The 57,671-nt window shown below is 27.5% G+C and carries 60 protein-coding genes and 1 pseudogene (1 of these 61 running past the window's edge); 53 read left to right on the top strand and 8 right to left on the bottom strand.

What is annotated here, in order from left to right; genetic code table 11:
- On the top strand, positions 1-866 hold the 3' portion of the coding sequence (gene purD, locus M4I33_RS12020) for a phosphoribosylamine--glycine ligase (protein WP_257917015.1). 385 nt of this gene lie to the left of the window's left edge; the window shows 866 of its 1,251 coding nt (coding positions 386-1,251); its start codon lies beyond the left edge, outside the window; its stop codon occupies positions 864-866.
- 385 nt (positions 867-1,251) lie between these two features.
- Here purD and M4I33_RS12015 read toward each other — a convergent pair whose 3' ends face one another.
- A complete protein-coding gene (locus M4I33_RS12015) occupies positions 1,252-2,067 on the bottom strand; it encodes a hypothetical protein (RefSeq protein WP_257917014.1) in 816 nt (271 codons plus the stop codon).
- Between the two features lie 310 nt (positions 2,068-2,377).
- Here M4I33_RS12015 and M4I33_RS12010 point away from each other — a divergent pair, with 310 nt between their 5' ends.
- From M4I33_RS12010 to deoD, 18 genes are all read left to right on the top strand, one after another.
- Entirely contained in the window at positions 2,378-2,761 is a 384-nt protein-coding gene (locus tag M4I33_RS12010) for a hypothetical protein (protein ID WP_257917013.1), read from the top strand.
- 263 nt (positions 2,762-3,024) lie between these two features.
- Positions 3,025-3,171 (top strand): hypothetical protein, encoded by a 147-nt coding sequence (locus tag M4I33_RS12005; protein WP_194190102.1) that lies wholly within the window; start codon positions 3,025-3,027, stop codon positions 3,169-3,171.
- Between the two features lie 112 nt (positions 3,172-3,283).
- Positions 3,284-4,153: a methionyl aminopeptidase gene (locus tag M4I33_RS12000; protein WP_257917012.1), complete on the top strand. Its 870-nt coding sequence runs from the start codon at positions 3,284-3,286 to the stop codon at positions 4,151-4,153.
- A 263-nt stretch (positions 4,154-4,416) separates the two neighbouring features.
- The gene (locus tag M4I33_RS11995) at positions 4,417-6,093 is read left to right on the top strand and encodes a GspE/PulE family protein (protein ID WP_257917011.1); all 1,677 of its coding nucleotides are present in this window, start codon (positions 4,417-4,419) and stop codon (positions 6,091-6,093) included.
- Positions 6,094-6,109: 16 nt separating this feature from the next.
- Positions 6,110-7,315 carry a type II secretion system F family protein gene (locus M4I33_RS11990; protein ID WP_257917010.1) on the top strand — a complete coding sequence of 402 codons (1,206 nt, stop codon included), beginning with the start codon at positions 6,110-6,112 and terminating at the stop codon, positions 7,313-7,315.
- Between the two features lie 53 nt (positions 7,316-7,368).
- Positions 7,369-7,851 carry a prepilin-type N-terminal cleavage/methylation domain-containing protein gene (locus M4I33_RS16890; RefSeq protein ID WP_308367926.1) on the top strand — a complete coding sequence of 161 codons (483 nt, stop codon included), beginning with the start codon at positions 7,369-7,371 and terminating at the stop codon, positions 7,849-7,851.
- Between the two features lie 61 nt (positions 7,852-7,912).
- The gene (locus M4I33_RS16885; RefSeq protein WP_308367924.1) at positions 7,913-8,383 is read left to right on the top strand and encodes a prepilin-type N-terminal cleavage/methylation domain-containing protein; all 471 of its coding nucleotides are present in this window, start codon (positions 7,913-7,915) and stop codon (positions 8,381-8,383) included.
- A gap of 19 nt (positions 8,384-8,402) precedes the next feature.
- Positions 8,403-9,161: an A24 family peptidase gene (locus M4I33_RS11975; protein ID WP_257917009.1), complete on the top strand. Its 759-nt coding sequence runs from the start codon at positions 8,403-8,405 to the stop codon at positions 9,159-9,161.
- 12 nt (positions 9,162-9,173) lie between these two features.
- Positions 9,174-10,895 carry a pilus assembly protein PilM gene (gene pilM / locus M4I33_RS11970; RefSeq protein ID WP_257917008.1) on the top strand — a complete coding sequence of 574 codons (1,722 nt, stop codon included), beginning with the start codon at positions 9,174-9,176 and terminating at the stop codon, positions 10,893-10,895.
- 3 nt (positions 10,896-10,898) lie between these two features.
- Positions 10,899-11,636 (top strand): hypothetical protein, encoded by a 738-nt coding sequence (locus M4I33_RS11965; protein WP_257917007.1) that lies wholly within the window; start codon positions 10,899-10,901, stop codon positions 11,634-11,636.
- The gene (locus tag M4I33_RS11960) at positions 11,611-12,180 is read left to right on the top strand and encodes a type II secretion system protein (RefSeq protein ID WP_257917006.1); all 570 of its coding nucleotides are present in this window, start codon (positions 11,611-11,613) and stop codon (positions 12,178-12,180) included. Before M4I33_RS11965 ends, M4I33_RS11960 begins: the two co-directional genes overlap by 26 nt.
- A gap of 10 nt (positions 12,181-12,190) precedes the next feature.
- Positions 12,191-13,477: a PilW family protein gene (locus tag M4I33_RS11955; protein ID WP_257917005.1), complete on the top strand. Its 1,287-nt coding sequence runs from the start codon at positions 12,191-12,193 to the stop codon at positions 13,475-13,477.
- 11 nt (positions 13,478-13,488) lie between these two features.
- Complete coding sequence (locus M4I33_RS11950) at positions 13,489-14,541, top strand: hypothetical protein (RefSeq protein ID WP_257917004.1); 1,053 nt, start codon at positions 13,489-13,491, stop codon at positions 14,539-14,541.
- 141 nt (positions 14,542-14,682) lie between these two features.
- Complete coding sequence (locus M4I33_RS11945; RefSeq protein WP_257917003.1) at positions 14,683-15,531, top strand: DegV family protein; 849 nt, start codon at positions 14,683-14,685, stop codon at positions 15,529-15,531.
- 174 nt (positions 15,532-15,705) lie between these two features.
- Entirely contained in the window at positions 15,706-16,506 is an 801-nt protein-coding gene (locus M4I33_RS11940; RefSeq protein ID WP_257917002.1) for a putative ABC transporter permease, read from the top strand.
- 72 nt (positions 16,507-16,578) lie between these two features.
- Entirely contained in the window at positions 16,579-17,355 is a 777-nt protein-coding gene (locus M4I33_RS11935; RefSeq protein ID WP_257917001.1) for a putative ABC transporter permease, read from the top strand.
- A 71-nt stretch (positions 17,356-17,426) separates the two neighbouring features.
- Positions 17,427-18,086, top strand: a complete 660-nt coding sequence (gene trmB, locus M4I33_RS11930) for a tRNA (guanosine(46)-N7)-methyltransferase TrmB (RefSeq protein ID WP_257917000.1) — start codon at positions 17,427-17,429, stop codon at positions 18,084-18,086.
- A gap of 214 nt (positions 18,087-18,300) precedes the next feature.
- Positions 18,301-19,017: a purine-nucleoside phosphorylase gene (gene deoD, locus M4I33_RS11925; RefSeq protein WP_194190118.1), complete on the top strand. Its 717-nt coding sequence runs from the start codon at positions 18,301-18,303 to the stop codon at positions 19,015-19,017.
- A 288-nt stretch (positions 19,018-19,305) separates the two neighbouring features.
- On the opposite strand, the gene M4I33_RS11920 is transcribed toward deoD, so the two are convergent.
- Positions 19,306-20,121, bottom strand: a complete 816-nt coding sequence (locus tag M4I33_RS11920) for a hypothetical protein (RefSeq protein ID WP_257916999.1) — start codon at positions 20,119-20,121, stop codon at positions 19,306-19,308.
- A 658-nt stretch (positions 20,122-20,779) separates the two neighbouring features.
- Here M4I33_RS11920 and dltD point away from each other — a divergent pair.
- The 5 genes from dltD (at position 20,780) to M4I33_RS11895 (ending at position 25,657) form a co-directional block, all read left to right on the top strand.
- The gene (gene dltD, locus M4I33_RS11915) at positions 20,780-21,991 is read left to right on the top strand and encodes a D-alanyl-lipoteichoic acid biosynthesis protein DltD (RefSeq protein WP_257916998.1); all 1,212 of its coding nucleotides are present in this window, start codon (positions 20,780-20,782) and stop codon (positions 21,989-21,991) included.
- A 108-nt stretch (positions 21,992-22,099) separates the two neighbouring features.
- On the top strand, positions 22,100-23,611 hold the full coding sequence (gene dltA, locus M4I33_RS11910; protein WP_257916997.1) for a D-alanine--poly(phosphoribitol) ligase subunit DltA: 1,512 nt from the start codon (positions 22,100-22,102) through the stop codon (positions 23,609-23,611).
- Positions 23,611-24,792 (top strand): D-alanyl-lipoteichoic acid biosynthesis protein DltB, encoded by a 1,182-nt coding sequence (gene dltB, locus M4I33_RS11905; RefSeq protein ID WP_257916996.1) that lies wholly within the window; start codon positions 23,611-23,613, stop codon positions 24,790-24,792. The genes dltA and dltB overlap by 1 nt, the downstream gene beginning before the upstream one ends.
- Positions 24,793-24,821: 29 nt before the next feature.
- Positions 24,822-25,049 carry a D-alanine--poly(phosphoribitol) ligase subunit DltC gene (dltC, locus tag M4I33_RS11900; RefSeq protein WP_194190123.1) on the top strand — a complete coding sequence of 76 codons (228 nt, stop codon included), beginning with the start codon at positions 24,822-24,824 and terminating at the stop codon, positions 25,047-25,049.
- A gap of 119 nt (positions 25,050-25,168) precedes the next feature.
- Positions 25,169-25,657 carry a thioredoxin family protein gene (locus tag M4I33_RS11895; RefSeq protein WP_257916995.1) on the top strand — a complete coding sequence of 163 codons (489 nt, stop codon included), beginning with the start codon at positions 25,169-25,171 and terminating at the stop codon, positions 25,655-25,657.
- 32 nt (positions 25,658-25,689) lie between these two features.
- Here M4I33_RS11895 and M4I33_RS11890 read toward each other — a convergent pair whose 3' ends face one another.
- Complete coding sequence (locus tag M4I33_RS11890; protein WP_257916994.1) at positions 25,690-27,405, bottom strand: FUSC family protein; 1,716 nt, start codon at positions 27,403-27,405, stop codon at positions 25,690-25,692.
- 191 nt (positions 27,406-27,596) lie between these two features.
- Between M4I33_RS11890 and M4I33_RS11885 the strand changes: the two genes are divergently transcribed.
- From M4I33_RS11885 to M4I33_RS11870, 4 genes are all read left to right on the top strand, one after another.
- Positions 27,597-28,766: an AI-2E family transporter gene (locus M4I33_RS11885; protein WP_257916993.1), complete on the top strand. Its 1,170-nt coding sequence runs from the start codon at positions 27,597-27,599 to the stop codon at positions 28,764-28,766.
- Positions 28,767-28,901: 135 nt separating this feature from the next.
- The gene (locus M4I33_RS11880; protein WP_257916992.1) at positions 28,902-30,278 is read left to right on the top strand and encodes a L,D-transpeptidase family protein; all 1,377 of its coding nucleotides are present in this window, start codon (positions 28,902-28,904) and stop codon (positions 30,276-30,278) included.
- A 72-nt stretch (positions 30,279-30,350) separates the two neighbouring features.
- Complete coding sequence (locus M4I33_RS11875) at positions 30,351-31,514, top strand: SAM-dependent methyltransferase (protein WP_257916991.1); 1,164 nt, start codon at positions 30,351-30,353, stop codon at positions 31,512-31,514.
- An 84-nt stretch (positions 31,515-31,598) separates the two neighbouring features.
- Entirely contained in the window at positions 31,599-32,432 is an 834-nt protein-coding gene (locus tag M4I33_RS11870) for a deoxyribonuclease IV (RefSeq protein ID WP_257916990.1), read from the top strand.
- 51 nt (positions 32,433-32,483) lie between these two features.
- Here the strand turns inward: M4I33_RS11870 and M4I33_RS11865 are convergent, their stop codons facing one another.
- A complete protein-coding gene (locus M4I33_RS11865; RefSeq protein ID WP_257916989.1) occupies positions 32,484-32,825 on the bottom strand; it encodes a helix-turn-helix domain-containing protein in 342 nt (113 codons plus the stop codon).
- A 125-nt stretch (positions 32,826-32,950) separates the two neighbouring features.
- Between M4I33_RS11865 and M4I33_RS11860 the strand changes: the two genes are divergently transcribed.
- Complete coding sequence (locus tag M4I33_RS11860; protein WP_257916988.1) at positions 32,951-33,670, top strand: SDR family oxidoreductase; 720 nt, start codon at positions 32,951-32,953, stop codon at positions 33,668-33,670.
- Between the two features lie 26 nt (positions 33,671-33,696).
- On the opposite strand, the gene M4I33_RS11855 is transcribed toward M4I33_RS11860, so the two are convergent.
- Both M4I33_RS11855 and pflB read right to left on the bottom strand, forming a co-directional pair.
- Positions 33,697-34,431, bottom strand: a complete 735-nt coding sequence (locus M4I33_RS11855; RefSeq protein WP_257916987.1) for a hypothetical protein — start codon at positions 34,429-34,431, stop codon at positions 33,697-33,699.
- Positions 34,432-34,559: 128 nt separating this feature from the next.
- The gene (gene pflB / locus M4I33_RS11850) at positions 34,560-36,791 is read right to left on the bottom strand and encodes a formate C-acetyltransferase (RefSeq protein ID WP_257916986.1); all 2,232 of its coding nucleotides are present in this window, start codon (positions 36,789-36,791) and stop codon (positions 34,560-34,562) included.
- 400 nt (positions 36,792-37,191) lie between these two features.
- Between pflB and M4I33_RS11845 the strand changes: the two genes are divergently transcribed.
- The 15 genes and pseudogenes from M4I33_RS11845 to bioD all read left to right on the top strand — a co-directional run bounded on the left by M4I33_RS11845 (position 37,192) and on the right by bioD (position 48,935).
- Complete coding sequence (locus M4I33_RS11845) at positions 37,192-37,545, top strand: UDP-N-acetylglucosamine pyrophosphorylase (protein ID WP_257916985.1); 354 nt, start codon at positions 37,192-37,194, stop codon at positions 37,543-37,545.
- A gap of 161 nt (positions 37,546-37,706) precedes the next feature.
- On the top strand, positions 37,707-38,270 hold the full coding sequence (locus M4I33_RS11840; protein WP_257916984.1) for a DUF5317 domain-containing protein: 564 nt from the start codon (positions 37,707-37,709) through the stop codon (positions 38,268-38,270).
- Positions 38,264-38,731 (top strand): hypothetical protein, encoded by a 468-nt coding sequence (locus M4I33_RS11835; RefSeq protein ID WP_257916983.1) that lies wholly within the window; start codon positions 38,264-38,266, stop codon positions 38,729-38,731. Before M4I33_RS11840 ends, M4I33_RS11835 begins: the two co-directional genes overlap by 7 nt.
- The gene (locus M4I33_RS11830) at positions 38,718-39,377 is read left to right on the top strand and encodes an accessory gene regulator ArgB-like protein (RefSeq protein WP_257916982.1); all 660 of its coding nucleotides are present in this window, start codon (positions 38,718-38,720) and stop codon (positions 39,375-39,377) included. The genes M4I33_RS11835 and M4I33_RS11830 overlap by 14 nt, the downstream gene beginning before the upstream one ends.
- Positions 39,364-39,495, top strand: a complete 132-nt coding sequence (locus tag M4I33_RS11825; protein WP_257916981.1) for a cyclic lactone autoinducer peptide — start codon at positions 39,364-39,366, stop codon at positions 39,493-39,495. The genes M4I33_RS11830 and M4I33_RS11825 overlap by 14 nt, the downstream gene beginning before the upstream one ends.
- Before the next feature lie 49 nt (positions 39,496-39,544).
- Positions 39,545-41,242: a diguanylate cyclase gene (locus tag M4I33_RS11820; RefSeq protein WP_257916980.1), complete on the top strand. Its 1,698-nt coding sequence runs from the start codon at positions 39,545-39,547 to the stop codon at positions 41,240-41,242.
- 109 nt (positions 41,243-41,351) lie between these two features.
- A complete protein-coding gene (locus tag M4I33_RS11815) occupies positions 41,352-42,173 on the top strand; it encodes an FAD binding domain-containing protein (RefSeq protein WP_257916979.1) in 822 nt (273 codons plus the stop codon).
- Positions 42,148-42,606, top strand: coding sequence for a (2Fe-2S)-binding protein (locus tag M4I33_RS11810; RefSeq protein WP_257916978.1), 459 nt, complete (start codon positions 42,148-42,150; stop codon positions 42,604-42,606). Before M4I33_RS11815 ends, M4I33_RS11810 begins: the two co-directional genes overlap by 26 nt.
- A gap of 1 nt (position 42,607) precedes the next feature.
- Positions 42,608-44,884, top strand: coding sequence for a xanthine dehydrogenase family protein molybdopterin-binding subunit (locus M4I33_RS11805; RefSeq protein WP_257916977.1), 2,277 nt, complete (start codon positions 42,608-42,610; stop codon positions 44,882-44,884).
- A 165-nt stretch (positions 44,885-45,049) separates the two neighbouring features.
- Positions 45,050-45,751, top strand: a complete 702-nt coding sequence (locus M4I33_RS11800) for a radical SAM protein (protein WP_257917017.1) — start codon at positions 45,050-45,052, stop codon at positions 45,749-45,751.
- Entirely contained in the window at positions 45,744-46,223 is a 480-nt protein-coding gene (locus tag M4I33_RS11795) for a QueT transporter family protein (protein WP_257916976.1), read from the top strand. Before M4I33_RS11800 ends, M4I33_RS11795 begins: the two co-directional genes overlap by 8 nt.
- A 118-nt stretch (positions 46,224-46,341) precedes the next feature.
- Complete coding sequence (locus M4I33_RS11790) at positions 46,342-46,569, top strand: TIGR04540 family protein (protein ID WP_194190144.1); 228 nt, start codon at positions 46,342-46,344, stop codon at positions 46,567-46,569.
- 139 nt (positions 46,570-46,708) lie between these two features.
- On the top strand, positions 46,709-47,263 hold the full coding sequence (locus tag M4I33_RS11785; protein ID WP_257916975.1) for a biotin transporter BioY: 555 nt from the start codon (positions 46,709-46,711) through the stop codon (positions 47,261-47,263).
- A gap of 11 nt (positions 47,264-47,274) precedes the next feature.
- Entirely contained in the window at positions 47,275-48,240 is a 966-nt protein-coding gene (bioB, locus tag M4I33_RS11780) for a biotin synthase BioB (RefSeq protein WP_257916974.1), read from the top strand.
- Positions 48,237-48,935: pseudogene (gene bioD, locus M4I33_RS11775) on the top strand (dethiobiotin synthase). Before bioB ends, bioD begins: the two are co-directional and overlap by 4 nt.
- A 79-nt stretch (positions 48,936-49,014) precedes the next feature.
- Here the strand turns inward: bioD and M4I33_RS11770 are convergent.
- Positions 49,015-49,569: a CD3073 family putative ECF transporter S component gene (locus tag M4I33_RS11770; protein ID WP_257916973.1), complete on the bottom strand. Its 555-nt coding sequence runs from the start codon at positions 49,567-49,569 to the stop codon at positions 49,015-49,017.
- A gap of 92 nt (positions 49,570-49,661) precedes the next feature.
- Here M4I33_RS11770 and M4I33_RS11765 point away from each other — a divergent pair, with 92 nt between their 5' ends.
- The 3 genes from M4I33_RS11765 (at position 49,662) to M4I33_RS11755 (ending at position 52,518) form a co-directional block, all read left to right on the top strand.
- Positions 49,662-50,144 carry a CD3072 family TudS-related putative desulfidase gene (locus tag M4I33_RS11765; RefSeq protein WP_257916972.1) on the top strand — a complete coding sequence of 161 codons (483 nt, stop codon included), beginning with the start codon at positions 49,662-49,664 and terminating at the stop codon, positions 50,142-50,144.
- A gap of 92 nt (positions 50,145-50,236) precedes the next feature.
- Positions 50,237-51,463, top strand: coding sequence for a peptidase T (pepT, locus tag M4I33_RS11760; RefSeq protein WP_257916971.1), 1,227 nt, complete (start codon positions 50,237-50,239; stop codon positions 51,461-51,463).
- Positions 51,464-51,573: 110 nt separating this feature from the next.
- On the top strand, positions 51,574-52,518 hold the full coding sequence (locus M4I33_RS11755; protein WP_257916970.1) for a TRM11 family methyltransferase: 945 nt from the start codon (positions 51,574-51,576) through the stop codon (positions 52,516-52,518).
- Between the two features lie 28 nt (positions 52,519-52,546).
- Here M4I33_RS11755 and M4I33_RS11750 read toward each other — a convergent pair whose 3' ends face one another.
- On the bottom strand, positions 52,547-52,753 hold the full coding sequence (locus M4I33_RS11750; RefSeq protein WP_194190151.1) for a ferredoxin: 207 nt from the start codon (positions 52,751-52,753) through the stop codon (positions 52,547-52,549).
- Between the two features lie 251 nt (positions 52,754-53,004).
- Between M4I33_RS11750 and M4I33_RS11745 the strand changes: the two genes are divergently transcribed.
- The 6 genes from M4I33_RS11745 to M4I33_RS11720 form a co-directional block, all read left to right on the top strand.
- On the top strand, positions 53,005-53,505 hold the full coding sequence (locus M4I33_RS11745) for a CpsB/CapC family capsule biosynthesis tyrosine phosphatase (protein ID WP_257916969.1): 501 nt from the start codon (positions 53,005-53,007) through the stop codon (positions 53,503-53,505).
- Between the two features lie 66 nt (positions 53,506-53,571).
- Positions 53,572-54,078, top strand: a complete 507-nt coding sequence (locus M4I33_RS11740; RefSeq protein ID WP_257916968.1) for a CpsB/CapC family capsule biosynthesis tyrosine phosphatase — start codon at positions 53,572-53,574, stop codon at positions 54,076-54,078.
- A 76-nt stretch (positions 54,079-54,154) separates the two neighbouring features.
- A complete protein-coding gene (locus M4I33_RS11735; protein ID WP_257916967.1) occupies positions 54,155-54,958 on the top strand; it encodes a RelA/SpoT domain-containing protein in 804 nt (267 codons plus the stop codon).
- An 18-nt stretch (positions 54,959-54,976) separates the two neighbouring features.
- Complete coding sequence (locus M4I33_RS11730; RefSeq protein WP_257916966.1) at positions 54,977-55,738, top strand: nitroreductase family protein; 762 nt, start codon at positions 54,977-54,979, stop codon at positions 55,736-55,738.
- A 112-nt stretch (positions 55,739-55,850) separates the two neighbouring features.
- Positions 55,851-56,741, top strand: coding sequence for a patatin-like phospholipase family protein (locus M4I33_RS11725; protein ID WP_257916965.1), 891 nt, complete (start codon positions 55,851-55,853; stop codon positions 56,739-56,741).
- 113 nt (positions 56,742-56,854) lie between these two features.
- Positions 56,855-57,671 (top strand): NAD(P)/FAD-dependent oxidoreductase (locus M4I33_RS11720; RefSeq protein WP_257916964.1); only part of this gene is annotated, 817 nt, incomplete at its 3' end.

Raw genomic sequence — 57,671 nt, 5'->3', positions numbered from 1 at the left:
CAAAAGAATATTTAGAAATTTCTAAGTATCCCTTAGTTATAAAGGCTGATGGGCTAGCAGCTGGCAAGGGAGTAGTAATTGCTAAAGATAAAAATGAAGCAATAGATACTTTAAAAGAATTTATGTTAGAAGATATTTTTAAAGGGGCCGGGAAAAAGATAGTAATTGAAGAATTTTTAGAAGGAATAGAAGCATCTATTTTATCTATTTGTGATGGAAAAACGATTCTTCCATTTCTATCAGCAAAAGATCATAAGCAAATCTACGATGATAATAAAGGACCAAATACAGGGGGGATGGGTGTAGTTGCACCAAACCCTTATGTTACAGATGAAGTTTTAGAAGATTTTAAGAAAAATATTATGGATAAAACTTTAAAAGGAATAAAAGAAGAAGGCTTTGATTTTAAGGGAATAATATTTTTTGGAATAATGATAACTAAAGAAGGGGTAAAACTTTTAGAATATAATGTAAGGATGGGAGACCCTGAAACTCAGTCTATATTATACTTAATGGAAAATGACTTCTTAGATGTAATTTTAAAAGCTTTAGATGAAGATTTAGAAAATGTTAAGTTATCTTGGAAAAAAGGATATGCTTTAAATGTTGTTTTATCAGCTAAGGGTTACCCTAAAAAGCCTAGAAAAGGCGATGAAATTACTATAAAGAAAGAGTCTAAAGAAAATATCTTTATAGCTGGTGCAAATTTAGAGGGAGAGACTCTAAAAACATCAGGAGGAAGGGTTTTATCAGTAGTAGGAATAGGTGAAACTTTAGAAAAAGCTAGAGAAAATGTATATAATTTAGTTAAAGACGTTGACTTTGATGGGGCTTATTATAGAAAAGATATAGGAAAAGCAAAATAAATATAGATTAAATTTAAAAGAGGCTTAAAAATAGTTTTTTTAGGCTTCTTTTTATGTATATATGAAATTTTTGAATTTAAACTTGGAGGAGTAATCTATGAAAAGCATAAAAATCTAAATATATTTGTCAAGAGGATGAATCTATTTTTTGGAAATAGACCTTAGGTTTACGATATAAATAATATATTTTTAAAAAAACTACACCATTGTTACGAAAAATTGTTGGTACAAGGGATTTTCGCTATGTAGGGTTAAATTTTTGAAATTTTGGACAAGTAAAAAATATTAAGACATGCTATATAAAATTAAATTTGATAGACAAGTAGTTACTATAAGGACAAGCTATAAAGACAAACTTATATTAGAATTAAATTATAGGTAAAAACTAAAGTACTTTTACACAAAAAATAGAGCTTATTAAATTCGATAAAACAGTATGTTTTTCATAAGATCCTTCATAAATGTAAACAAACCAATTCAAATAAACTTGAAGGTATTTTGTAGCGACGCTTCTAAATTTTCTAAGCCATCTTCTTAAATTCAATATAAAATCAGAGCAATTAGCAAGTAAAATTTCGCCTTCTTCTTTAGAAATTTTTAATTCCTTCTTTTTATGAAGAGCATAGTTTAATTTCTTTGATACAAGATAAGAAAATCTATCTTTTCCTGGCAAGAAATAAGTATTAAATACAGGGTTAAATGCATTTAATAAACTCTCTATAGATTCCTTTGTAGGACTCATAGAATCAAAGGATATCTTAGCTAGAGAGTAATTATTTTTATTAATAGTAGTAGCTACAAAGATGTTTTTTCTTCTAGAAATAGTGCAAACAGGGGGAGTCTTTTGCCCCTTAAAGTTTTGTAAAAATTTAGTATGCCTCATGGCTGTAACTACATGAGTTCTTCTAGAATCAGTATAAGTTCCAATATGTTTTAGTATCTTATGTCGCCACCTAAAAGATGTCTCAATACATATGTTTAATCTACCTGCACAATCTCTAATAGTAGAACCAGATAACATAAGACGAGTATAATTCTCCCAAAGCTCAACACTCTTTCTAGTATTATGCCAGATGAGTCCTGTTCCTTCGTTAAATGTTTTAAGACAATCTTTGCATTGATATCTTTGGACATTCCTGTATTTACCGTATTTAATAAAATGTTTTGAATTGCAATGGGGACAAGCCGATGTATGTACCATAAAATCACCTCGAAAATTTTTAGAGTTTTTAATTATTTTGATTATGGACATAAAATATAGGCTTTATTCAGTCAATCAGATTAAAATACCAACAAAGAAGCAAAACAATGTTGTAGTGGAAGTGAGAATTTATAAAAAATGTTCAGAAGGTATGGTGTTGGAATAAATAGGAAGTTGATATAGGGAAAATTATATCAATTCCAATTTTCATAGTTAACTAAAGGCTTATACAATTATTTTATTTAAACACAATTAACCTATTTTTGAATAGACTAATATTAGGAGTTATAAATTAAAAAGAGGTGAAATTTTGGATAGATTATCTCGTATTTTTAAAGAAGCATCTCTTAGAGCAGTTATATACTCTAAAAAAAATTTGGATTTAAGATTAGATTTCTCAGAAGAAAGTTTATTATTAGTAGATGAAATATTAGAAATGTTTCACAAAGCTAAAAATGAAAGTCATCTAAATAATGACAATATTATAGATATTTCTATGATGTTTGGAGGATATCTAGGAGAAGTAATAAGTAAAAATATTGGTGGAGAATGGGAAGAAAGTGATTTAAAAGAAATATTTATTGATATAAATGGATTTAAAGTTTTACCTATAAATATTATATATAAGAGACTAAACTTTGGAGAAAAGGCGACTGTAATCGGTTGGTATGAAAAATTCAAGAAAAAGGTATGAATTTTAAATGCAGAAATACAAAAATTTATTTCTGCATTTTTTTATTTTAAAATGTTTGATTATTCAGAATATTTGGTATATAATGTTTTTATACTAAAGATAATGTTTAAGAATTGAGTTTCTTAAACATTTTTTTTATATTTTTTTAACAGATGAATTAAATGTTTTAAGTAAGCATATGATGATAAATGTAAAAGATTTCTACGGATAGATAAAGTTTTAATGGCAAGAATAATTTTTAGAATGATTTTGGAGGGATAAAGATGGATTACAATTCAATACCAAACTTAGATAGCTATGTAGCTAAATATATGGACGAAAATGGATGCAACTTTGAAGAGGCTTGTGCAGCACTTGAGATCGACCAAAACCAAGTTTTTTCTAGAAGAGGCGTAGAAGAATTCGAATAAAATGAAAAAGCAGTTTAAAAGCTGCTTTTTTATTTTTATAAACTTTGATAAATTTTGCTTATAGATATATAATAGAAGATAATTAAGTTAAGATAAAGAAAGAGGTAATATTATGAAGATAAACAGAAACGATGACTGTTGGTGTGGAAGTGGGAAAAAATATAAAAAGTGTCATATGTCATTTGATGAAAAGTATGAAGAAATGAAAAGACAAGGTCATATGATGTTACCTAGAACTGTTGTTAAAAACGAAGAGCAAATTAAAGGGATAAAAGAAAGTGCAAAAATAAACACTGAAGTGTTAGATTTAATTTCTGAAAAGATTCATGAAGGAATGAGCACAGAAGAAATTAACACTTTAGTTCATGAATATACTGTAAGTAAAGGTGCAATTCCAGCTCCTTTAAATTATGGAGGTTTCCCAAAGAGCCTTTGTACTTCAATAAACGAAGAAGTATGTCACGGAATTCCAGATTCTAAAATAAAATTAAAATCAGGAGACATTATAAACACGGATGTTTCTACTATATTAAATGGTTATTTTTCAGATGCATCAAGAATGTTTATGATAGGTGAAGTTTCAGAAGAAGCAAAAAAATTAGTTGAAGTTTCAAGAGAATGTTTAATTAAGGGGATTGAAGCTGTTAAACCTTGGGGATTCTTCGGAGATATAGGAGCAGCAGTTCAAGAACATGCTGAAAAGAATGGTTTTTCTGTAGTTAGAGACTTTGGAGGGCACGGTCTTGGAATTCAATTCCACGAAGATCCTTTCGTAGCACACGTTGGTGAAAAAGGAACAGGACCTGTAATAATGCCAGGTATGGTATTTACTATAGAGCCTATGATTAACCAAGGCGGGTACGAAGTATTCGTAGACGCAGACAACGATTGGACTGCAATTACAGAAGATTATTCACTTTCAGCTCAGTGGGAACACACACTTTTAGTAACGGAAGACGGAATAGAGATATTAACTTATTAGTTTTTTATAAAGCATAGTTTTTACTATGCTTTATTTTTTTGCAATTTAATAAAATCAGTAGGTAATTTAATCATAAATTTAATAGAAATAATATTTACTTTGAATAATTTTGATAAAAAAGTAAATTAAGGTTCATTAAAGTTACTTAAAATGAAACAATATTAATTAAATATAAATAATGTAAAATAAAGGGCTAATTTATTTAAAGAGTAATTTGGTTGTTATATACTTTATATATCAATAATACAAGAAATGGTGATTATATGGAAAGAAAGAAAAGACTTGGAGATATACTAGTAGACCTTGGTTACATAAAAGAAGAGGATGTACAAGAAGCAATTAAAATTCAAAAATTAACAGGAAAAAGGCTTGGAGAAATATTTGTTGAAAGTGGACTTATAACAGAAGAAAACTTATTAAATATTTTAGAAGTTCAACTTGGAATCCCAAGAATCGATTTAGAGTCAACAGAAGTTGATATGAATGCGGTAAGTACAATAGGAGAAGCTTTAGCTAGAAGGTATACTCTTATCCCTATATGTTTTAGTAAGGGAAAATTAACAGTTGCTATGGCAGACCCTCTAAATATATTTGCAGAAGAAGATGTATCTCTTTCTTCAGGATATGAATTAAACATTGGGATTGCATCTAAAGATGAGATAATTACAGCTATTTCTAAGTATTATTCAAGAGAATATATGGATAAAGCCGCTAAAGAGATGAAAACAGCAGAAGAAAATAAGAAGAATGAACAAAGTTCTATTATTAAGGATGAAAATAATTCGCCAGCTGTAAAACTTATAGATAGTATTATTGAAAATGCTGTAAGAAATAAAGTTAGTGATATTCACATAGAGCCTCAAAAAGATAAAGTTATTATAAGGTATAGGATTGACGGAAGACTTAGAAAACAATTTGAAGCACCAAAAGAACCTTTTAATTCTATGATTACAAGAATTAAGATTCTAGGTGGGATGGATATATCAGAAAAGAGACTTCCTCAAGATGGAAAGATAATAACAAATATAGAAGGAAAAGAAATAGACTTAAGGCTTTCTATTTTACCTTCTATTACAGGAGAAAATCTTGTAATTAGAATACTTGATAAAAGTGCATTTTCTTTTTCTAAAGAGGATTTAGGCTTTACAAAAAAGGGATTAGAAACTGTAAATAAAATATTAGAAAAGCCATATGGGATGCTTTTAGTTACAGGGCCTACAGGAAGTGGTAAAACTTCAACGCTTTATTCAATATTAAAAGATGTAAATAACGAAGAAAATAACGTAATTACTATAGAAGATCCTGTTGAATATAGTATGGATGAAATAGTCCAAGTAAATGTAAATAATAAAGCAGGGCTAACTTTTGCAAGTGGGCTTAGAAGTATATTAAGGCAGGATCCAGATGTGATTATGGTTGGAGAAATCAGAGACGAAGAAACTGCAACTATGGCAATTAGAGCGGCAATTACAGGTCACAGCGTATTAAGTACACTTCATACAAATGATGCGCCTTCTGCAATTATTAGACTTCTTGATATGAATATACCTGCATATTTAATTGCATCCTCTTTAACAGGAGTTATAGCACAAAGGTTAATTAGAACATTATGCCCCTCTTGTAAAGAAGAGTATAATGCATCAAAAACAGATATAGAGGCACTTGGAATAAAAGATTCTGAAGAACTAAAACTTTATAAGCCTGTAGGATGCCCTAAATGTAATGGATTAGGGTATAAGGGAAGAAAAGCTATATTTGAAATAATGGATATTACAGACAACATAAGAGATATGATATCAAATAAAAACAGCATTGTAGATATAAGAAAAGAAGCAAAAAATTCTGGAATGGATACATTATTTGAATCAGCTAAAGAAGATGTATTAAAAGGAATTACAAGTGTAGAAGAACTTATGAGAGTAACTCTTATAAAAGAATAAAGGAGAATAGATAAAAATGCCTTTATATACTTATGAAGCAGCAAATATTAATGGAAATGTTATTAAGGGTAAACTAAGTGCTGATAATGAAGAAGATTTAATGAGAACTTTAAGAAAGAAAGGTTTCTTTTTAAAAGAATGTAGTGAAGCTTCTGGAAAACTTGATTTAGACTTAGCTATGTTTAGAAAAATTCCAGAAAAAGATTTGTCAGTATTTTGTAGAGAAATATATTTTTCACTATCTTCTGGGATTTCAATAATGGAAGCTTTAAAGATAGTAAAAGATCAGCTTGAAAATAAAAAGTTAAGATGGGTAACTGAAAGAGTTTATGAAGACGTTGAAGGGGGAAGCCTTTTATCAGATGCATTTAAAAAAACTAATGAGATGCCAGACCTTTTTATTTATATGATAGAAGTCGGCGAAACTACAGGAAGTTTAGATGAAATTATGAACGAGATTTCAGATTATTATGACAAGCAATATAAACAAGGAAGAAAGATAGCTAATGCATTAATTTATCCAAAGTTTTTGATAATTTTTTCTTTAGTTATAGTTTCTATTTTAGTAGCTTATGTTGTTCCGATTTTTGTAAATAACCTTTTAAGTGCAAACGGAGAATTACCTATTCCAACTAAAATAGTAATTACTTTAAGCAATGTAATTAAAAATTATGGGATATATATTTTAGGAATAATAATTCTACTTGCAATATTAAAAAAGGTTTTCTTAAATAAAAGCTCAGCATATAAGCTATTAAGAGATAAGTTTATTGTTAAATCAAAGTTTGTTGGAAAAATCTCAATGCAGATAATGACAGCAAGGTTTGCAAGAACTTTTTCTATTTTGTATGGAGGAGGGATAAGCGTTATTAGTGCCTTAGATATAACATCTAATGTAATAGGTAATGTTTACTTAAAGGACAAGCTTTTAGATGCAAAAAAATTAATAAATAATGGATCAACGATAGGAGATGCACTAGATTCAGAAAGATGTTTTCCAAGTATGCTGATTCAATCTATAAAGGTTGGAGAAGAATCAGGTAGCATTGATAAAATCTTAAAAAAAGCATCAGACTTTTACGATTCTGAAGCTAATTTTGCTTTAGAGAGAATTACAGCGTTAATCGAGCCAACTATGATAATAATCTTAGCAGGTGTCGTTGGATTTATAGTTTTATCGCTTATACTTCCAATGTTCTCAATGTATGACGCTATAAATTAGATATTAAGGATTTTTACCCTTAACATAAATAAAAACAATTAGGAGGAATTAAAATGAATACACTTAAAAAGAGAAAGAAAAAAGGATTTACATTAATTGAACTTATCGCAGTAGTTGCAATACTTGCAATACTAGCAGCAGTTGCAGTTCCAAGAGTTATAGAATATGTAAATAAATCAAAAAGAGTAGCTGTTCAAACTACAGCTTCAACAATATATAACGCAGCAGAGGCAGCTTATAATGATGGAAATCTTTATGCTTTAGCTAGTGATACTACTGAGCCAACTACAAGTAATAAGGTATCAGAATTTGGAAATGCAAATGTTACTGAAGTAGTTAATGGTTTAAAAGCTAAAAATTTAATTGGAACAATAGATATGTCAAAATTAGGAACAAATCAAGTTACTACAATGAGCTCTTTAGAGAAATTAGTAAATGCAAATCAAGAAGATATTACAGTTGATGCTAGCGGAAATTATACTGGATTGAAGACTGATACAAAAACTAATACACCTGCAAAAGCTCAAGGAAAATAAAAGAAAATAAAATTAAATAGGGCTGTCTTTTTAGGCAGCCTTTTACATTTAGGAGGTACATATGAAAAAAAAGAAGGGCTTTACTCTTATAGAACTTATAGCGGTAGTTGCAATTCTAGCAGTTCTTGCAGCAGTTGCGGTTCCAAGGGTTATATCATATGTAGAGAGGTCAAAGGTTGTATCTTTAAAATCCTCTTGTAAAGTAATTTATAATGCTGCTGAAAATGCATATAATGATGGTTGTTTTGAAGAACTAATAAAAAAAGAAAAACCTTTAGTAGATAGAGACGGCAAAATGACAGAGCAACAAGTTTTAAATTATGTTAGTTTACCAGAAATTATGAATATTTTATATGAAAAACATTATTTAAAAGGTGATGAAGTAAATACAAGAAATGTAATAAAAAATTTAAGTGCTTTTGGATATGTTGATTTAATTATAAGGGCACCAGAAGATATGATAAAACTTAATTCAGAAGGTGGAATTACTGAAGAATCAGTAAATGAAATATATGCAAAATATTGGAGATAAAAGTTAGGAGAATTAGAAAATGATAATTATTATGGCTTTAATATTTATATTAGGAATAGTTTTTGGGAGTTTCTTTAATGTTTGTATTTATAGAATACCAAGAGAGGAAAGCATAGCTTATCCTGCATCACATTGCACAAACTGTGGCAGAGTATTAAAGCCATATGAATTAGTACCAGTTTTAAGTTATATTTTCCAAGGGGGGAAGTGTAGAGGGTGCAAGGAAAAGATAAGTCCTATCTATCCTTTTGTGGAACTTTTAACTGGAATAGTATATTTAATTATATTTTTAAGGTTTGGATTTTCTGTAGAGAGTTTAAAATATATTTTTCTTTGTTCTATATTAATTATTTCTTCGATGATTGATATAAACACTATGGAAGTATACTTTAAAGTCTCTATGGCAGGCTTTTTTGGAGGAATAATATTTATCATTTTAGATATTTTAAAGGGATCTGATTTAAAGGTTAAAGTTTTATCTATTTTAATACCTCTTTTGATTATGGGATTAGTTTATATAGTATCTAAAAAGTATGATGGGTTTGGACTTGGGGACTTAGAAGTTTATTTATTTTCTGCTCTTTATTTAAGTCCAAAACTTATATTACTTAGTATTTTTCTTTCAATAATATTTGGTGGGATTTTAGCAATTATTTTAATGATTTTAGGGAAGAGGAAAATGCATATTCCTTTCGTACCATTTATAGCCCTTGGGGTTTTTACTGCAATTATTTTTGGAAATCAAATTATACAACTTTACTTAAACTTAATACTATAGAGGAGGGGCAAAATGATTAAGCTAGGAAACGAATCGAGTATAGTTTTATGCTTGAAAGATGATTTTATAGATATAATAGTTGGAAATACTAGAAAAATTAAATTAAAAGACACTATACCTTTAGAAAAAGGCTTGTGTGAAGACGGAATCATATTAGATACTTTAAAAATTTCAGATATTTTACTTAAATATTTTGGAGAATACGATATAAAAGAAAAGGAGATTTCTTTTGTTGTTTTTGGAAGTGATGTTGTATCAAGATACTTAGAGATTCCAAAGATGAAAAATTTATCTCTTAGAAAAACTGTTGAATTTGAATTAAAGGAACTTCTTGTAAATGAAGAAGATTATTATATAGATTATGAAGTAATTAATGAAAAAAAGGTTGAAAAAACTAAGGTCTTAGATGTTTTAGTCGCAGCTTGTACTAAAACAAAGATAGATAAGATGATTGAGCTTTCTAATATGTTATCTAAAAAGGTAGCTGTTATTGATATATTAACAAATACGATAAATAAGGTTATACAAAAGAGCAACTTGAACTTAGAAGAAGAGACTATAGCTACATTTTACTTTGGATATACTTTTTGTAATGTATCTATAACAGATAAGGGAATCTTTAAATTAGATAGAAATATCCCTTATGGATTTAAAAACATAATTAAAGATATTCAAAAGTATAGAGAAGAGGCGGGTATTGATACTAAGAAGAGTTTAGAATTTTACAGTAGGGACTTAAGAATAGAAGGAAATAATGTAGATATACTTTTTAAAATGTATCCAAAGCTTGAAGAGACTTTTAATCAATTTCTATCTATAGTAAATAAAACTATAAAGTTTTATAGTTCTGGTAAGGGTGAGAAAGTAGTAAATAAAATGATTATTTTTTCAACTCTTGATTTAAGTGAATCAGAAATAAAATATATCAGCCGTTATTTTGATATAGAAACACTTTTAGTTAGAAATCCTAGTGATATAGGTATAAAGATAAAAAATTCTGATAATAAATATGGAAGGTTTATGCCTTTATATGGATTGTTTTTAAAAAGACATAAAAATAAAAAAAGATTAAACTTAAATCCAAAAGCTATTGAAGAAAGTTTAAAAGATAAAGAAAGTAGGAATCTTTTAGTTATATATATTGCAGTTATATTAGTTTTAATAATTAATGCAGGAACACTTTATTTTGATAATGTATCATTAAGAGATGAGAGCAGTAATTTAAAAGAACAAATTTCTAATTTAAAAGAGCAAAGTGAAGGTTTTACTGAAATAAAAGATCAGATAGAAAGTAAAAAGCAATTTATAGATAAAGTTTCAGCACTTGATAGTAAATTTGATTTTAAAGATTATATAGGTAATATTTCAAAATATGTTCCGCAAGGTATAAGCGTGCAATCAGCAACTTATAATAGAGCGCTAATCACTTTAAATGGATACGCTAAAACAAAAGAAGATGTAGCTGTATTTTTAGCAAATTTACAAATGAGTAAAGATTATAAAAATTCTGAGGTTTTATCTATAAATACTGTTGAAGAAACAGAAAATTCTGAAGTTAAAGCACCAGAAGATGTAGAAAAAATTATAGATAAAAAAGAAAGCAAGGATAAAGAAGAAAGTAAAGATAAAAAAGATGATACTACTAAAATAGAAGACATCAAAAAAGCTATAAAAGAAGCAAAAGCACCAAAGACTATAGAAAAAATAGAATTTATTATTAATATAAAGGAGTAGGACATGAAAAAAGAAGAAAAAATTAAAAAAGAAAATAAGTTTTTTAATTACTTGAAAAAGTTAAATAAAAGAGAAAAATACCTTCTTTTTATTAGTGTTTTAATCTTTACCTTTATAATTTTTGAAGAAGTTCTTATTATGCCTTTATCTAAAAAAAATGATGGTTATGTAAGTGAGGTTAAGAAATTAACATCTGAAAAAAGAAAAGTAAGTAATACTATTATAAATAAAGAAAACTTACAAAAGGAACTAAATAGAGTAAATATAGAATACAATAAAAAACTAGTAAGCTTTCCAAAAACTGAAAAACAAGCAGAAATAATAAAAGATTATATTGATTATTCAGATGCATCTGGAGTTACACTTACTACAGTTAACTTTAGTGATGGAAAGAGTTTAGAAAATAAAGAAAATACAGACGATGATTTACTTTTAGAAAATACGAAGGTGCAAAGTGAGCCTAAAAAAGAAAATTCAGAAGAAAAGATAGTTACAAATAGTGTGAATTTAACTCTTAATTGTAGCTATGAGAATTTATTAAAGTTTATTAATTATTTACAAGAAGATAAAAGAGTTATGAATATAATAAATGTTCAGATAAACAAAAACACAGAAGGAATGAAAAATGTTAATAGCATAAATGCAGTTATAAATTTAGAATATTATAATTTGAGTTATTTTAAAAATGAAAAATATGATTTTAATAAAGGCACATATGGTAAAAAAGATTATTTCAACTAAAAAGGGGTATTCTTTAGTAGAAGTTGTTGCATCACTTGCAATAATTTCTATATTACTTGTAGCTGTAACTCAAATTATAATAACATCTAAAAAAAGCGAAGATAACACTAATATGAAAATAACTAACGCAACTGTATTAAATGATGTTAATAATATTTTATTTAGTTTAGATAACAAAGGGATAGATATGTTTTTAAATAAAAACATAACATTAGAGTGTACTAGCAGTAACGATATTACTGAAATGATTTTAAATGGTTTAAAAGAACCCTATGCAATTTATACTTCAGGCAATAGATATTACACTAAAAATCAATCTGAAAAAAATAAAATTAAATATATCATTAATATAAAGATAAATAAAATGAAGCAAGACCCTAAAAATCCTAGTAATTGCTTATATAAAGCATTTGTTAAAGTAGTAGGTTTAAAGAAACCTTTAGAGTTCTACTATAATGGTGATACTAGTAGCAATATTGACTTATCAAACGATAAAGAAAAAATAATCGATGAAGATTATATAATCTTACGTCCTAATAGTTAGGAGGGGAGATATGAAAAAGAAAGGATTTACTTTAGTTGAATTAATAGCAGTACTTGCAATAACTTCTATGATTTTACTTATGATAGGAGGAATCTATGTAAGTGGAGTAAAGACTGCAAATCAAACTAAAGATAAAGCAGATATACAAAATGAGTATAGAAAAACTTTTGATGGGCTAAAAAGGTCTTTAAAAGACTCTGAAAAAGTTAAGATTTATAAAAAAGAGGTTAATATAGAAGATGAAGGCAATGTAAATTCTCTCCTTATATATAAAAATAATGATGGTAAATTTATTATTTATAAAGAAAAGTCAGGGGATACCTACAGCCTAGTTAAGGCAAAAATAAATAGTATAACAAATGAAGAGCCTTTGAAATTAGTTATAAGTGAAAAAAATATAATATCTAAAGATATAGTAAACATAACTATTAAAAAGCTAAAAAAAGAAGTTAGTAGTAGTGAGTATTTAGCTTGCAATGTTTCATTTAAAAAAGGTAAAGAAGAGAAAAATTATGATTTTACAATAGATGTAAACAACAAAAGTGAGATAACTTTAAATGTAGATGGGGAAGAAGAGGATGAAGATAGTTGGAACAATCAAAATATAAAACTTAGTAACTTTAATGTTTTAAATAGCAGTGATATTAATTTTAGATCTTATGGAGATATTTTTGATTCTTCCTTTACAGTAAATAATTTAAGTGAAAGAGAGTTATATAGGAGAGTAGATATTCATTATCATAATAGTGAAGATTTAACTTTAAATAAAAGTGATTCATATAATCCTATTCCAAGCTTAGAAGTATCAAAAAATACTACACTTGATGCAAAAAGCCTAAACTATATTAGATACAGCCTTTCTAATACTGATATTTATATAGTAAATAAAAATGGAAATGGAGTATTTAGAGCTAGTTTAAGTGGTGTAGATAAGGATGATGTTGTTGGAATAGTTAGAAAGCTAAATTATAATAACATGATTGTTTTAGTTGGTGGTGATTTGAATTTAGTTTCATATGGAGAATACACAGGAGGCTTTTATGGAGTGGACGCAGAAAACACATTAAACCTTGAAAATTTAGTATTAGCTTGTGATGGAAGGATAGACTTTAACGAGTGTGCAATAAGGGCAACAAACGGAATATTCGAAGTTATAGCTAATAATGGAATAAGTATAAATAATTACTTAAGAGGAGTTTATATTTTAGGAAGTAACAATTATGATTTAGATTATTATATAAATAAGGATTTAACAAAAAAGGCTATAACTGATTTTGTTAAGTTTAAAGAGAATTAGAGGTGGTATCTTTGAAAAAAAAGAAAGGTTCTACTTTAGTTGTGGTACTTGGGATACTTTTTGCGTTATCAATTACAGGAATAGCTGTATTTACTTATGTTAAAGGCACGAGTAAAACTAATAATATCGCTATAAATAAAATTAAAACAGAGGCTTTAGCAAAATCAGCTATAAACGAGGCTGAATTTGAATATATAAAAGGAAACACAAAGGAAGAAGAGATATCAAAGACGGTTTTAAATTCATTAAATGATAAATTAGACGGCTTTTCTTTAGATATAAAGATAGGTAAAGAAACAGATACTAAATATAAAATTGAAGCGATATCTAAATTTAAAGAAACTGGTTATGAAGCAAAAGAAACTACATTTATAAATGTTAAGAAAAATGAGTCTAATAATGAAAATGATATAGATTTATTTATGAAAAGCGCAGCTGGTATTTCAATCCTTAATAGCGGAAAAGTTGAATTTAATTACAGAGCACCAGTTGCAATAACAGGAACAACTATAAATATAGCAAACTATTATGGGGATGCAGATTCTTATTTAAAGGGGAATGGAAATTTTACTTATAATAATAAAAATTTAAATAAAGAAGGTGAAGAGAGGTCTAAGGGATTAAACCTAAAATTAAAGAAGGGAGATATTAATATTTCAGGGAGTGATAGTGAATTTGAGGATAGCTATTTATATATAAGAAATTATAGAAAAGGCACAGTTGCACTATTAAATGGAGATGATGATCTGAATTTTAAAGATATAGGAGATATAACAAAAGAAGACTTAAAAGAAAATTGTGGCGCTATAGTAAAGCTTAGTGGAGATAGAAGACTTATACTCTCAAATGGTAATATAAATCTAAATAGAACAAAGCTATTTTCAGAATGCTTTATTTATGCAAAAAACAAATTTGTTATAAGTGATATTTCAAATGGAGAGTTTCATAAATCAAATGTTATAACAGATAATGGGATGATTATAAATGGAAATTTAAATTATAATACTTATTTCGATAACGCTTATTATGATGAAGTAAAAGAATACTTAAAAAAGTTTATTTAATTTGATTAAAATATATACAGTTAATTCACATTCAATATAAACAATATACATACATTTAACAATATGTTAAATTGTAAAAATATGTTGTTATATGAATAATTGTGTGATATAGTTTAATCACAGAAATGGAGGGGTTGGGTTTTGAAAAAAATTGCAATAATGACTGATAGTAGTTGTGATTTAGATTTAAAAACAATTAAAGAATATAATATAGAGATGTTACCACTTAGGATAGTATATAAGGATAAAGAATTTTTGGACAAGATTACATTATCTTCTTCTGAGATGTTTGAAAGTTTAAAAGTTGAAGTTCCTACAACTTCATTACCTGATTTACACAATACTGAAAAAGTAATAGAAAGATTAAAAAGTGAAGGATATACAGACGTAATAGTTGCGACAGTTTCAAGTAAGTTATCTGGAACATATAATAGTATAAGACTTGTTTGTGAGTCTCATCCAGAATTAGATTATCATTTCTTTGATACTAGAACATTAGGTTATCCTCAAGGGGTAATAGTTTTAGAGATAGCTAAGCTAATTAATTCAGGAAAAGATTTAGAATATATTTTAAATTCTATGGAAGATATAAGAAAAAGAACGCATGGATATATAACATTTGATACACTTGAGTTTTTAACAAAAGGCGGAAGAATAGGAAAGGTTGCTGGAACTATTGGTGAGATATTGCACCTTAAGCCTATAGTATCATCTGATGATGACGGAGAACTTTACAATTACAAAAAGGCTAGAGGAAGAAAGAAAGCTATATCTAAAATGAAAGATATTTTAACTTCGTATTTAGATAAAGGTAAGTGCAGAGTATGGGTTTTAGATGGACACTGTAGAAGTGAAGTAGAAAGCTTTTATGAAAGTGTAAAGGATTATAAGAATATAACTGAAATTTCAATTGAAAGTATAGGTCCGGCTATGGGTATTCACACAGGCCCAGGTGCTTTAGGATTATGTATATATGAAGAAAGCGAATAATTTTGCTTTCTTTTTTCGTGTATTAAATTAAGAAATTTAAAAATTAAATTTCTACAAAAATAGCATAATAAAAAACTTACAAAATAAAAAAGAATGCTTAAATATAAAATTTTTGAAAATTTTTTTAAAAGAGTGTATTATTAAGTTATAAAGATAAAGTATGGGGAGATAAAAATGCAAGAAATAATATTATATTTTACTATATACAGCATACTTGGGTGGATATGCGAATGTATTTATTGCGCTGCAATAGATAAAGTTTGGGTAAACAGAGGATTCTTAAATGGTCCTGTATGTCCTGTATATGGGTTTGGGTCTATGTTTGTAATACTTATTTTAGGGAATTTAAAGGGTCATTATATTGAACTATTTATTTTTTCTATAATATTAACTACAGCATTAGAATACTTAACAGCAGTTATTTTAGAAAAGGCTTTTAATTTGAAGTGGTGGGATTATTCAAATTACAAACTAAATTATAAAGGAAGAATATGTGTTTTAAACTCAGTTATATTTGGGTTTCTTTCATTATTTTTAATAGAGATATTAAATCCTTTTATTGTAGAAAAGGTTGATCTTTTAAGTGTACAGTTAAAAAGTGTATTTGCAGTAATAATAGTTATTATATTTATAATAGATTTAGTTTTAACTATTATATCTTTAATTGATATGAATGATATGCTAAGTAAGATTAACGGTATGTTTAAAGAATTTAAGAGATTTGGAATAAATCTTGAAAAACTTAATGACATTGAATTTAACAGAGCTTTTATTAAGGTATCTAACTTTAAAGATTTTAAAAATATAAAATCAATAATAGAAGATGGATATAACAATTTTAAAGATTTTAGATTAAAATCAAGTATTCAAAACAGAATAATTAAAGCTTTCCCAGATTTAAAATCAAAAGAGTATTCAGATCAATTTAAAAAGATGAAGGAAAGTATCCAAGATTATTGGAAAAACAAAAATTAACAGAAATCTAAAAAAAATGAAACCTCCTAAATAGTATAATTATAGTTGTACATTATTTTAGGAGGTGTTTTGTTGTTAGAAATTTATAATCATAACAATATTATTTTATATTTTACTATATATAGTTTTTTAGGGTGGCTAGCTGAAACTATATATTGTTTTATTATCGATAAGAAGTTTACATATAGAGGATTCTTATATGGGCCTGTTTGTCCTATATATGGAACAGGAGCTTTAATTGTAATTTTTTCACTTAGTTATTTTGAAAATAACATATTTTTAGTTTTCATAATGGGAATGCTTTTAACATCCATATTAGAATATATAACTTCTTTTGTTTTAGAAAAGGCATTTCATATGAAATGGTGGGATTATTCTACTTATAAATTTAATTTAAATGGTAGAATTTGCTTACTTAATTCAACTCTTTTTGGATTATTATCAGTTGTACTTTTAGAAGTAATAAATCCGAAAGTTATAGAACTTATAAATATTATTCCGTCATATTTACAATTAAAATTATCAAATGGAATTTTTATAATTTTTGTTATAGATGGTACTCTTACTATAATTCATCTTTTAAACTTAAAAGAAAAGTTAAAATCTTTAAAAGATGTAAGATTAGAACTAGAAAAGTTAGGTGTTTCAATTAAGAGTTATGCAAATGAAGAATTAGTTAAAATTCAAAATGAAGTTAAAAGTGCAGAAGCTAAAAAGAATATGCTAAAATTAAAGGATAATTTAAATGATAGTTATAAGTATAAAAGATTATTACAAACATTCTCTCATTCAAAACATAAATTTGATAATAAGGGATTACAAGATTTAAAAGAATCACTTAAAAAATAGCGAATTTAGTTGTTAAAAATAATCTTAATAGTTATAATAATATAGAATATTTAGAAAACGGAGTGAACTATATGAGAATGAGAAAAAAGCCATGGGCTAGACCAGAACTAGAGTCATGTGATTTTTTTGTTGCAAACACTAATGAGTATAAAGGTAAATGGAATGATAGTTTTAAAAGAAAAAATCCTATTTACTTAGAACTTGGTTGTGGTAAAGGGACATTTATGGCTGTGCATGCTTCAGAAAATAAAGATATAAACTATATGGCTATAGATATTAAAGACGAAGTATTAGTACTTGCAAAGAGAAATATTGAAGAAGGTTTCAAAGAAAGAAACAGAGAAGAAATAGATAATATTAAGCTTATGGCACAAGAAATTGCCCTTATTGAAAATATGTTAGGGGAAGAAGATGAGATAAGTAGAATTTATATAAACTTCTGTAATCCTTGGCCAAAAGATAGACATAAAAAAAGAAGATTAACTCATAATAGACAACTAAAAAACTATAAAAAGTTTTTAAAATCAGGTGGAGAGATATACTTTAAAACTGATGATGACGAATTATTCGAGGAATCTTTAGAGTACTTTAAAGAAGAAGGCTTTGAGTTAACTTATATTACATATGACCTTCATAATAGTGATTATGAAGGAAATGTAACTACAGAACACGAAGAAATGTTCACTAAAAAAGGTATAAAGACAAAGTTCTTAATAGCTAAAAATGTTTAAAAGGTGATTTATCACCTTTTTTTCTTTGAAAATAAGGTTTAGTTTAAATAATTTTAGTTTTAAGAATATGAAAGAATTTTAAAGAAAATAGGGCGTAAATCTATGAAAACATAAATTTTTATTATGAAAATGATATGATAGATATTCAGAAACCCTTTACATTAAATTTGAGAATATGTTATAATAAGGCATACCACAAAGGAGGAATTATATTATGAAAAATTTAACACCAACACCACATAACAACGCGAAGAAAGGTGACATTGCTGAAACAGTCTTATTACCAGGAGATCCACTAAGAGCTAAATTTATAGCTGAAACTTTCTTAGAAAATCCTGTTCAATATAACACTGTTAGAGGAATGCTTGGATATACAGGAACATATAAAGGAAAAAGAATCTCAGTTCAAGGAACAGGAATGGGAATTCCATCAATCGGAATTTATTCATACGAATTAATACATTTTTATGGAGTTAAAAATCTTATAAGAATAGGATCAGCTGGAGCTATAGACCCTACTTTAAAATTACACGATGTAGTAATTGGAATGGGATCTTGCACTGATTCAAACTTTGCAAGCCAATATAACTTACCAGGAACTTTTGCTCCTATAGCAAGCTACGATTTAGTAGAAAAAGCAGTTAACTCAGCTAGAGATTTAGGAGTAAACGTTAAAGTTGGTAATATCTTATCAAGTGACGTATTCTACGGAGAAAGCGGACTAGATGGATTAAAAGCATGGCAAAAGATGGGTGTACTAGCTGTTGAAATGGAGTCAGCAGGTCTTTACATGAATGCTGCAAGAGCAGGAGTTAATGCACTTTGCATACTTACAATTTCAGATTGTCCTTTCACTGGAGAATTAACAACTGCAGAAGAAAGACAATTAGCTTTCACAAACATGATGAAAGTTGCTTTAGAATTAGCATAGTATATAAAAATAAAAGGACTGATTTGAATCAGTTCTTTTTTTGTTTTAAGATAAAAGATCAGAAAAAGAATAGTAAGGGTGTTAAACATATAAATTATATTTTTTAAAAAAAACTACAACATTGTTACGAGATATTATTGGTTCAAGGGATTTTCACTATACTAGTGTAAATTTTTAATGTTTTGGACAAGTAAGAATTATTAAGACAAGCTATCTAAAAAGATACAAGTAGCCAAGTAAATTATGAAAGGACAAGCTATAAAAATATACCTTTGTTAGGCTTAGAATTTAAATTACCTTTACACAAAAAATAGAACTTATTAAATTAGATAAAATAGTATGTTTTTCAAAAGAACTTTCGTAAATATAAACAAACCAATTTAAATAAACTTGCAGATATTTTGTAGCAACGCTTCTAAATTTTCTAAGCCATCTTCTTAAATTTAAAATAAAATCAGAGCAGTGACTAAGTAAAATTTCACTTTCTTCTTTAGAAATTTCTAGTTCTTTCTTTTTATGAAGAACATAGTTTAATTTCTTTGATATAAGATAAGAAAATCTATCTTTTCCTGGCAGGAAATAAGTATTAAATACAGGATTAAATGAATTTAATAAACTCTCTATGGATTCTTTTGTAGGACTCATAGAGTCAAAAGATATCTTAGCTAGAGAGTAATTGTTTTTATTAATAGTTGTAGCTACAAAGATATTTTTTCTTCTAGAAATAGTGCAAACGGGGGGAGTCTTTTGACCCTTAAAGTTTTCTAAAAACTTAGTATGTCTCATAGCTGTAACTATGTGGGTTCTTCTAGATTCAGTATAAGTTCCAATATGCTTTAGTATCTTATGTCTCCATCTAAAAGATGTTTCTATGCAGATATTTAATATACCTGCACAATCTCTTATAGTAGACCCAGATAGCATAAGGCGAGTATATCTATCCCAAAGCTCAACACTCTTTCTAGTGTTATGCCAAACAAGTCCTGTTCCTTCATTAAAAGTTTTAAGACAATCTTTACATTGATACCTTTGAACGCATCTATATTTACCGTATTTAATAAAATGTTTTGAATCGCAATGGGGACGAGCCTGTGTATGTACCATAATCTCACCTCAAAAAAATTTAGATTTTTTAGTTATTTTGATTATGGACATAAAAAAGTGACTTTATTCAGGTGATTTTAGTAAAATACCAACAAAGAAGCAAAACAATGCTGTAGGAAAAGTAAGAATTATTATATATTAATATAAAGTTAGAGGAATATAAGAAAATATTATACTAAATCATAATAGAAAAAATAAATCTAGAGCTTATTTAAAGATATTTATTACAAAAATACACAAACTTTGTAAACAAATTTTAATAATAATAACAATAACGTAAGAATAGTAGAAAATATCATGCAAGATAACTATAATCTATATGTAGTAATTAAATTGGATAAATAAAGGCTAAAGAAGAAAAAAGTAGTAAAAATGATATAACATAAAAATTATTAAATAAATTCAAAATTCCTTAAAATATAAAATGAACAAATAGTAAATTATTCACGTTAAAAGTTACAAATAGGTATATCATTCTCAAGGTAAAAAGGCTCTTTTAGTGCCTATATAAACTAATTCTTAATAAAGTTTAGGTTTTTTTAAGGTGTTATTTACTTTTTGTTAAAAAATGCACAAAAATACTGATTGATTATAGGAAAGATTAGTAATATTATTTAAAGGGAATTTTAATAGGTTAAGACTCAGGGAGGAGGAAGGTATGAAAAAAATATTATGTTTTATAATACCGATAGTAATAGGGATTGCTTTTGCTTTTGGCTTAAATAAATTTTTAGATTATCAAAATAATAAAATGATGAATGATAAAAATTTAGTGCCACTTATGAGTGAGTATGCAACAGACATTAAAGGAAAAGGTGTTATTATAAATAATAAATTTTTATCAGAAGATTCAATAATGATGCTTGGAGCTTCAGACTTAAGAAAAGCAACAAAACAACATCCAACGCGTTATTTCAATACGAATAAAAATAAAAATAAAGTATTTACAATTGGTAGACCATTTACACAACAATTACAAGATGCAATAACATTAGGTAGTACAAATCCTGATATAAAAGGTAAGAAAGTTGTCCTTTTAGAATCATTACAATGGTTTGTTCACCCAGAAGGTGTTGCACCAAGAGACTTCCAAGGTAGATTTTCACCAATTCAATTTTATACTTTCTTAGATAATAAAGATATTTCAAAAGAGAGCAAAGAATTTTTATGTAAAAGAGTAAATACTCTTCTTGAAGGAAGTAGTGAGTTTAAAAGTGAAAAAATATATGCAGAACTTTATAATGATAATTCTGCAATAGCTAAAATTAAAAAGGTATTATTAAAACCTTATTTTTACTTAAGAGAAAAAGAAGTTTTACTTAAAGAAAAAGGGAGATTATATTTAAGACTTAAAAAGTTAAAAAATAAAACACCTAAAGATAGTGAACTTAAGAAACCATTTAACTGGAAGAAAGAACAAGAACAAGCTATTAAAGATGCAAAGAAAAGAGTTAAGGATGCACCTTTAAAATTAGATAAAGATTACTACAACAAAACTTTAAAACCAAACCTTAAAAAACTTAAAAACAAATACAAAGGAGTAAATTTATTAGAATCTAAAGAAATGGACGATTATAAATATTTCCTAGATATTTGTAAAGAGCAAGGTGCTGATTTAACAGTAGTATTAATGCCATGTTTCCCTTGGTATTACGATTATGCTGGAATTTCACAAAAACAAAGATTTGAATTCTACGACGTTATGGGTAAACTTGCAAAAGAAAAAGGATTTAAAGTAATGGATTTAAGAGATAAAGAAACTGAAGATTACTATTTAAGAGATGTTATGCATTTAGGTACGAGAGGATGGTTAGATGTCAGTGAAAAACTTTATAAGCAATATAATGAAGGACAAGTTTATAATAGGTAGTATAATTATGACAATTGCAATAATAACTGCAATTATAATAGTTACTTTTACACCATTTAAACAAATACCATTTATTTATAATGAGTTTTAATTTGGAGGGTATTAATTATGGAAATTATTAAGAGTATAAAAAAATATGCAAATACTGATAGAATAGCACTAAAATGTGATGGAGAAGATTTATCTTATAAAGAACTTGAAGATTTTTCAGAAGCTATCGCAGCTTACCTTTTAGAAATCAATAATGATAAAACACCAATAATTATTTACGGAAATAAAGATAATTTAATAGTTCCTTGTATGATAGGTGCATTAAAATCAGGAAGAGCTTATATTCCTTTAGATGTTACTTTCCCAGTAGAGAGAGTATTAACAGTTTCAGACGAGGTTCACCCTAAAGTAATAATAAATCTTTCAGATAAAGATAATGAAGAGTTTAATACAGATATAAAAGTAATCAATAAAGAAGATCTTAAAAAAATAATAAATGATTATAAAGGTATAGAAGTTACTTGTGATAAGTATGTAAAAGAAGATGAAAACGCATATATATTATTTACTTCTGGAAGTACAGGAAAACCAAAGGGAGTTCAAATAAGCAGCAATAACTTAGATAACTTTAATAAATGGATAATCGACTACTTAAAAATAGATGATAGCGGTATGACTGTAATGAATCAAGTTTCTTATTCATTTGATGTATCTGTTATAGCTTTATATGGTGGATTAATTAATGGTGCAACATTATTTTCACTATCAAAAGAAACTATGGGGAATTTCAAAGAGTTATTTGAGCAATTCAAAAACTCTAAGATTAACCTTTGGATATCAACTCCATCATTCGTAGGAATATGTTTAAATGAGGATAGCTTTAATGAAAATATGATGACAGAATTAAATTCTATGATCGTATTAGGAGAAGTTTTATCAAAGAATTTAACTAAAGAAGTTATGGGAAGATTCCCTAAAATGAGAATGATGAACGGGTACGGTCCTACTGAAGCTACAGTTGCTGTTACTGCAATTGATGTAGATGAAGAGATTTTAGAAGATGAAAAAAGTATTCCAATAGGATATGCTATGGACGGTATAGAAATCAAAATAGTTGATAAAGATGGAAACGAAGTTAAAGATGGAGAAAAAGGCGAAATCATAATGATTGGTAAGTCAGTTTCAAAAGGATATTTTAACAATCCAGAAAAAACAAACGAAGTATTCTATACAACAGAAGATAACGAAAGAGCTTATAGAGCTGGAGATATCGGTTATAGAATCGACGGAAAAATATACTATTGTGGTAGAAAAGATTTCCAAATAAAGCTAAATGGGTTTAGAATAGAAATAGAAGATATTGAAAACAACTTATGTAGAGTTCCAAATGTAAGAAATGCAGTTGTTCTTCCAGTATACAAAGACGAAAAGATTGCATACTTACAAGGTGTAGTAGAATTAAAAGAAAAGAATGATTTAAGCAATTTAAAAAATGGAATGCTAATTAAGAAAGAATTAGAAAAATTAATTCAATCTTACATGGTACCTAGAAGTATAAAGATTGTTGAAGATTTCCCTATTAACACTAATGGTAAAATTGATAGAAAGAAACTAATGGAGGAAATGTAATGACTTTTTCACAATATGGAGATTATCTGTATCTTTATATACTTTTATTAACTTCAATACCAGCAATAATTCTTGGTATTTGTGAGAAAAAGATTAAATATTACGGTATGATTGCTACACTTTTTATGATTTTAATCATAGTAGGAATCAATGTACAATTTAAATTCTTATGTATGTTTGTGATTTGGGAACTTATTATAGTTTACGGTTACTTATACGTTAGAAAGAAGACAGATAACATAATTATATATAGATTATTCCTATTTGGTTCAATGTTACCTGTAATTTTAAATAAGATATCACCATTTTTTAATTATATAATTCCAGAAACTAAATTAACAGTTATAGGTTTTATAGGGATATCTTACTTAAACTTTAGGGTTATACAAATAGTTATAGAAATATTTGATGGTGCAATAAAAGAAATAAAAATGAGCACATTTTTATACTTTGTATTATTCTTCCCAACTTTAAGTTCAGGTCCAATTGATAGATCTAGAAGATTTGAAAAGGACTTAGATACTGAAATTTCAAGAAGCGAATACATAAACGATTATTTAATGCCAGGTTTATTTAAAATATTCCAGGGTGTTTTATATAAATTTGTTATAGCACTATTAATAAATACTCTTTGGTACTCAAAGATACCAACTGACCATTTCACATTTATGAGAGCATACCAATATATGATTTCATACACGTTATACTTATTCTTTGATTTTGGAGGATATAGTTTATTTGCGATAGGTACAAGTTATATATTTGGTATAAAAGCACCAGATAACTTTGATAAACCATTTATAAGTAAAGATATGAAAGAATTCTGGACTAGATGGCACATATCACTTTCAAGATGGTTTGGTGATTATATATTCTCAAGATTTGTTATTAGTTCTATGAGAAAGAAAAGATTCAAAAAGAGAGCTACAGCAGCACACGTTGCCCAAATGATAACAATGATCACAATGGGATTTTGGCATGGAGTTACATGGTATTATATACTATACGGGGTATATGAAGGTTTAGTTTTGGTTTTAACAGATATATACCAAAAGAAATCTAAATTTTATAAATCACATAAAAAATCCCGTTGGTTTGGATATGTACAAATATTTATAACATGGCATATAGCAGGCTTTGGTATGCTTTTATTCTCAGGATATTTTGCACTACTAAAGTAATTTAATATAAAATAAAGGAGATTTTTAAAATGCAAGAAAAAGTAATAGAAATTTTTGAAGAAGTAACAGGATGCGACGAAATAAGAGATGATTTAGAATTAGATCTATTTGAAGCAGGTCTTTTAGATTCATTAGCAATAATCGAGGTATTATTACAAATAGAAGAGAAATTAGGAATTAAATTACAACCAACTGATCTTGAAAGAACAGATATGGCAACTGTAAACAATCTAGTTTCATTCTTAGAGAGCAGATAATTAAGAGAGAGGTTTTAAAGCCTCTCTTTTTTTTATGCCACTTTTTTATTTCTTGAAGGATAAAATAAAATGATTGTCGAATAATAATAATGACATAAAATTTGTGGAGGTAAACTTAAGTGGAAGAATTAAAGGGTTTAAGTTATGATGAGTATCTAAAGAAAGCTACAAAAGAGCATTTAGATATGATAAAAGAGCAAGAAGAGCTATCTGTTATTAGTGGTGAGGGGATTAGTGAGGCTAGAAGAGTTAGTGAGGATATAGTTTTAAGAGTATATTCAGAGACAAGGTGCAAGGATGCAGCAACAGCATTACCAATTCTACTTGAAATGAGTAAAATAAATCCTAAAATAAAATTAGAATTTTTTAGTTTAGAAGAAAATAAAGAAAAAATTACAAATTTGATAGGAAAGGCAAAGATTCCTACTATTCTTAGGGTTGATAAAAAAGGAAATGTTTTAGGAAATTACATAGAGTTCCCAGAGTCAGTTAATAAAAAGATAAATGATTCTAATAAAGAGAAATTAGTTAAAGAATTTAGAAGTGGAATTTACAGCAAAATAATAGAAAACGAATTTTTAGATTTAATTAAAAAAGAAGCTTATTAATTTAAGCTTCTTTTTAGTTTTATAGATTAAATCTAATTACTCTTATATTTAAGATAAATAGATTTAAAACCTATTTTATGCATTAGTTCTTTATTTAATAGTATAAAGGTGTTTAAGTTATCCATTTTGTATGAATTAGACCTTAGTTTAAGTTTTTCTAAGGAAAGCAAGTTATATAAAATATAGTTTCTAACTTTTGAAGAATCGACATCTGATTTAGATAGCTCATTTAAAATAGTTAAGTCGTAATTTAATATCTTAAAAGTTAAAGTTTTTATTCCTTTAAAAAGGGCGTAGGGGAATAAAAATTTATTACTAATATAAACAATTACTATTCCAAGGATAACAAAGGTAAGTCTATTAATAGTAATAAGTTTAAGGTTAGTATTTAAAGATGCAATTGATAAAGAAGCAATAGCTGTAAAGAATGATAGTTTGTTATATTCTTTAAATCCGTAAGACAAGAATAATGAAACTATAAGAATAACTATTGTAAAAATCTTATTTTGAAATAATGTTAAGAGAAGTAGGATAATTAGTATTCCAAAAATATTACTAAGAACACGTTCTTTACCTTTAACTATAGTATCTTCGTAATAAGGCTGCATAACTGACATTATCGTAATAGATGTCCATAAGAATTTGTAAAAAGAAACTATGTTAGATAAAAAAAGAGTAAGAGTTAAAGTTAAACTTATTCTTAGTGCAAAATTAAAACGTATATTGTGTAATTTAAGATTTTCTTTTGTATAATATTTTAAGGAAAATATATCTCCAGTTTTCCATTCTGAGTACTCTAGTTTTAATAAAGAGTAATCTAAATTTTGCAAAGTTAAAATATTTGATTTTATAATTATTAGAGCTTCTATTATATCTTTATAGTTATTACTTTCATATTTAGCTATAAATAATTCTAAGGATTTAATAATGGAATTTAAATCATTTTTGTTATTTAAAGCTCTTATTATTTCTATAAAAGTATTTTTAAGGTCATAAAGAAGTTCTGGTTTTGAAGAGCAAACTAAAAAATGATTATCTTTTAAAAACATATTTATCCTTTCAAGAGAAAGGGAAATTTCATACCGTATGTTTCCAAGTACAGTTACTGTGTGCTTTTTTGATTTAGTTTTGTAGACTTTATAAATATTTGAAGACGTAATATTTATGTGATTTTTATATAAAGAATCATCAAAAGCACTTATAAGTAAATAGTTTGTTTGAGATGATAATACCTTAAGAGAGCTAAGTAATACTTCTTTTAAAAAAGAAATTTTAGTTTTAGATTCAGATACTTTTAAATAGATAAAAATAAATGTTACACAAAATATAACAGAAAAATATCTGAATTTTAAATTGCTAAAATCCTTAGGGTAAAAGGAAGTAAAAACATAGAGCATTATAAAGGGTTTATAAATCTTAGGGTTAAATCTTGCTGTAAAAAAGTATGCAATTAAAAATATAGATATGAAGTTTATAATAACTCCTAAATAAATATTTAAAGAGGCTAAAAAGGATAGTGAAATAATTAAGATATCTAATAGTATTAAAGATAAGTACTTTTTTAAAGGCTTAACATTTAAATTTTCAAAAGAAAGCGCAATAGCTGTTAAAGTTATAGGGAAAGCAAGCATTGCGTTATTTCCCCCAAAAAGTAGCACTATAAAAAGCATAGATAAAGAAGCTATACTTCCGTATTTAATCATTGAATTTACGTTTAAATTAATTTTGTTTAAAAAGTCATTAACCATATTTATCACCAATATTAGTTTTAAAATACCGCCTAAAATTTATACATAAAATATAACTATAAAGATTTTTAAAAGAAATTATTTCATTATTATTAAATAAATAAAACAAAGTTGATATTTGTTACTGTTAGAATAAAATCTATGGTATAATTTCAGATGTACGTTATTTAAGATATGATAAGGGGGAATTTATGAAGATTGATTGGAATAAGAAATATAACACAATTTCAGTTTATACCTTTTTAGTGGTATCAGCTATAATCTTATTTTACAATTTTATTACAGGAATAGATTCAGTTAAAATTAAACTAAATGGATTCATATCTATAATGATGCCGTTTATAATAGGATTTACAATTGCATATTTGCTAGATTTTATTTTAAGATTTTATGAAATAAAAGTATTTTCTTATAAACCCTTTAAAAGCTTTTTAGAAAAGTTTAATTGTAAAAGGGGACTTGGCTTAGTTTTTACATATTTAACAGCTTTAGCTTGCGTCTTTTTATTTATTCAATTCGTATTACCACAACTTGTAGATAGTATTTTTGGATTAGTAAATGATGTTCCAGCTTATGTAGAGAGTGCTACGAAATTCATAAATGAAACTATAAATGGATTAAATTTAGATCCTTATTACATGACTATGATTTCAGAAAAGATAAATGATTTAGTTGAGTTTTTAATTAAAGCTTCAGCTAACCTTATTCCTATGATAGGAAACCTTATAACAGGACTTTTATCTAGTGTTTGGAACGTAGTTTTAGGTTTAATAGTTTCAATATATCTTCTTATAGAAAAAGAAAAGTTTTTTGCACTTGGTAAAAAGGTGACTTATGCTATTTTTAGCGAAAGTATAGCAAAAAGAATTCTTGAACTTACAGATAGAAGTAATAATACGTTTGGAAAGTTTTTAAGCGGTAAAATATTAGATTCATTTATTATTTGGGTAATTACATTTGTAATTTTAACAATTGTAAAAATGCCGTATGCAGTATTAATATCAGTTATTATCGGAATAACAAACATAATTCCGTTCTTTGGACCTTTTATAGGTGCTGTTCCTGCTGTTATTATTGTATTATTTGTTTCTCCTCAAAAAGCATTACTACTAGTTGTTATAATATTTATAATTCAACAATTAGATGGGAATATTATAGGTCCTAAAATACTTGGAGATTCAATAGGAATATCTGCTTTTTGGATATTATTTTCAATTTTAGTTACAGGAAAATTACTAGGATTAGTTGGAATGATTATCGGAGTTCCACTTTTTGCAGTTATTTATTCAGTAATTAAAGAAATAGTAGAAGAAAAACTGAAAAAAAAGGGATTAGATCCGGATACTAAAAGTTATTTGTAAAATACAGATATTTGCATTTAGAAATTATAAAAAGTATAATTATTAAAGCATATTGCTGTGTACTAATTGCACTTCTATGCATATATATAGAAGTGCGATGTTTTAGTTATTGATTTTAAATTGGGGGATTCGCAAATGGATGAAAAAAAGAAAAAAATATTAAAAATTGGAATCATATCTGTTAGTGTCATTTTGGGAATCTACTTAATCTTAAGCGTGTTCTTTATGAACAGATTTTACTTTGGAACAAAAGTAAATGGTATAAATATAGGTGGAAAAACTATACAAGCTGCTAAAGATAAAGTAAAAGAAGAAATAAATTCATACAATCTAGAAATAGAAGGTAGAGATGGATTTAAAGCCAACATATCTGGAAAAGATATAGACTTAAAATTCAATGATACAAATCAGATAGCAAATCTTAAAGAAAACCAAGAGGCTTTTAAGTGGCCTGGTGGTATTTTAAGTAAAAAAGAAACTAATCTAAATGACTATGTAACTTATGATAAGGAAAAGCTTACAAAGGTTATAAATAATTTAGATTGCTTCAAAAAGGACAAGATTACAAGTCCTAAAAATCCACAATTCGTCTATAAAGATGGAAAGTATGATGTGGAAAAAGAAGTTATGGGTAACAAGTTAAATAAAGAGGCTACAGTAAATGCTATAAAAGATGCTATAGCTAATGACAAGCCATCTTTAAATTTAGAAGAATCTAAAGCATATATAGATCCTAAATATACTACTGAGTCATCTAAAGTAAATAAAACAAAAGATACTTTAGATAAATATGTAAAAACAAAAGTAACTTATACTTTTGGAGATAACACTCAAGTGGTGGATGGTTCTGAAATAAACAAATGGCTTTATGTTGATGAAAACTTAAATCCTCAAATTGACTACAATAAGGTCAGTGCTTTTGTATCTGGACTTGGAAGAGCTCATAATACAATTGGACAAGGAATTATGTTTAAAGCAACTGATGGAAGAATGGTAACAGTACCAGGTGGTAACTTTGGTTGGCAAATAAGTAATTCAGGTGAAACAGAAAAGCTTATTTCTGATATTAAAGAAGGAAAAGAAGTAACTAGAGAACCTGTATATGCTTTTAAAGGAATAGTTCAAGGTTCAAATGAAATTGGAAATACTTATGTTGAGATTGATTTAGCAAAGCAACATCTTTGGTATTATAAAGATGGAGCATTAGTTGTAGAAAGTGATATAGTTACAGGTAATGAATCTAAGAAATTCTCAACGCCTCCTGGATTATTCAGACTTAATTACAGAGAAAGAAATGCTACTTTAAAAGGTGAAAATTATTCAACTCCAGTTAAGTTCTGGATGCCTTTTAATGGTGGAATAGGACTTCATGATGCAAATTGGAGAAACAAATTTGGTGGAGATATTTATAAAACTAGTGGATCACACGGTTGTGTAAACTTACCACCACCGGTAGCTGAAACAATATTTAATAATATTTCAGCTGGAACTCCTGTTGTATGTTATAATTAATTAAAACAAAACCATGTTAGAATTTTTTAACATGGTTTTTCTTTGCAAAATATTAAAGTATAGGTGATGAAGATGGAAGAATTAATAAAAGCTATAGACGAAATAACTTCTGATGAAGTATTCAAAATAGTATTAAGTAATAAATTAAATAAAGAAATAGAATATAAAAAAGTAGTGATTGAAAAAAAGGAAATAAATAAAAAGGAAGTTTATCAAATAGAAAGATTTACAGAAAAGCAAGTATTTCATGAAAATATTACTCTAGATAAGATAAGAGAGTCATTTTTAGAGGAAGTATCAGGGCATTATAAGCAAGCAACAGTAATTGCAAAAAATAATACATACGATTTAAAAATATCAAAAAAAGGAAAAGTATTTTTAGGTAAAAAACCAAATGGAAATATAGAGTTAAAGGCTAAAAGTCATAATAAAGAAAAAAATTATATTTTAAAAGAGGGGGAATTTATAAAGCCTCTTATAGATTTAGGTGTATTTACTAAAGAAGGTAAAGTTGTTAAATCTAAATATGATAAATATAAACAAATTAATAGATTTTTAGAAATAATAGATGATGAAGTTAAGAAGTCTGATTTTAAAGAATTAACTATATTAGATTTTGGTTGTGGTAAGTCTTACTTAACTTTTGTTTTATATCATTATTTTGTAAATATTAAAAAAATTAAAGTTAATATGATAGGTTTAGATCTAAAAAAAGATGTAATTGAAAAATGCAATAAAATTTCAAAAGAGTACGGTTATGAGAATTTAAAATTTGAATTAGGGGATATTAACGGGTATAAGTATACTGATAAAGTTGATATGGTTATAACTCTTCACGCTTGCGATACAGCTACAGATTATGCTCTTTATAACGCAATAAAATGGAACACTAAAATGATATTTTCAGTTCCTTGCTGTCAGCATGAATTCAATTCAAGGTTAAAGAGTGAAGATTTAAATATAATCGGAAGATATGGAATAATTAAAGAGAGAATGGCAGCACTTATGACAGACTCAGTAAGAGGAAATCTTTTAGAAGCTGTAGGGTATAAAACTCAAATCCTTGAGTTTATAGACATAGCACACTCTCCAAAGAATATTTTAATTAGAGCAACGAAAGGAAAGGTAAGCAAAGAAAAGAAAGAGAAACTAATAAAAGAAGTTGATAATTTAAGTAAAGAATTTAACTTAGAATCAACACTTTATAAATTATTAAAAGAAGATAAGTTTTTATAATATTAAATAATAAATATTATTAGTTGATAAAAGGTACAATATACTGTATAATTAAATTAATAAATTTGATTGTGGAGGAAACAAATGTTAAATATAGGATGTCACTTATCTACTTCTAAAGGATTTACTAATATGGGAAAAGAAGCACTTAGCATAGGTGCTAACACTTTTCAGTTTTTTACTAGGAATCCTAGAGGTGGTAAAGCTAAAGATATAGATGAAAAAGACGTAGAAGGGCTAATTAAAATAATGGAAGAAAATAATTTTTCTAAAATATTAGCACACGCACCATACACTTTAAATGCATGTTCAGCAAACGAAGATACTAGAAAATTTGCTATTGATATGATGAGAGATGACCTTTTAAGAATGGAATACCTTAAGGGAAATCTTTATAATTTCCACCCAGGAAGTCACGTTAAACAAGGGGTAGAAGTTGGAATAGACTTAATTGTAAAAATGTTAAATGAAGTTATGTTTGAAGAACAAACAACTACAGTTTTATTAGAAACTATGGCAGGTAAGGGTACTGAAGTTGGAAGAAACTTTGAAGAGATTGCAGAAATAATAAATAGAGTGGAACTTAAAGATAAAATGGGAGTTTGTTTAGATACTTGCCACGTATTTGATGCAGGATACGATTTAGCTAACGACTTAGATAAAGTATTAGAAGAGTTTGATAAAATAATAGGCTTAGATAGACTTAAAGCTATTCATTTAAACGATACTAAAAACCCATTTAAAAGCCACAAAGATAGACACGAGAAAATCGGAGAAGGATATTTAGGGTTAGATGCTATAACTAAAATTATAAATCACCCAAAACTTAAAGGAATACCATTTTTCCTTGAAACGCCAAACGAGTTAGATGGCTATAAAAAAGAAATTGAATTATTAAAAAGTGTATATAAAGATTAATATCATATTTGATATGAATAAAAAAAGATAGGATTAAATTCCTATCTTTTTTTATTCACACATTTTCTTTTTAAAACGTATAGAGTCATCAGAATTTTTATATCCCCAGTCACACATAGCTTCAAGAATGGGATATAAAGTTTTACCTTTTTCAGTTATTGAATATTCAACTTTAGGTGGAACGGTTGGATAGACAGTTCTATTTATTAAACCATCGGATTCTAATTCTCTAAGTTGATTTGTTAAAGTTTTTTGAGAAGTATGCATAATAAAAGATTTTATTTCACTAAACCTTTTAACTCCATCTTCAATTAATAAGTATAAAATTATCGGTTTCCATTTACCGCCTATAGCTTGTAAAGTTACTTCAATTTCACATGTTAAATCTTTCATAAAAAGCCTCCAAAGTAATTAGCGTTACCTTAAGGTTACTATGTAACAAAAAAGTGCGTACTTATAATTATAAAATAACTTGTGTATACTAATCAATAGATTGATAAACAAAAGGAGAGTTAGATATGAAAAAATTAGTTGTAATTACAGGTGCAAGTTCAGGGATTGGGAAAAGTATTGCAAAGAGCTTTTCTAAAAACGGATATCCTGTTTTATTATTAGCTAGAAGAGCTAATCTTATGGAAGATATGAATTTAGATAACTCATTATGTAAGTCAGTAGACGTTTCTGATTTAGAAGGGGTAAAAGAAGCTATAAAAGAAGGCGAAGAAAAGTTTGGTAAGGTTGACTTACTTATAAACTGTGCTGGAGTTATGCTTTTAGGAGATTCTAAAAATCAAGATTTCGCTGAATGGAACAACATGATAGATGTTAATATCAAAGGAATACTTACAGGAACTAACGTGGTTTTAAAGGATATGGTAGAGCGTAATGAAGGAACAATAATCAATATAAGTTCAATTGCAGGAAGAAAGACTTTTGATAATCATGCAGTTTATTGTGGAACAAAATACGCAGTTCACGCGATTACTGAGAGCATAAGAAAAGAAGTATCAAACAGTAGCGTTAGAATGATAACTATAGCACCAGGAGTAGTTGAAACACCTTTATTATCACACACTAGTGATGAAGGAATAAAGGGAGATTATAACACTTGGAAAGAAACTATTGAGGGTGGATTAGATACAAAAAGAATCGTAGAGTGTGTAGAATTTGCATACAATATGCCTCAAGACGTTTGCGTAAGAGAAATAGTTATTGCAAAAACAAAGCAAGAAGATTAAAAGACACCAAAATTTGGTGTCTTTTTTTAGATCTTAGTGCATTTAAAAAATACTCCGTCTTGTAGATATACAATATATCCATCTTGTATAAGTATTTCATCAAAAGCACTATTAGGGTTTGTACTGCTTGTAATATCGATAACATTAATGATATCACCCTTTAAACCAGTACCATTTAAATCTTTCATATTAAAACCTTTTGCAAAGGCTGTACTTTTTAAACTAGATTCTAAATAGCTAGGTTTATCTATAGTAATTCCAGTTGCATTATTCTTATAAGAGTCTTTTCCTAAAACTAATGTTTTTCCAACTGGGGCCTCATTATTTGTACTTATAGCTGTTTTACCTATAACTTTTGAAATCTTCCAAGTTCCAAAATATTTTGATACGTTACTATTTGTGTCAGATTCATTATCCTTGCTTGCAGAATTTGAATTATCTTTTGAAGGAGTGTTATTTTTATCCTTACTTGATGAATTTTCAGTTTTGCTTGGAGCTTTAGTTTCAGTATCTTTTTTTGTAGTATTAGTATCTTTAGAATTATCTTTTTTAGATTCATCTTTGTTATCTGTAGTCTTGTCATCTTTTTTAGTATCATTTTGTGTTTGATCAGTAGTAGCGCCTGAATTATTATCAGGGGTTACAGTTTCTGTAGATTCAGTGTTTGAATTGCTATCAGCTGTTTTGTTTTGATCAGTACCGCAAGAAACAAATAAAAGAGAACTGCATAAAATTAATCCTAAAATTAAAGTTCTTTTCATAAATTCTTCCTCCTATATTGTTATAAAATTATTATATACTTATTTTGGATTATAGTGGTAACAAATTTGTGTAAATGGAAGATAAAAATAAAAAGAGGCAACTAAAAGCTGCCTCTAAAAGTTATAAATTACATTTTTTCGTGGAATGTTCTATTTATAACGTCTAATTGTTGTTCTCTAGTTAATTTTATGAAGTTAACAGCATATCCTGAAACTCTGATAGTTAATTGAGGATATTTTTCTGGTTGCTCCATAGCATCTAATAAAGTTTCTCTATCAAACACGTTAACATTTAAGTGATGAGCTCCTTGTGAGAAGTAACCATCCATTAATGTGCTTAGGTTTGAAACTCTTTGACTTTCGTCTTTTCCAAGTGCACCTGGTATTATTGAGAAAGTATTTGAAATACCATCTTGTGAGTGCTCGTATGGTAATTTTGCAACAGAGTTTAATGATGCAAGTGAACCACTATTATCTCTTCCGTGCATTGGGTTAGCACCTGGTGCAAATGGTTCTCCAGCTTTTCTACCACATGGAGTAGTACCAGTTTTCTTACCATAAACAACGTTTGAAGTTATAGTTAACACTGATTGAGTGTGGTATGCGTTTCTGTAAGTTTTGTTTTGCTTAATTTTAGTCATCATGTTTTCAACTAAGAATTTAGCTATTTCATCAACTCTATCATCATCATTACCGAATTTAGGGAAGTCACCTTCAACTTCGAAGTCTATTGCGATTCCTTCTTCGTTTCTGATTGGTTTAACTTTAGCATATTTTATAGCTGAAAGTGAGTCAGCACAAACTGAAAGACCAGCTATACCACAAGCCATTGTTCTAAATACATCTCTATCGTGTAGAGCCATTTGTAATGATTCGTAAGCATATTTATCGTGCATGTAGTGGATGCAGTTAAGTGCATTTACATATACGTTAGCTAACCAATCTGTCATAGCATCAAATTTAGTCATAACTTCGTCATAGCTTAAATATTCGCTAGTGATTGGAGCTATCATAGGACCTACTTGAGCTCCTGATTTTTCATCTTTTCCACCGTTTATAGTGTAAAGAAGAGTTTTAGCTAAGTTAACTCTAGCACCGAAGAATTGCATTTGCTTACCAACTCTCATTGCAGATACACAACAAGCTATAGCATAATCATCTCCCCAGTATTCTTTCATTAAATCATCATTTTCATATTGAACTGAACTTGTATCTATTGATACTTTAGAACAGAAATCTTTAAAGTTTTGTGGTAAATTTGGTGACCATAATACAGTTAGGTTTGGTTCTGGTGATGGTCCTAAAGTGTATAATGTGTTAAGCATTCTGAAAGAGTTTTTAGTAACTAAAGTTCTTCCATCTATTCCGTTACCACCGATTGATTCAGTTACCCAAGTTGGATCTCCTGAGAAAAGATCGTTGTATTCTGGAGTTCTTAAGAATTTAACTAATCTTAACTTCATTACGAAGTGGTCCATTAATTCTTGTGCTTCCTCTTCTGTTAAAGTTCCATTTTCTAAATCTCTTTCTATAAAGATATCTAAGAAAGTAGAAGTTCTTCCAAGTGACATTGCAGCACCGTTTTGTTGTTTTATAGCTGCTAAATATCCAAAGTATAACCATTGAACTGCTTCTTTAGCGTTTTCAGCTGGTCTTGATAAATCAAAACCATAAGTTTGTCCAAGTTGGATTAATTCTTTAAGAGCATTTATTTGATCTGAGATCTCTTCTCTTAATCTTAAAGTATCTTCATCTAAGTTTTTAACCTCTAAACTTTTCTTTTGATTTATTTTATCTTCTATTAATCTATCTACACCATAAAGAGCAACTCTTCTATAGTCACCTATGATTCTTCCTCTTCCGTAAGCATCTGGAAGACCAGTAACTATACCAGCTCTTCTTGCTGCTCTTATATCATCTGTATAAACATCAAAAACACCTTGGTTGTGAGTTTTTCTGTATTTACTGTATATTTCTGATATTTTAGGATTTATTTCATATCCATAAGATTTAGCAGAAGTTTCCGCCATTCTTATTCCACCTTCAGGCATAACAGCTCTTTTAAGTGGAGCGTCAGTTTGAACACCAACTATTTTTTCGATAGCTTGATCTATATAACCAGGCTTGTATGCATTGATTCCTGAAATTGTATCAGTATCAACATCTAAAACGCCACCATTTGCGTTTTCTTTTTTTAATAATTCACTAACTTCGTCCCAAAGCTTAGTAGTGTTTGGAGTAGCAGATGCTAAGAATTTGTCATCTCCTTCATAAGGTTTGTAGTTAGTTTGAATGAAGTCTCTAACATTTATTTCTTTATTCCATAAGCCACTTTTAAAGTTTTCCCATGCGTTTTGCATAATCAATCTACCTCTCATTACATTAAGATTAACAAAAATTTCTGTTGATAATCATTTTTAACAAAAATCGTTGTCAAAATAAGATTAACATTTTAGAAACATAAAATCAATAAAATAACAAAAAAAGTAATATTCAGATAATTCAAAAAAATTATGATAATGGCTTGGTTGAGCCAAAGTTAAAAAAATACCACTAAAGATAATCAATATCAATTAAAATAACAGGTCAAAAAGTATTAAGTAATAATAAATATTACTTGAAAAAAATCCTTTTAAACTTTAGAATATAATTAAACTTAAATTTTAAAAAAAGAGGAGTTATATTATGAAATTTTAAGTAGATATATACAAATTAGGACAAGTACTTAATGAACTAGAAAAAAAGTATGATTTAGAGTTTATGACTAAAATAGAATTAAGCGGTGGATGGTTAACAGTTGTAGGAGATTTGAAAGTTTTAAAACTTCCTAAAGAAGGAACAGGATGTAAAAGTAAAGGAAGTAACATTTTAGAATTTATGATAAAAGATGAAGAAAAAGAAGGATTAACTTTTAAAATAACAGGTGCAAAAAATAAGAAGTTTAATTTAAGTGTGGATTCAACTAGATTTAAAGAACTTGCACCTCAAAAATTAACTTTAAACACTATAAAAGTTAATAAAGAAGAAACAAAGTTAAGAATCGATGAAGATATTATAATAAAAATAAAAGATGATAAAGAAACTGTTAAAAGTATAATAGAGACTTTATTATAGCTACTTTAAAGACATTTCAATTATGAAATGTCTTTTTAATTTTATTAAAAAAATTTAAAATAATTCATAAAAACTAGAAAAATAATCCTAATTAAATTATAATATACATGGTTTACATAATATTAGTATAAATAGAAAAAATGTAAAAGACGGTGAAGTTTGTGGCAGAATCAATATTAATCGCACTAATAATTGCAAAAGTTAAAGGTCTTAAAATAAAAAGGCTTTTTAAGATAAAACAGTTTTACTTAATACTTTTTATGGAGCTTTTAGTGTTATATGTACAATTTAATATCTATAGAGAAAACTACTGGGTGATACAGTATGCTGGAATTTTTAAGTGTGTGTATCTATTATCGTATTTACCTTTAATATATAAGCTTTCTATTTATAAAGAGGCTTTAATAGGGTCAGGATTTATTTTTCTAGGAGGTATCTTTAATAATATAGTTATTAAAGCGAACGGAGGGTTTATGCCAGTTTATCCAACCCTTTCAAAAATTACTGGATATTATAAAGAGCAGGCTTTTGAAAAGGTTAACGATATACATATACTTTTAGGGGGAAGCAGTAAACTTTGGTATTTAAGTGATATTTTTGACTTAGGATATTCTGTTTTAAGCATAGGTGATATTTTAATTAGAATCTTTGTCGTAATCATAATCTATTCATCTATAAAAAAACTAAATAATAATTCAGTAGTAGGAGATGAAAGGACATGTTAAAGTTATCTTTTCTTGAAATAATTTTAAGAACTATACCAGAGAGCTTACTTTTTGTTTTAGTGCCTTACGTTATTTCTACAAAAGAAATTGAAGGGAGTAAGTATGTTAAATCTGTTTTTATACTTTCACTTTCAGTTGCTATAATTAGGGCGTTTCCAATAAGTTATGGAGTACATACATTATTAAATTTAATATTGTTAGTAGTTTTATTAAATTCTGTTAATGGAATAGAGATGGGGTTATCTATTAAATCTGTTATAGTAACAACAATTCTTTTACTTATTTCAGAGGGAATAAATTTACTTGCTTTAAAGCTATTAATTGGGAATATATCAAAAAAGATGCTCATAAACCCTATAAATAGAATAATTATGGGAATGCCATCACTAATAATATTTGGCATACTATTATTTATATTATTTAAGATAAATAAAAGGAAAAAGCATTATGAATATAATTGATAAATCTATAAATCATATAGTACTTAAGATTAAGGACAATACTGATTTAGATGGTGAAAAATTAGAAGTTATAAAATATGGGGTTTTTGCTATGGTTCAAATCTTCTTATCAATTATAGCAGTTATAATTTTTGGATTTATTTTTAATGTATTATTAGAAGCAATAATTGTTAGTTTTACTATTGCTGTACTTAGAAAAAGTTCTGGAGGCGTTCATGCAACAACTCCAGAAATATGTTTAGTTGTGGGAACAGCAGTTTCTGTTCTTTTAGGGAAAATATCGATTAATACTAGTGAAATAATATATTTAGTAGATATAGCAGTATATATACTTACCTTAATAGTAGTTATTTTTAAATCACCAATGCAATCTAAGAATAAACCAATTGGTGATAAAAAGAAAAAAAGATTAAAAAAGAAATCTATATTAATTACTGTAATCATAATAAGCTTAAGCTCATTACTTTTATATTTTGGCTATCAAAAAAGCAAAATAAACTTCATTTGGTACGCAAATGCTATGAGTTTAGGTATGTTATGGCAAGCATTTTCTCTTACAAAAATCGGAGAGAAGATTATGGGATTTGTAGACTTCTTTTTAAATAAATATATTTTTAAGGGGGAAATTAAAAATGAAAAAAAATAACAAAATATTAATGATACTTGCAACAGTTGCAACAGCTGCAGCTTCTTTAGTAGCTACATCAGCTTGTCTTTGGTCATTTTATCAACCAGAGGAGCCAAAATCATTAAGAGATGAATAAACTTTAAGTCGGTAATTTAATTACCGACTTTTTAAAAATGGAGAAACCGATGAGAGAAATAGAGGATAACAAATCAAAAAAAATTAATGATATTTTAGCTATAGTTAACTTAACTTCTATTTTATTTGTAGGGATGGTATTTTTACAAAAAATAGGTGAGATAGATACAGGTGTTTATTGGAGCGTTGCTACAGGACTTGGGATTATAAGTGCAACGATTATGATAAGTCTTATTTTAGTTAGCTATTTACTATGGAGATGTTGTATAAATAGCAAAATAAAGTATAACAATATGTTTTTAGCACATAAGATAGAAACGATTATATTTCTTATTCTTTTCACGAGCGCTGTTATTATTTCTGGTGCAAATAAAAGTGAGTGTAAATTTATATTTTTATTTTTAATAATAACAACAACTATTAGAAGTGGTTTGCGTGCTGGAATTAAAACCTCTGTTGTTTCAGCGGTAATAATACTAACTATTGATATAGTCTATATGCCAAATGAATTTATAAATAGCAATTTTGAGAATGACCTTATTTTAGCTGGGATATTTATACTTACAGCTTGGACTTTAGGTTATTATGTAAAAATAGAAAAAAGTTATATTTTAAGCTTAGAAGATTTAGTAAACAAAGATGGATTAACAGATGTTTATAACCACAGATACTTTTATGAAGAATTAAATAGAAGGATTACAGAAGCTAAAGAGACAGGTGAAGATATTGCAGTTTTATTTTTAGATATAGATTATTTCAAACATTACAATGATTTAAATGGACACCAAGCTGGGGATGAGGCTTTAAAAAAGATAGGGAAGTTATTAAAGTTTCATGCAGATGATAATCATACTGTAGCTAGATATGGGGGAGAAGAATTTTCAGTTATACTTCCAAACACTTCATTAAAAGAAGGAGAAGTTATAGCAGAAAGAATTAGGGAAAGTATAGAAAGAGAGGTCTTTTTCGGACAAGAAGATCAACCAAATGGCAATTTAACTGTATCTATTGGAGTCTCATCTTACCCTGAAAAAGCACAAAATGATATGGATTTAATAAAGAGTGCTGACGATGCATTATATAGAGCAAAGTTTTTCTGTAAAAATAGAGTAGAAAGTTATGTTTCAATTTTAGATGAAATAAAAAGAGATATAGATGAAAGAGATGTTGAATTAGTTACATCTATTAAGACTTTAATAAGTGTAATTAATGCAAAAGATAAATATACATATAGTCATTCAGAACGGGTAGTTTATTTTAGTAGATTGCTTGGGGAAGAATTAAATTTAAATGAAAGAGAAAAGAAAGATTTAACTTATGGTGCATATATGCATGATATAGGAAAGATAAACATACAAAAAGAAATATTAATTAAAAAAATGCCCCTAAATACTTTAGAGTGGGAAATACTAAAAACTCACCCTCAAAATGGTGCAGATATAGTTAGGCCAATCAAATCCTTAAAAAAGGTAGAACCTATAATCCTTCACCATCATGAAAGATATGATGGAGGCGGATATCCAAATGGTCTTAAAGGAAAAGAAATACCTTATTTAGCTAGGGTTTTAACTGTAGTTGATAGTTTTGATGCTATGACTTCTAATAGACCTTATAATAAAAGAAAAGATTATAAAGAAGCTTTAGTAGAATTAATAGAGCAAAAAGGAAAACAATTCGACCCGGATATTGTAGATGCTTTTGGAAGAGTATTAACTAAAAAAAAAAATATTGTCGAACAAACAGTTTAATATGTTTATTATTGTTCGCAATTATGATAATATAAATATATAGATTAATTTCTATATATTAGAAATTAACCTCTCATAAAATGAGAGGTTTTTTTAAGGAGGAAAGGGTTTGTTTAATTTAAAAGAGCTTTATATAGCTAAAAATTTAAATGATGCATATGATACTTTAGTCAGTTCTAAAAATAACTGCATTATAGGTGGGGCGATGTGGCTTAAGATGAGTAATAGAGCCATAAATAAAGGAATAGATCTATCAAATTTGAATTTAAATTATATTAAAGAAGAGGAAGATAGATTTATAATTGGTTCTATGACAAGTTTAAGAGAAATTGAAAAATCTAAAAATCTTAATTTAGCTTTTGATGGATACTTTAAAAAATTCTTAAAAAGTATAGTTGGGACTCAGTTTAGAAATACAGCAACTATAGGGGGAAGTATTTATTCAAAGTTCGGGTTTTCAGATATTTCTACAGGTCTTTTAGGATTAAATACATATGTTGAATTATTCCGTGGGGGAATAGTTTCGCTTGAAGAATTTAATAAGATGGAATGTAAAAAAGATATATTAGTAAATATTATTATTTATAAAAATGAAAATTTAAAAGTAGAGTATGAAACTCTTAGACTCTCAAAAACTGATCTACCTTTAATAAATGTAGCAGTTTCTTATGATGAAAAAGTAAAAGAATTTAATATTTTTGTTGGAGCTAGACCAAACCTTTCTAAAAGAGCAGTTAAAGCTAGTGAAGCTATTTCAAATGATTTTAGTAATTTAGATAAAGGGCTAGATTTAATTTCTAAGGAGTTGGATTTTGGAAAGAATATGAGAGGTTCTAAAGAATATAGAGAAGAAACTAGTAAAATATTAGTTAAAAGATGCATTTTAAAAATTATGGAGGATAGCTATGAAAATAAAGGTATGGATAAATAATAAGTTATTTGAAGATGTTATAGAAGATGATACTCTACTGATTGATTATATAAGAGCTAAGGGTTATAAGAGCGTAAAGAGAGGGTGCGAAACTTCTAATTGTGGACTTTGTACAGTTTGGCTTGATGAAAAACCAGTCCTTTCTTGCTCTGTATTAGCATTAAGAGCTAATAACAAGAGGGTTTTAACTATTGAAGGGTTAGAAAATGAAGCTAAAGAATTTACAGATTTTCTAGCTAAAGAAGGTGCAGAACAATGCGGTTTTTGTAGCCCAGGATTTGTTATGAATGTTTTAGCTATGGTAAAAGAATTAGATGATTTTAGTGAAGAAAATATAAAAGAATACCTTTCAGGGAACCTTTGTAGATGCACAGGATATATGGGACAACTTAGAGCTATAAAAAAATACCTTAAATTAAAGGGGGAACTTTAAGATGAAATATATTAATAAAAGTATAAATAAGTTAGATTCAGAATCACTTCTTAAAGGAAAACCTTTATACACTGAGGATATAGCAGAAGAAAATGCTTTAATTGTTAAAGTATTAAGAAGCCCTTATGCTCACGCAATAATTAAAGAAATAAATAAAGATATAGCACTAAAGGTTCCAAACATAGAGTGCATATTAACTTATGAAGATGTACCTAAAAAAAGATTTACAATTGCAGGGCAGTCTTATCCTGAGACTAGTCCTTATGATAGATTAATTTTAGATAAAAAGGTAAGGTATGTAGGAGACCCTGTTTGCATTGTTGCAGGAAGTAATGAAAAAGCTGTAGATAAAGCATTAAAATTAATAAAAGTTAAATATGATGTTTTAGATTCAATAATAGATTTTAGAGATGCTAAAGATAATAAAGTAATAATTCACGATGAAGATGATTATACTTACAAATTAGATTTAGGAATAGATAGGATGAGAAATATCTGCTCTAGTGGCGGATTTACTAAAGGTGATGTTTTAGAGGAATTTAAAAACTGCGATGTGATAGTTAATGAGACTTATAACACTAAAGCTAATGCGCAGGCTATGATGGAGACTCATAGAACATTTACAAGTCTTGATTGTTTTGGAAGGTTAAATATAGTAAGTTCAACTCAAGTTCCATTCCATGTAAGAAGGATAGTTGCAACTGCATTAGATATAGATAAATCAAAGGTTCGTGTAATTAAACCTAGAATAGGGGGAGGCTTTGGTGCAAAGCAAACTCTAGCTACTGAAATATTTCCAAGCCTTGTAACTATGGTTACAGGAAAGAGTGCAAAATATATTTTTACTAGAGAAGAGGCCTTTACAGGAAGTTCTTCAAGGCATCAAATGGAAATAAAAGTAAAGATAGGTGCAACAAAGGACGGCGAAATTAAAGCTATACAGATATATACATTATCTAACACGGGAGCCTATGGAGAACATGGCGCTGTAACTGTAGAACTATCAGGTTATAAAACTATGCCTTTATATAATAGAGCAAAGGCATTAAAATTTGATTTTGATGTAGTATATACAAACACAATGGCAGCGGGAGCTTTTAGAGGGTTTGGAGCAACTCAAGGAACATTTGCAATTGAATCGGCTGTAAATGAACTAGCTGCAAAATTAAATATGGACCCAACTGAACTTAGACTTAAAAATATGGTAACTCAAGGTGAAGTTATGGATGCATACTACGGTGAAACTTTAAATAGTTGCACATTAGATAAATGTTTATTAAAGGGAAAAGAATTAATAAAATGGGATGAAAAGTATCCAAGGGTTTCTATAGATTCAAAAAAAGTTAGAGCAGTAGGTTGTGCTATGACTATGCAAGGGTCTGGTATTTCAAGCATAGATACAGCTTCAGTGGAAGTTAAATTAATAGATGATGGAAATTATTTATTATTAGTTGGAAGCACAGATATGGGAACAGGTTCAGATACAATTTTAGCTCAAATGGTAGCAGAATGTATGGATTGCGATATAGAAAAAATTTCAGTGCATGGAGTTGATACTGACACTTCACCTTATGATACAGGTTCTTACGCGTCAAGTACAACATACGTAACAGGAATGGCAGCTATAAAAACTTGTGAAAGCTTAAAAGATATAATTTTAGATGAAGCTTCAAGAGTGCTTAAATGCAATAAAGAAGAACTAGAATTTTTAGGTGATAAAGTTAAAAGCTATGATAATTTAAAAGAAATTAGCTTAAAAGATTTAGCAAATGATTCTTTAGTTGGAGAGGGAAGGCCTTTAAGTGCTAAAAACTCTCACTCAAGTAAAGTATCACCGCCACCTTTTATGGTAGGATTTGCAGAAGTTGAAGTAGATAAAGAACTAGGAACAGTAGAACTTATTAACTATGTAGGCGTAGTAGATTGTGGAACTGTTATTAATAAGAATTTAGCTAAAGTTCAAACTGAGGGGGGAATAGCACAAGGAATCGGAATGGCACTTTTTGAAGATATAAATTATGATAAAAGAGGAAAAATGATAAACAATTCATTTATGCAATACAAGATTCCATCAAGGCTTGATGTTTCAAATATTATAGTAGATTTTGAAGAGAGTTTTGAAAAAACAGGTCCTTTCGGGGCAAAGTCTATTGGAGAGGTTGTTATTAATACTCCAGCGCCAGCTATTGCAAATGCTATTTATAATGCAGTTTCTGTTAATATAAGATCGTTACCTATAACTCCTGAAAAGATCTTTATGGAAATGAATAAAAAGTAATTACTTGTAAATTATATAAAATTATTTTATAATTTATTTTGGACAGTTCGTAAGCCTCCTGTCTTTAAACAAAACTAAGGCATAACTAAGGAATTAGGGATGGCTTTTTTGTCGTCCTTTTTTTTATTTGTGCCATTAAACTAAGGAGTGTTAGATTAAATGGATATGCAAAGGTATAGTAAGATTTTTGGAAAAAACGAAAGAGAAATGGTAATGCTTAAAGGGTTTCCTTGTAAGTGGGGAAGATGTGCTTTTTGCGATTACACAGAAGATAACTCTACAAAAGAAGAGGAAATGATTAAGTTTAATCGTGGAATCTTAAAAAATATCACAGGGGAGTTAAAGGTTTTAGATGTAATAAATTCTGGAAGTATATTTGAAGTGCCAGAGGAAAACCTTAAAGAAATAAAAAAGATAATAGATGAAAAAGGTATAGAAAAAATATTTGTTGAATGTCATTGGATTTATAGGGATAGATTAGATGAAATTAGAGATCTATTTGAAATTCCTGTTATTTTTAGATGCGGTGTAGAGACGTTTGATAATGATTTTAGAAATAATGTTTTGAAAAAAGGGGCAGCTTTTAGATCTTTTGAAGAGGTAAATAAATATTTTGATTCAATCTGCCTTTTAGTTGGAATGGTTGGACAAACTAAAGAGATGATTAAAAAAGATATAGAAATACTATTAAAACATTTTAAAAAAGGCTGCATTAATGTTTATGTTAATAATACAACAGATATAAAAAGAGATGACGCGCTATGTGATTGGTTTATTAAAGAATATAAATATTTAGAAAAAAATAAAGATATTGAAGTCTTAATCCATAATACAGACCTAGGTGTAGGGAGTGATTTAGATGAATAAGAGAGTTAATATTTTAGTTAAATTAGCACTAGTTGCAGCTTTATATGTAGTTTTAACTATAGCTATTGCCCCTATAAGTTATGGACCTATACAAGTTAGGTTTTCAGAAGTCTTAATTCTTTTAGCTTTTTATGATAAAAGATACGTATACAGTTTAACTATAGGATGCATTATAGCAAATCTTTTAAGCCCTTTAGGTATAGTAGATGTAGTAGTTGGAAGTCTTGGAACTTATATATCTGCTGTAGCTATTAGTAAAACTAAAAGTTTATTATTAGCTACATTTTGGCCAACTATATTTTGTCTTCCTGTAGTTTTATTACTACACTTAATAGTTGGACTGCCATTTTTTATATATTTATTTGGATTTATGGTAGGGGAGTTTATTTCAGTTACTTTGATTGGATATCCTTTAGCTAAAATATTAAGTAATAAAGAAGTTTTTATGAAGAAAATTGCGTTAAATTCGTAAAATTATATAAAAAATTATAATTAGCTTTATTATTTGTTGAAAAAGTTTAAATTACTGTGTTAGAATAGAAAAAAGACATAAAATTATGTAAATATTCGAATTTCTAAAGGAGAAAGTTATGAGAAAGAAATACAAAAACCCTAAAGAACTTGCAACTTGCCTAAAGGACTTAGTTGATTTATCACTAGATGGAATAATGACATTTGAAAAGGCGCAAGGTAAAGTTCAAGCAATCGCAGAAGCTAATAAGGAAACTGTTTTTAATGAAGGAAAAGTATCTTATAAGATAGCTACTGTCCTTGGGGAAGAGAGAACAGAAGAATTAAATAGAATGTTAGAGATATAATCTATTTTTAGGTGGCAGGTTTGTCACCTTTTTTTATTTATAATTGTCACCTTTTTAAAGTAATATAGTTGACAATTAAAGATCTATAATATATTATAAAATAAAGTTTGATAATCAAAGTATTTAAAGGAGAAATAATATGAAATTAAAAACAAGGGATTTAATATTAATATCAATTTTTGCAGCTTTAACAGCGATTGGAGCATTTATAAGAATACCAATTCCTATAGTTCCATTTACTCTTCAGTACTTTTTCTGTGCTTTAGGTGCGATTTTACTTGGAAGTAAAAGAGGTGCTCTAGCACAAATACTATATGTGTTTATAGGGCTAATTGGAATTCCTGTCTTTACTCAAGGGGGAGGACCTTCTTATGTATTTCAACCTACATTTGGGTATTTAATAGGATTTATAGTTGGAGCATTTATAATCGGAAAGACTATTGAAAATGTTAAAAGTGTAAACCCTAAAACTATATTTTTAGCAGGTATTTTGGGTCTTTTAGTTATTTATATTTTTGGTGTAAGTTATATGTATCTTATATATAATTTATATCTAGGACAAGCTATGTCACCTATTGCAGCAGTTAGTATAGGAGCTATTTCATGTATGCCTAGTGATTTAGTTTTAACTTTAATTATTTCTTTTGTTGGATCTAAAGTTTATAACAGACTAAAAGTTTTAAATATAGCTTAGATAGGAGAAATATGAAATTCGTTTTTGAAATTAGAGATAAAGTTTTAAAAGGTGAAAAGATTAGTAAAGAAGAAGCTAAAAAACTTTACTTTGAAGATTTAGAGGATTTAAAGGCTTCTGCAAATAAAATACGAGAAAAATTTTTAGGGGACTCTATAAATTTATGTTCTATAATTAATGGTAAAAGTGGTAGATGCAAAGAAAACTGCAGCTTTTGCGCTCAATCTATATTTTTTAAAACAGGTGCAAAAGAATATCAGATGCTACCTTTTAAAGATGTATTAAAAGAATTTAAAAGTAATGAATCAGAAGGAGTAAATAGATTTTCTATAGTTACATCTGGAAGAGGTTTAGATGGAGAAGATTTTAATACTATCTTAGATTATTATAAAAAGTTAAAAAGTCTAGGAAATTTAGAACTTTGTGCATCTCACGGAATTATAGATAAAGAATCTTTAAAAAGTTTAAAAAAGGTCGGTGTTAAAAGGTATCATCATAATTTAGAAACTTCAAAAGACTACTTTAAAAATATCTGTACAACACATTCTTTTGAGGAAAGATTAGAAACTATAAAATTTGCAAAAGAAGCAGGACTTGAAGTTTGCTCTGGAGGGATAATAGGACTTGGAGAAACATATTTAGATAGAATAGATTTAGCATTTACTTTAAGGGATTTAGAAATAAAATCCATACCTATAAATATTCTTATGAAAATAAAAGGAACTCCACTTATAAATATTAAAGACATAAGTGAAGAGGATGTTTTAAGAACTATAGCTTTATTTAGATTTATAAATCCTAAGGCAGCTATAAGACTCGCAGGTGGAAGAAATAGATTAAAAAACTATGGAGAAGAAGCCTTTAAAAGTGGCGCGAGTGCAACTATTACAGGGAACCTACTAACTACTTGTGGAAATAAAATTAAAGATGATATTAAACTAATTGAAAAATTAGGCTTAAGGGTAGAAAAATCATGAAAAGAGGCGCATATATTATAGGGACTGATACAGATATTGGTAAAACATTTGTATCTGCAGTTATTTTAAAATCTTTAAAAAATAAAGGGATTAATGCTACTTATTTTAAACCTGTATTAAGTGGGTGCGAAAAAAGAGATGGAGAGATAATTCCAAAAGATTGTGAGATAGTATGTGATATTGCAAACTTAAAAAAAGATTATAAGAAGATGGTTCCATACTCTTTAATCAATCCATATTCCCCTCATTTAGCTAGTTAAATAGAAGAAGTAAATATAGATATAAGTAAAATTATAAATCACTATAGGATATTAGAAAGAGAGCATGATTTTATTTTAACTGAAGGGTGTGGGGGTATAATTTGCCCTATATACTTTGGAGAAAAAGAAATTATGCAAATAGATATTATAAAGAAAATAAATTCACCTATTTTTCTAGTAATAAGTTCTGATATTGGAACTATAAATCACACAATGTTAACTATAAAATATTTAGAGCAAATAGGACTTTATTTAGATGGTATTATTTTTAATAGATTTGATACTAAGAATATAATTCATAGAGATAATTTAAAAACTATAAAGAAGTTATCAAATATTAATAATATTCTTACTATAAAAGAGGATAAAGATTTAAAAGGCTTAGATTTAGATAAAATATATGAATTTATAAAAGGTGCTAGTACAAAATACTAGCACCTTAATTACATCTATATAGACGTAACTTAACACTGAAATAAAATTATAATATATTTATTTTAAAATGTAAATAAAGTTAATTATTTAAATCGGGTTTGTACTTTTTAGGCAAGCTTTTTATTAGGAAATAGACTATTAAGCAAGAACCTATCTTATCTATTAAATTATTAAAAACCTTTGGTAAAAATGATGATAAAAATAAGCTGTTACCTGTTTCTCTAAGCCAAAGGAAGACAAAATCAAGTCCAGTTCCTGTTAATCCACCGTAAACCCAAATTCCAATTGGAGTTCCTATAAGAGGACAAACTATACTTAAAATTAGTCCTGTAATTAATGCACTTACAAAAGTGAATTTGAATTTCTTAGCTACAAATCCTACAATTAATCCAACAGCGATACTTACAATCATAAAGGGTATATCTTTTGGATTTATTAAAATACCTGTTACTACGTTTGTTAAACCTCCAACCATAGCACCATATAAAGGACCATAATATACTGCTATAAAGATTGTCCCAAGTACGTCTAAATAAAATGGTAGCTTTAAAGTACTAGTTATTGTTCCAAGGACTATATTTAAAGCTATAGCTATTGCAGAAAGTACGATTATTCTTGTTTTATTAGTTTTCATAAATAAACCTCCAAATTATAATGTCATTTGAAATTATACCAGTAATACTATAAAATGGGAAATAATAATTAATATATGAAACAGGTGATTTTATGAAAAGAAAAAAAGAATTAGTAATAGTAAGTCATTGCATATTAAATCAAAATAGCGTTGTTCTTCCTCTTGCAAGAAGTAGAGGGGCATTCCCTTTTGCTAAAGAAATAATAGATAGTGGAGTTGGGATAATACAACTTAAATGTCCTGAATTTACTTTTTTAGGGCTTTCTAGAAAAGGAATGACAAAAGAAGAATATGATACTAAAGAATATAGAAAGTTATGTAAAGGTATAGCAAAAGATCTTTTAACTGAGGTTTTAATGTATATAAATCATGGATACAAAATTAAAGGAATCATAGGAATAAACGAAAGTCCAACTTGTAGCATAACAGGAAATAGAGGAATTCTTATGGAAGAGATATTTAATCTTTTTAGTGAAAATAATATAGAACTTAAATTTTTAGAAGTTTCTACATCTTATGAAGAGGAAAATGAGGATAAAGAAGTAATAGATAATTTAAATAAAATATTATATTAGTTAATTAAAGAAAAGTTAACTAATAAAACAGCTAAATAAATTTTAGTTGGTGTATAATATATGTAAAGTGTTAACGTTTAGGAGGAATTTTTATGAAAAAAGTAGATGAAAGATTTTTGGAGTATGTAAAAATAGATACTAAATCTAACGAAGACAGTCAAACTGTTCCAAGCACTAAAGGTCAATTAGAACTTGGAAAAATATTAGTTAAGGAACTTTTAGAAATAGGAATGACAGAAGCTTCTATTGACGATAAGGGATATGTTTATGCAAGTCTTAAGGCTAATATCACAGCGGATGTTCCAAAGATAGGGTTTATATCACATATGGATACAGCGCCAGATATGAGCGGAAAAGATATTAAACCACAAATTATTAAAAACTATGACGGAAATACTATAGTTTTAAATAAAGATTTAAATATTGAATTAAATCCTAAAGAATTCCCTGAATTAAAAGATTATATAGGAAAAACATTAATAACTACTGATGGAACAACTCTTTTAGGAGCTGATGATAAAGCAGGTGTTTCTGAAATAATTACAGCTATGGAATACTTAATAAACCACCCTGAAATAAAACACGGTGATATTAAGGTTGGATTTACTCCTGATGAAGAAATAGGAAGAGGAGCTGACTTTTTCGATGTTAAGAAGTTTGGAGCAGATTTTGCTTACACTTTAGACGGTGGAACTATCGGAGAACTTGAATACGAAAACTTTAATGCAGCAGGTGCAAAAATCACTATAAAAGGAAGAAATGTTCATCCAGGTAGTGCTAAAAATAAAATGATTAATTCAATGATGGTTGCAAATGAATTTATCTATTTACTTCCAAAAGATGAGGTTCCAGAAAAAACTGAAAAATATGAAGGATTTAATCATTTAGTTGGAATAACTGGAACAGTTGAAGAAACTAAAATGGAATTTATAATTAGAGATTTCTTTAGTGATAAATTTGATGAAAAGAAAGAACAATTCATAAATGCTAAAAATGAATTAAATAGAATTTATGGAGAAGGAACAGTTACAGTTGAAATCACAGAGCAATATAGAAATATGAAAGAAATGGTTGAACCTGTAATTCATATAGTTAAAGCTGCTGAAAAAGCTATGGAAATGGCAGGAGTAAATGCTACTATTAAACCTATAAGAGGTGGTACAGATGGTGCAAGGCTTTCATTTATGGGCTTACCTACTCCAAATATTTTTACAGGCGGGGAAAACTTCCACGGAAGATACGAATATGTTGTAATAGAATCTATGGAAAAAGCTGTAGAAACAATACTTAATATAATAAAAATTTATGCAGATAAATAATTTTTTAGAGTAAGCGATAAGCTTACTCTTTTTATCTATACAAATTTAAAAAACATTTTAATTAAATATGTAGTATACTTGTTTATATAATAAATCTAGGAGAAAAATAAATGATATTTAATAAATACAATAAAGAGGAAAATTTATATATATTAAATTATCCTGAAAATGAAGAAGAACTTTGCGCTTTAGAGTGTAGAGTTTTATTTAATAAAGAATCTAAGGGGAAATATCTTTTTTCTAATTATAATTTTGATGCTTCAAATAGTCCTTTTATTAAAAGTGCTTTAAGAATTAAAATCTATAAAAATTCTTTAGAGGAAGTTATAGAAGAAATAAAAGAAAAAAATATATCTTATGAAAATTTTAAAGTTATTTATCTAAGACTTGAAGACTGTGATATATCTTATAAAGAAAGACTAGAAAGTGTTTATAAAGTAGGGATGGCTGTAAACGGCATAGCAAATATTAAAAATCCAAGTATTACCTTAGGGCTTGTAAAGGTTCAAAACTATTGGCTATTTGGAGAGTTTGATAAAAACAATTGCCTTTGGCATATTCACGATAAAAAGCCAAAGTCTTATTCTAATTCCTTAAGCTTTAGAGTGGCTAAATCCCTTATTAATATAGGAGTTGGAAGAGATAGAAATCTAAAAGTTATAGATCCTTGTTGCGGAGTTGGAACTGTTATACTTGAAGGACTTTTTATGGGGATAGATATAGAAGGGGTTGAGATTAAACCGCAAATAGCAAGTGATTGCAAAAGAAATTTAGAATTTTTTAATTATAAAGATGTTATTACAAAAGGAAATATAAAAGATATTGAAAAAGTCTATGACGTTTCAATTATAGATATACCTTATGGAGTATTTACACCTACAACAAAAGAAGAACAAGAACTAATTATAAATAGTGCAAGAAAAATATCTAAAAAATTAATTTTGATATCTTTTGAAAATATGGATGAGATGCTATATAAGGCAGGATTTAAGGTAGTAGATAGCGCATCTTTTTCTAAAGGGAATTTTATAAGATATATAAGTGTATGTATATAAAAAAGTAGAACGAAATGTTCTACTTTTTTTAGTCTTCTTCTATATATATAGATGAAGTAGGACAGTTTTCTTCAGCGTATCTTACTGCCTCTTCATATTGAGCTGGTATTTCACCTTCCATAGGAACAGATTTTTCTACATCTGGTGCAATTTCTACTATTTTAAAAACCTTTTTGCATGCACTGTGACAGAATTCACATCCTATGCATGACTCGTGGTCAACTGTAACTCTCATTAACAAAACCTCCTATAAAAATCTTTAATTTAATTATGAGCGAAATACTCGGAATTTTCAAGTGCAAAATAAGAAAAATGTAAAATTAAAAAAATTTTATGTATAAATTATATTATAATTTAATTCGCCATTATATTTTCATAAAGTTATTTAATATTAATTAAAATACATAAAAAAGAAATTTTTAATATGTTTTCTGGTGATATAATTTATTACTATAAGGGGATTTAATAATATGGGGAGGGTAAAATATGATAGTGAAAAGTGTATTCGAATGCAGTTTATATGGTGCAGATGAAAAAAATTCAGAAAACAAAATAGATGAGGATTTAATAAGTTATAAAGTTATAGAACTTAATAATACAGATAGAAGTGTGTTAAAGAAAATATATGGACTTGGACTTGAAGGGATGAGTATTATTATTGATAGTCCTGAGAGAATTAAGGGAATCTCTAAGGATATTGAATTTATAAATGACTTAATAGATTATAATTGTTTATTCATTTTAAATATAGATAGTTTAAAGGGTAAAAACGGAACTGAAGCAAAAAAAGTAGCTAAAAAACTAATTAAAAATAAGATATATAATTTTGTTTATACAAATAATAATTCAAATAGAAATGTAAAAAGTATTATTGATAAATGTAGTGAACTTGAAGGTATCTCAATAAGAAGTGCAAATTCATTATATAATGGAGAACAAGTCGACTTTCATGGTAGGAAAATTAAAAAAAGTTTCTTTGGATTATAGATATTTGTGAAGACTTACGCATATAAATAGCCTATAAATTATAAGTTAGGAGGCTGTTTTTTAAAAGTGTTAGATATTCACGATATATTAGAAGAAAAGATTTATTATGAAGGCGAGAACATAAATAAATATAAAGATTTGGTAACTTCATCTACTTATAGAATTGTTGAAATAGCATCATGGGATAGAAATATATTTAAAAAGCTATATGAAGTTCAATTAAACGGGTTTATACCTATAATAAAATATCCAGAAAAAATTAAGGAAATTAAAAATAACCCAAATATAATTAATCATTTTATTGATTCTAACTGTTTATTTCTTCTTGATGTTAAAAGCATAAACGGAAGGCTTGGTGCAACAACTAAGAGAATTGCAAATGGATTTTTAAAGCATAACCTTTATAATTTTATAAGCTATGAAGAAGATGATTCTTCATATAAAAATATCTTTGAAAATTATAATAATTCTAAAGATATTTTTAAAGAGAGTTTTGAAAAACTTATAAAAAATGAGAATATAGATTTTTTAGGAGTTAAAACGAGTTATAAAAGATTATGGAGATTTTTATAAATTAAGCACCCTTTTTAGGGTGTTTTTTTATTAAGGTAAGTGTATAATAATTACAAAAATAAAAGGAGATGAATTTATGAAAAAGAACTTTAATATAGATAGCTTTTATTTAGATTTTCAGTATACTAAAGAAATAATAAAAAATGAAAATATAGAGATAAAGGATTTAAAAGAAATTTTTGATGATTACATAGAAGTAAAAGAGACATATCAAAATCAAGCTGATTTTATAGCAAATATATTTAGAGCAAGTGATAATGTTCACTCAGTAAAATCAAGGATTAAAGATGAAGACAGATTAATTGAAAAGATAATTAGAAAAACAAGAGATAGAAAAGAAAAGTATGGGGAAGATTTTAAATTTACAAAGGATAATTACAAAGAGGAAATAAATGATTTAATTGGAATTAGAGTTATACATATTTTCAAAGATCAATGGAAAGAAATTCATGATGAAATTATTAAGACGTGGAAAGTCATAGAGATAACTGCAAATGTCCGTGATGGAGATAACACTGAAGTCTTCAATGAACTTGGGATTGAAGTTAGAAGCAGGCAATCTGGCTATAGATCAGTTCATTACTTAGTAGAATTTTATCCAACTAATAGAAAAGTCATAGCAGAAATACAAGTTAGAACAATATTTGAAGAAGGATATGGGGAGATTGACCATAGACTTAGATATTCACATAGAGAAATACCTGAGATTTTAAAATCTAATTTGCTACTTTTTAATAGGATAGTAGGAAGTGCAGATGAGATGGCATCACTTATTAATGATTTAAGTAAAGAATGGTCAGATAAAGAAATTGGTTATAAAAATCTTTTAAAAGAAAAAGATGAGGAGATAAGTAATTTAAGAAAATTATTAAATAAATAAGTTTAGGGGGCTATAAAAATGAATGAGGTTATTAGGTTATTAAAAAATAGGATGTCACTTAGAAAATATAGTGATGAAAAAATTACAGAAGAAGAGTTAGATTTAATTTTAGAAAATACGTTAAGGGCACCTACAGCTGGAAACATGATGCTGTATTCAATTATTGTTGTAAAGGACGAAAAAAAGAAAGAAGTTCTAAGTAAAACCTGTGATAATCAACCATTTATAAAAAATGCTGATACTATATTGATATTTTTAGCAGACCTTAGAAGGTGGTATGACTTTTATAAGTTTTCAAAGGTAGAAGAGTTTTGCAAGGAAAAAGAAATAGAATATAAAACTCCAGATGAAGGAGATTTTCTACTTTCCACTCAAGATGCAATAATATCCGCTCAAACATCAGCTATAGTTTGTGAAAGTTTAAATATAGGTTCTTGTTATATAGGTGATATTATAGAAAACTATGAGACTCATAAAGAACTTTTTAATCTTCCTAAGTGGACTGCACCAGTTTGTATGCTTTGTATTGGAAAATATGAAAATAATAAAAGAATAATTAAACCGAGATTTAAAAAAGAATATATAGTTTTTAATGAAGAGTATAAAAGATTAGATGATAAAGAGTTAAAAGATATGTTTAAAGACAAAAATATAAGTGAAAACAACATTTACGGTGCTAAAAATTTCGGACAATTTAATTATGCTAGAAAAACGGGTGCAGATTTTTCCAAAGAAATGGGACGTTCTGTAAGAAGTATGATTAAAGAATGGAATAGTTGAAGATAAATTTAATAAATCTTTAAAAATAAATTAAATATACTAAGTATAAATAGATATATTTAATAAAAATACGTATAATGTTATGTATTAAAAAGAATCGGGGATGGAAAAAATGAAGATAGGTTTAGTTTTATCAGGCGGCGGAGGAAAAGGTGCATACGAACTTGGTGTTTGGAAAGCTTTAAAAGAATTAGAAGTAGATAAATATATAGACGTATTTTCTGGTACTTCTATTGGGGCATTTAACGCAATATTATTTGCACAAGACGATATGAAAGCTGCAGAAGAATTGTGGAAAGAAGTAACTATGGAAAAATTAGTTACTATGAGTAAACTTGATTTAATTAAAAAGGGAGTAGAACTTGCTATAGGCTCAAGATATTTAAATATAGCAAAAAAATATATGACTCAAAAGCTTGAAAGTGGAGGCTATCCAAAAGACGGTGCTAAAAGTTTTATAGATAAATACTTAGACGTAAATAAAGTCAAAGAAAATAATAAGACATGCTATGTAGCTTGTACTAAATTACCAGACTTTACAGCGACTTATTTTAAAATCAATGATTATGAAGAAGAATTAGCAAAAAATATGATTTTAGCTTCATCTACTCTTCCTTTAATTTATGATAGTCATGAAGTATTAGGAAGTAAATATATAGATGGTGGAGTAGTAGATAATACACCTATACAGCCAGTTTATGGAGAAGGTTGTGATTTAATAATAGTTGTCCTACTTTCAAAAGACTCTAGAGTTGATAGGGATTTGTATCCAAACACGAGGATAATAGAATTATCTCCTAAGAATCTTGATGAAAGTACTATAAAAGGTACTTTAAATTTAGATTCTGAATCTAAAAAGATGAGGATTGCAGAAGGTTATAATGATACAATGGCAGAATTAGAGCCTATAATGCTTATGGCTAAAGCAAAAGTTATTGAAGAAGAAAAGAGAAAACATCCTAAATTATTTAAAGTATATAATATTTTAAAAAAGCTATCGTGATTGGTAGCTTTTATTTTTTTATTAAAATACTGAAATATTAATGTATTTGCTATATATATAAATAATTGATATTATTTAAGCTACAGATATAAAATTATTAAAGGAGATAAGTTATGGCAAAGGTTATAGTTGTTGGAGCAGGGCCAAGTGGTATAATGGCAGCTTTAACAAGTGCTAAAAATGGTAATGAAGTTATACTTCTTGAGAGAAATAATGAGATAGGTAAAAAACTTAAGCTTACTGGTGGGGGAAGATGTAATATTACAAATAACAGAAGCATAGATGAGTTTTTTGATAAAATAGTTACAAATAAAAAGTTTTTATATAGTGCATTATATACATTTTCAAACTACAGTCTTTTAGATTATTTTGATCAAAAAGGGTTAGAATATAAGGTTGAATATGAAAATGATGAAAAAGTATATACTAAAAGTGATAAATCAGATGATGTTATAGAGTTATTTTTAAATGATTTAAAAGATAGCTCCGTAAAAATATTATATAATACAAAAGTATCTGATTTTATAATAGAAAATGGTGAAATCAAAGGTGTAATAGACGAAGACTCTAAAAAGATATATGGTGATAAAGTCATTATATCTACAGGGGGGAAGAGTCACCCAAATACAGGTTCCGACGGATTTATGTTCGATATATTAAAAAATTATGGTCACAGCATAAAACCTCTTTATCCAGCACTTATACCATTAGTTACTAAAGAGGATTTTGTAAAAGGTCTTCAAGGTGTTTCTATGAAAGATGTCGTAATAAGTACTAAGATAAAAAAGAAGAAGATAGAACAAATTGGTGATATGATATTTACGCATTTTGGAATTTCAGGACCAGCTGTTTTAAAAATTTCTTCTTATATTAATAAGGAACTAGAAAATGGTGATATTACTTTAAAATTAGACTTTTTAAAAAATACTT

It is taken from the genome of Clostridium sp. LY3-2 (assembly GCF_024705715.1).
Lineage (GTDB): Bacteria > Bacillota > Clostridia > Clostridiales > Clostridiaceae > Clostridium.
Note: the sequence above shows the minus strand (reverse complement) of the source record. Positions and strands in the feature narration are given on the sequence as shown.

Bases quoted from the DNA above. Each gene is read 5' to 3' on its own strand.
- M4I33_RS12015 (WP_257917014.1), bottom strand. From the start codon at position 2,067: ATGGTACATACATCGGCTTGTCCCCATTGCAATTCAAAACATTTTATT.
- M4I33_RS12005 (WP_194190102.1), top strand. From the start codon at position 3,025: ATGGATTACAATTCAATACCAAACTTAGATAGCTATGTAGCTAAATAT.
- M4I33_RS12000 (WP_257917012.1), top strand. From the start codon at position 3,284: ATGAAGATAAACAGAAACGATGACTGTTGGTGTGGAAGTGGGAAAAAA.
- M4I33_RS11995 (WP_257917011.1), top strand. From the start codon at position 4,417: ATGGAAAGAAAGAAAAGACTTGGAGATATACTAGTAGACCTTGGTTAC.
- M4I33_RS11990 (WP_257917010.1), top strand. From the start codon at position 6,110: ATGCCTTTATATACTTATGAAGCAGCAAATATTAATGGAAATGTTATT.
- M4I33_RS16890 (WP_308367926.1), top strand. From the start codon at position 7,369: ATGAATACACTTAAAAAGAGAAAGAAAAAAGGATTTACATTAATTGAA.
- M4I33_RS16885 (WP_308367924.1), top strand. From the start codon at position 7,913: ATGAAAAAAAAGAAGGGCTTTACTCTTATAGAACTTATAGCGGTAGTT.
- M4I33_RS11975 (WP_257917009.1), top strand. From the start codon at position 8,403: ATGATAATTATTATGGCTTTAATATTTATATTAGGAATAGTTTTTGGG.
- pilM (WP_257917008.1), top strand. From the start codon at position 9,174: ATGATTAAGCTAGGAAACGAATCGAGTATAGTTTTATGCTTGAAAGAT.
- M4I33_RS11965 (WP_257917007.1), top strand. From the start codon at position 10,899: ATGAAAAAAGAAGAAAAAATTAAAAAAGAAAATAAGTTTTTTAATTAC.
- M4I33_RS11960 (WP_257917006.1), top strand. From the start codon at position 11,611: ATGGTAAAAAAGATTATTTCAACTAAAAAGGGGTATTCTTTAGTAGAA.
- M4I33_RS11955 (WP_257917005.1), top strand. From the start codon at position 12,191: ATGAAAAAGAAAGGATTTACTTTAGTTGAATTAATAGCAGTACTTGCA.
- M4I33_RS11940 (WP_257917002.1), top strand. From the start codon at position 15,706: ATGCAAGAAATAATATTATATTTTACTATATACAGCATACTTGGGTGG.
- trmB (WP_257917000.1), top strand. From the start codon at position 17,427: ATGAGAATGAGAAAAAAGCCATGGGCTAGACCAGAACTAGAGTCATGT.
- deoD (WP_194190118.1), top strand. From the start codon at position 18,301: ATGAAAAATTTAACACCAACACCACATAACAACGCGAAGAAAGGTGAC.
- M4I33_RS11920 (WP_257916999.1), bottom strand. From the start codon at position 20,121: ATGGTACATACACAGGCTCGTCCCCATTGCGATTCAAAACATTTTATT.
- dltD (WP_257916998.1), top strand. From the start codon at position 20,780: ATGAAAAAAATATTATGTTTTATAATACCGATAGTAATAGGGATTGCT.
- dltA (WP_257916997.1), top strand. From the start codon at position 22,100: ATGGAAATTATTAAGAGTATAAAAAAATATGCAAATACTGATAGAATA.
- dltB (WP_257916996.1), top strand. From the start codon at position 23,611: ATGACTTTTTCACAATATGGAGATTATCTGTATCTTTATATACTTTTA.
- dltC (WP_194190123.1), top strand. From the start codon at position 24,822: ATGCAAGAAAAAGTAATAGAAATTTTTGAAGAAGTAACAGGATGCGAC.
- M4I33_RS11890 (WP_257916994.1), bottom strand. From the start codon at position 27,405: ATGGTTAATGACTTTTTAAACAAAATTAATTTAAACGTAAATTCAATG.
- M4I33_RS11885 (WP_257916993.1), top strand. From the start codon at position 27,597: ATGAAGATTGATTGGAATAAGAAATATAACACAATTTCAGTTTATACC.
- M4I33_RS11880 (WP_257916992.1), top strand. From the start codon at position 28,902: ATGGATGAAAAAAAGAAAAAAATATTAAAAATTGGAATCATATCTGTT.
- M4I33_RS11875 (WP_257916991.1), top strand. From the start codon at position 30,351: ATGGAAGAATTAATAAAAGCTATAGACGAAATAACTTCTGATGAAGTA.
- M4I33_RS11870 (WP_257916990.1), top strand. From the start codon at position 31,599: ATGTTAAATATAGGATGTCACTTATCTACTTCTAAAGGATTTACTAAT.
- M4I33_RS11865 (WP_257916989.1), bottom strand. From the start codon at position 32,825: ATGAAAGATTTAACATGTGAAATTGAAGTAACTTTACAAGCTATAGGC.
- M4I33_RS11860 (WP_257916988.1), top strand. From the start codon at position 32,951: ATGAAAAAATTAGTTGTAATTACAGGTGCAAGTTCAGGGATTGGGAAA.
- M4I33_RS11855 (WP_257916987.1), bottom strand. From the start codon at position 34,431: ATGAAAAGAACTTTAATTTTAGGATTAATTTTATGCAGTTCTCTTTTA.
- pflB (WP_257916986.1), bottom strand. From the start codon at position 36,791: ATGCAAAACGCATGGGAAAACTTTAAAAGTGGCTTATGGAATAAAGAA.
- M4I33_RS11845 (WP_257916985.1), top strand. From the start codon at position 37,192: ATGACTAAAATAGAATTAAGCGGTGGATGGTTAACAGTTGTAGGAGAT.
- M4I33_RS11835 (WP_257916983.1), top strand. From the start codon at position 38,264: ATGTTAAAGTTATCTTTTCTTGAAATAATTTTAAGAACTATACCAGAG.
- M4I33_RS11830 (WP_257916982.1), top strand. From the start codon at position 38,718: ATGAATATAATTGATAAATCTATAAATCATATAGTACTTAAGATTAAG.
- M4I33_RS11825 (WP_257916981.1), top strand. From the start codon at position 39,364: ATGAAAAAAAATAACAAAATATTAATGATACTTGCAACAGTTGCAACA.
- M4I33_RS11820 (WP_257916980.1), top strand. From the start codon at position 39,545: ATGAGAGAAATAGAGGATAACAAATCAAAAAAAATTAATGATATTTTA.
- M4I33_RS11810 (WP_257916978.1), top strand. From the start codon at position 42,148: ATGAAAATAAAGGTATGGATAAATAATAAGTTATTTGAAGATGTTATA.
- M4I33_RS11805 (WP_257916977.1), top strand. From the start codon at position 42,608: ATGAAATATATTAATAAAAGTATAAATAAGTTAGATTCAGAATCACTT.
- M4I33_RS11800 (WP_257917017.1), top strand. From the start codon at position 45,050: ATGCAAAGGTATAGTAAGATTTTTGGAAAAAACGAAAGAGAAATGGTA.
- M4I33_RS11795 (WP_257916976.1), top strand. From the start codon at position 45,744: ATGAATAAGAGAGTTAATATTTTAGTTAAATTAGCACTAGTTGCAGCT.
- M4I33_RS11790 (WP_194190144.1), top strand. From the start codon at position 46,342: ATGAGAAAGAAATACAAAAACCCTAAAGAACTTGCAACTTGCCTAAAG.
- M4I33_RS11785 (WP_257916975.1), top strand. From the start codon at position 46,709: ATGAAATTAAAAACAAGGGATTTAATATTAATATCAATTTTTGCAGCT.
- bioB (WP_257916974.1), top strand. From the start codon at position 47,275: ATGAAATTCGTTTTTGAAATTAGAGATAAAGTTTTAAAAGGTGAAAAG.
- M4I33_RS11770 (WP_257916973.1), bottom strand. From the start codon at position 49,569: ATGAAAACTAATAAAACAAGAATAATCGTACTTTCTGCAATAGCTATA.
- M4I33_RS11765 (WP_257916972.1), top strand. From the start codon at position 49,662: ATGAAAAGAAAAAAAGAATTAGTAATAGTAAGTCATTGCATATTAAAT.
- pepT (WP_257916971.1), top strand. From the start codon at position 50,237: ATGAAAAAAGTAGATGAAAGATTTTTGGAGTATGTAAAAATAGATACT.
- M4I33_RS11755 (WP_257916970.1), top strand. From the start codon at position 51,574: ATGATATTTAATAAATACAATAAAGAGGAAAATTTATATATATTAAAT.
- M4I33_RS11750 (WP_194190151.1), bottom strand. From the start codon at position 52,753: ATGAGAGTTACAGTTGACCACGAGTCATGCATAGGATGTGAATTCTGT.
- M4I33_RS11745 (WP_257916969.1), top strand. From the start codon at position 53,005: ATGATAGTGAAAAGTGTATTCGAATGCAGTTTATATGGTGCAGATGAA.
- M4I33_RS11735 (WP_257916967.1), top strand. From the start codon at position 54,155: ATGAAAAAGAACTTTAATATAGATAGCTTTTATTTAGATTTTCAGTAT.
- M4I33_RS11730 (WP_257916966.1), top strand. From the start codon at position 54,977: ATGAATGAGGTTATTAGGTTATTAAAAAATAGGATGTCACTTAGAAAA.
- M4I33_RS11725 (WP_257916965.1), top strand. From the start codon at position 55,851: ATGAAGATAGGTTTAGTTTTATCAGGCGGCGGAGGAAAAGGTGCATAC.